The organism is Actinosynnema sp. ALI-1.44 (assembly GCF_001984155.1).
Classification (GTDB): domain Bacteria; phylum Actinomycetota; class Actinomycetes; order Mycobacteriales; family Pseudonocardiaceae; genus Kibdelosporangium.
The window spans coordinates 1-56,106 of record NZ_MTQO01000037.1; the positions used below are offsets into that span (position 1 = coordinate 1).

Annotated in this window: 51 protein-coding genes and 2 pseudogenes (1 of these 53 only partly in view); 23 read left to right on the forward strand and 30 right to left on the reverse strand. The window is 68.4% G+C overall.

The annotated features are described in order from the left end of the window. Positions 1–445 precede the first annotated feature (445 nt). A pseudogene (locus ALI144C_RS57340) lies at positions 446–855 on the forward strand (IS5/IS1182 family transposase); the annotation flags it as partial. 49 nt (positions 856–904) lie between these two features. Here the strand turns inward: ALI144C_RS57340 and ALI144C_RS10515 are convergent. Then, positions 905–1,273, reverse strand: a complete 369-nt coding sequence (locus tag ALI144C_RS10515) for a VOC family protein (RefSeq protein ID WP_076986870.1) — start codon at positions 1,271–1,273, stop codon at positions 905–907. Between the two features lie 36 nt (positions 1,274–1,309). Further along, a complete protein-coding gene (ku, locus tag ALI144C_RS10520; protein ID WP_076986871.1) occupies positions 1,310–2,305 on the reverse strand; it encodes a non-homologous end joining protein Ku in 996 nt (331 codons plus the stop codon). A 122-nt stretch (positions 2,306–2,427) separates the two neighbouring features. Between ku and ALI144C_RS10525 the strand changes: the two genes are divergently transcribed. Further along, positions 2,428–3,645, forward strand: coding sequence for a M14 family zinc carboxypeptidase (locus ALI144C_RS10525; RefSeq protein WP_076986872.1), 1,218 nt, complete (start codon positions 2,428–2,430; stop codon positions 3,643–3,645). A gap of 5 nt (positions 3,646–3,650) precedes the next feature. On the opposite strand, the gene ALI144C_RS10530 is transcribed toward ALI144C_RS10525, so the two are convergent. Then, a complete protein-coding gene (locus tag ALI144C_RS10530; protein WP_076986873.1) occupies positions 3,651–4,520 on the reverse strand; it encodes an alpha/beta fold hydrolase in 870 nt (289 codons plus the stop codon). 47 nt (positions 4,521–4,567) lie between these two features. Next, positions 4,568–5,146, reverse strand: a complete 579-nt coding sequence (locus ALI144C_RS10535) for a TetR/AcrR family transcriptional regulator (protein ID WP_076986874.1) — start codon at positions 5,144–5,146, stop codon at positions 4,568–4,570. Between the two features lie 595 nt (positions 5,147–5,741). On the opposite strand from ALI144C_RS10535, the gene ALI144C_RS54245 reads away from it, so the two are divergent. Together ALI144C_RS54245 and ALI144C_RS10540 are read left to right on the forward strand one after the other, a co-directional pair. Further along, positions 5,742–6,014 carry a hypothetical protein gene (locus ALI144C_RS54245; RefSeq protein WP_143230566.1) on the forward strand — a complete coding sequence of 91 codons (273 nt, stop codon included), beginning with the start codon at positions 5,742–5,744 and terminating at the stop codon, positions 6,012–6,014. Next, positions 6,011–6,799 (forward strand): GntR family transcriptional regulator, encoded by a 789-nt coding sequence (locus ALI144C_RS10540; protein WP_076986875.1) that lies wholly within the window; start codon positions 6,011–6,013, stop codon positions 6,797–6,799. Before ALI144C_RS54245 ends, ALI144C_RS10540 begins: the two co-directional genes overlap by 4 nt. A gap of 285 nt (positions 6,800–7,084) precedes the next feature. Here the strand turns inward: ALI144C_RS10540 and ALI144C_RS10545 are convergent, their stop codons facing one another. Next, a complete protein-coding gene (locus tag ALI144C_RS10545) occupies positions 7,085–7,558 on the reverse strand; it encodes an Lrp/AsnC family transcriptional regulator (RefSeq protein WP_076986876.1) in 474 nt (157 codons plus the stop codon). A gap of 156 nt (positions 7,559–7,714) precedes the next feature. On the opposite strand from ALI144C_RS10545, the gene ALI144C_RS10550 reads away from it, so the two are divergent. After that, complete coding sequence (locus ALI144C_RS10550; RefSeq protein ID WP_076986877.1) at positions 7,715–11,104, forward strand: indolepyruvate ferredoxin oxidoreductase family protein; 3,390 nt, start codon at positions 7,715–7,717, stop codon at positions 11,102–11,104. Between the two features lie 75 nt (positions 11,105–11,179). Here ALI144C_RS10550 and ALI144C_RS10555 read toward each other — a convergent pair whose 3' ends face one another. The 8 genes from ALI144C_RS10555 to ALI144C_RS10590 all read right to left on the reverse strand — a co-directional run bounded on the left by ALI144C_RS10555 (position 11,180) and on the right by ALI144C_RS10590 (position 19,884). Then, the gene (locus ALI144C_RS10555; RefSeq protein ID WP_076986878.1) at positions 11,180–12,427 is read right to left on the reverse strand and encodes a type II toxin-antitoxin system HipA family toxin; all 1,248 of its coding nucleotides are present in this window, start codon (positions 12,425–12,427) and stop codon (positions 11,180–11,182) included. After that, entirely contained in the window at positions 12,414–14,075 is a 1,662-nt protein-coding gene (locus ALI144C_RS10560) for a DUF262 domain-containing protein (protein WP_237774087.1), read from the reverse strand. Before ALI144C_RS10560 ends, ALI144C_RS10555 begins: the two co-directional genes overlap by 14 nt. A gap of 135 nt (positions 14,076–14,210) precedes the next feature. Beyond that, positions 14,211–15,338: a S8 family peptidase gene (locus tag ALI144C_RS10565; RefSeq protein ID WP_076986879.1), complete on the reverse strand. Its 1,128-nt coding sequence runs from the start codon at positions 15,336–15,338 to the stop codon at positions 14,211–14,213. 56 nt (positions 15,339–15,394) lie between these two features. Further along, positions 15,395–16,516, reverse strand: coding sequence for an MFS transporter (locus ALI144C_RS10570; protein WP_076987059.1), 1,122 nt, complete (start codon positions 16,514–16,516; stop codon positions 15,395–15,397). 41 nt (positions 16,517–16,557) lie between these two features. After that, positions 16,558–17,658, reverse strand: coding sequence for a PLP-dependent cysteine synthase family protein (locus tag ALI144C_RS10575; RefSeq protein WP_076986880.1), 1,101 nt, complete (start codon positions 17,656–17,658; stop codon positions 16,558–16,560). Between the two features lie 117 nt (positions 17,659–17,775). Then, positions 17,776–18,096: a hypothetical protein gene (locus ALI144C_RS10580; RefSeq protein ID WP_076986881.1), complete on the reverse strand. Its 321-nt coding sequence runs from the start codon at positions 18,094–18,096 to the stop codon at positions 17,776–17,778. Positions 18,097–18,139: 43 nt separating this feature from the next. Continuing rightward, complete coding sequence (locus ALI144C_RS10585) at positions 18,140–18,745, reverse strand: response regulator transcription factor (protein WP_076986882.1); 606 nt, start codon at positions 18,743–18,745, stop codon at positions 18,140–18,142. Then, positions 18,742–19,884 (reverse strand): sensor histidine kinase, encoded by a 1,143-nt coding sequence (locus ALI144C_RS10590; protein WP_202818916.1) that lies wholly within the window; start codon positions 19,882–19,884, stop codon positions 18,742–18,744. The genes ALI144C_RS10585 and ALI144C_RS10590 overlap by 4 nt, the downstream gene beginning before the upstream one ends. A 240-nt stretch (positions 19,885–20,124) precedes the next feature. Here ALI144C_RS10590 and ALI144C_RS10595 point away from each other — a divergent pair, with 240 nt between their 5' ends. Continuing rightward, entirely contained in the window at positions 20,125–21,048 is a 924-nt protein-coding gene (locus tag ALI144C_RS10595; RefSeq protein ID WP_076986883.1) for a GNAT family N-acetyltransferase, read from the forward strand. Here ALI144C_RS10595 and ALI144C_RS10600 read toward each other — a convergent pair. After that, on the reverse strand, positions 20,987–21,781 hold the full coding sequence (locus tag ALI144C_RS10600) for a LysR family transcriptional regulator (protein WP_076986884.1): 795 nt from the start codon (positions 21,779–21,781) through the stop codon (positions 20,987–20,989). The genes ALI144C_RS10595 and ALI144C_RS10600 overlap by 62 nt on opposite strands. 76 nt (positions 21,782–21,857) lie before the next feature. On the opposite strand from ALI144C_RS10600, the gene ALI144C_RS10605 reads away from it, so the two are divergent. From ALI144C_RS10605 to ALI144C_RS53095, 3 genes are all read left to right on the forward strand, one after another. Next, positions 21,858–22,553, forward strand: coding sequence for a CTP synthase C-terminal region-related (seleno)protein (locus ALI144C_RS10605; protein ID WP_076986885.1), 696 nt, complete (start codon positions 21,858–21,860; stop codon positions 22,551–22,553). Continuing rightward, a complete protein-coding gene (locus ALI144C_RS10610) occupies positions 22,550–23,758 on the forward strand; it encodes an MFS transporter (protein WP_076986886.1) in 1,209 nt (402 codons plus the stop codon). The genes ALI144C_RS10605 and ALI144C_RS10610 overlap by 4 nt, the downstream gene beginning before the upstream one ends. A gap of 150 nt (positions 23,759–23,908) precedes the next feature. Then, on the forward strand, positions 23,909–24,331 hold the full coding sequence (locus tag ALI144C_RS53095) for a LapA family protein (protein ID WP_083752918.1): 423 nt from the start codon (positions 23,909–23,911) through the stop codon (positions 24,329–24,331). A gap of 4 nt (positions 24,332–24,335) precedes the next feature. Here the strand turns inward: ALI144C_RS53095 and ALI144C_RS10620 are convergent, their stop codons facing one another. The 4 genes and pseudogenes from ALI144C_RS10620 to ALI144C_RS10635 form a co-directional block, all read right to left on the reverse strand. After that, positions 24,336–26,840, reverse strand: coding sequence for an ATP-binding protein (locus ALI144C_RS10620; RefSeq protein ID WP_076986887.1), 2,505 nt, complete (start codon positions 26,838–26,840; stop codon positions 24,336–24,338). Positions 26,841–26,842: 2 nt separating this feature from the next. Next, positions 26,843–28,543: pseudogene (locus ALI144C_RS10625) on the reverse strand (glycoside hydrolase family 2 protein); the annotation flags it as partial. Positions 28,544–28,598: 55 nt separating this feature from the next. After that, a complete protein-coding gene (locus tag ALI144C_RS10630; protein ID WP_076986889.1) occupies positions 28,599–29,624 on the reverse strand; it encodes an LCP family protein in 1,026 nt (341 codons plus the stop codon). Further along, on the reverse strand, positions 29,624–30,121 hold the full coding sequence (locus ALI144C_RS10635; RefSeq protein WP_076986890.1) for a SigE family RNA polymerase sigma factor: 498 nt from the start codon (positions 30,119–30,121) through the stop codon (positions 29,624–29,626). Before ALI144C_RS10635 ends, ALI144C_RS10630 begins: the two co-directional genes overlap by 1 nt. Before the next feature lie 103 nt (positions 30,122–30,224). Here ALI144C_RS10635 and ALI144C_RS10640 point away from each other — a divergent pair, with 103 nt between their 5' ends. Both ALI144C_RS10640 and ALI144C_RS10645 read left to right on the forward strand, forming a co-directional pair. Then, entirely contained in the window at positions 30,225–30,851 is a 627-nt protein-coding gene (locus ALI144C_RS10640) for an AAA family ATPase (protein ID WP_076987062.1), read from the forward strand. A gap of 97 nt (positions 30,852–30,948) precedes the next feature. Beyond that, entirely contained in the window at positions 30,949–31,857 is a 909-nt protein-coding gene (locus ALI144C_RS10645; RefSeq protein ID WP_076986891.1) for a C1 family peptidase, read from the forward strand. Positions 31,858–31,939: 82 nt separating this feature from the next. Here the strand turns inward: ALI144C_RS10645 and ALI144C_RS10650 are convergent, their stop codons facing one another. Then, a complete protein-coding gene (locus ALI144C_RS10650) occupies positions 31,940–32,686 on the reverse strand; it encodes an AfsR/SARP family transcriptional regulator (RefSeq protein ID WP_076986892.1) in 747 nt (248 codons plus the stop codon). 149 nt (positions 32,687–32,835) lie between these two features. On the opposite strand from ALI144C_RS10650, the gene ALI144C_RS10655 reads away from it, so the two are divergent. Continuing rightward, positions 32,836–34,704 carry an N-6 DNA methylase gene (locus ALI144C_RS10655; RefSeq protein ID WP_076986893.1) on the forward strand — a complete coding sequence of 623 codons (1,869 nt, stop codon included), beginning with the start codon at positions 32,836–32,838 and terminating at the stop codon, positions 34,702–34,704. A gap of 19 nt (positions 34,705–34,723) precedes the next feature. Next, a complete protein-coding gene (locus ALI144C_RS10660; RefSeq protein ID WP_076986894.1) occupies positions 34,724–36,247 on the forward strand; it encodes a serine/threonine-protein kinase in 1,524 nt (507 codons plus the stop codon). Here the strand turns inward: ALI144C_RS10660 and ALI144C_RS10665 are convergent. The 5 genes from ALI144C_RS10665 to ALI144C_RS10685 form a co-directional block, all read right to left on the reverse strand. Beyond that, a complete protein-coding gene (locus ALI144C_RS10665) occupies positions 36,229–36,867 on the reverse strand; it encodes a class I SAM-dependent methyltransferase (protein ID WP_076986895.1) in 639 nt (212 codons plus the stop codon). The two genes, ALI144C_RS10660 and ALI144C_RS10665, sit on opposite strands and share 19 nt — an antisense overlap. A 3-nt stretch (positions 36,868–36,870) precedes the next feature. Then, positions 36,871–38,232, reverse strand: coding sequence for a MocR-like pyridoxine biosynthesis transcription factor PdxR (gene pdxR, locus ALI144C_RS10670; RefSeq protein ID WP_076986896.1), 1,362 nt, complete (start codon positions 38,230–38,232; stop codon positions 36,871–36,873). Positions 38,233–38,266: 34 nt separating this feature from the next. Beyond that, complete coding sequence (locus ALI144C_RS10675) at positions 38,267–40,303, reverse strand: ABC transporter ATP-binding protein (RefSeq protein WP_441297548.1); 2,037 nt, start codon at positions 40,301–40,303, stop codon at positions 38,267–38,269. Then, positions 40,300–40,842, reverse strand: coding sequence for a TetR/AcrR family transcriptional regulator (locus ALI144C_RS10680; RefSeq protein ID WP_083752921.1), 543 nt, complete (start codon positions 40,840–40,842; stop codon positions 40,300–40,302). The genes ALI144C_RS10675 and ALI144C_RS10680 overlap by 4 nt, the downstream gene beginning before the upstream one ends. 199 nt (positions 40,843–41,041) lie before the next feature. Further along, on the reverse strand, positions 41,042–41,854 hold the full coding sequence (locus tag ALI144C_RS10685; RefSeq protein WP_076986898.1) for an SAM-dependent methyltransferase: 813 nt from the start codon (positions 41,852–41,854) through the stop codon (positions 41,042–41,044). A gap of 74 nt (positions 41,855–41,928) precedes the next feature. Between ALI144C_RS10685 and ALI144C_RS10690 the strand changes: the two genes are divergently transcribed. The 5 genes from ALI144C_RS10690 (at position 41,929) to ALI144C_RS10710 (ending at position 45,493) form a co-directional block, all read left to right on the forward strand. After that, positions 41,929–42,891 (forward strand): phosphotransferase, encoded by a 963-nt coding sequence (locus ALI144C_RS10690; protein ID WP_076986899.1) that lies wholly within the window; start codon positions 41,929–41,931, stop codon positions 42,889–42,891. A 4-nt stretch (positions 42,892–42,895) separates the two neighbouring features. Next, positions 42,896–43,846, forward strand: coding sequence for a DNA polymerase domain-containing protein (locus tag ALI144C_RS10695; RefSeq protein ID WP_076986900.1), 951 nt, complete (start codon positions 42,896–42,898; stop codon positions 43,844–43,846). 153 nt (positions 43,847–43,999) lie between these two features. After that, entirely contained in the window at positions 44,000–44,626 is a 627-nt protein-coding gene (locus ALI144C_RS10700; protein ID WP_330359577.1) for a hypothetical protein, read from the forward strand. Beyond that, positions 44,610–44,777, forward strand: coding sequence for a hypothetical protein (locus ALI144C_RS55400; protein WP_330359578.1), 168 nt, complete (start codon positions 44,610–44,612; stop codon positions 44,775–44,777). Before ALI144C_RS10700 ends, ALI144C_RS55400 begins: the two co-directional genes overlap by 17 nt. Further along, positions 44,774–45,493, forward strand: coding sequence for a metallophosphoesterase family protein (locus tag ALI144C_RS10710; RefSeq protein ID WP_193441168.1), 720 nt, complete (start codon positions 44,774–44,776; stop codon positions 45,491–45,493). The genes ALI144C_RS55400 and ALI144C_RS10710 overlap by 4 nt, the downstream gene beginning before the upstream one ends. Here ALI144C_RS10710 and ALI144C_RS10715 read toward each other — a convergent pair. Then, positions 45,455–46,429 carry a TIGR03557 family F420-dependent LLM class oxidoreductase gene (locus ALI144C_RS10715; protein WP_076986903.1) on the reverse strand — a complete coding sequence of 325 codons (975 nt, stop codon included), beginning with the start codon at positions 46,427–46,429 and terminating at the stop codon, positions 45,455–45,457. The genes ALI144C_RS10710 and ALI144C_RS10715 overlap by 39 nt on opposite strands. A 55-nt stretch (positions 46,430–46,484) precedes the next feature. Here ALI144C_RS10715 and ALI144C_RS10720 point away from each other — a divergent pair, with 55 nt between their 5' ends. Both ALI144C_RS10720 and ALI144C_RS10725 read left to right on the forward strand, forming a co-directional pair. Further along, entirely contained in the window at positions 46,485–46,904 is a 420-nt protein-coding gene (locus ALI144C_RS10720) for a CBS domain-containing protein (protein ID WP_076987065.1), read from the forward strand. Then, positions 46,904–48,688 carry a thiamine pyrophosphate-requiring protein gene (locus ALI144C_RS10725; protein ID WP_076986904.1) on the forward strand — a complete coding sequence of 595 codons (1,785 nt, stop codon included), beginning with the start codon at positions 46,904–46,906 and terminating at the stop codon, positions 48,686–48,688. Before ALI144C_RS10720 ends, ALI144C_RS10725 begins: the two co-directional genes overlap by 1 nt. Before the next feature lie 25 nt (positions 48,689–48,713). Here ALI144C_RS10725 and nrfD read toward each other — a convergent pair whose 3' ends face one another. The 3 genes from nrfD to fdh are packed head-to-tail and all read right to left on the reverse strand — an operon-like array spanning position 48,714 to position 53,466. Then, entirely contained in the window at positions 48,714–49,523 is an 810-nt protein-coding gene (gene nrfD, locus ALI144C_RS10730; protein ID WP_076986905.1) for an NrfD/PsrC family molybdoenzyme membrane anchor subunit, read from the reverse strand. Next, positions 49,523–50,281 carry a 4Fe-4S dicluster domain-containing protein gene (locus ALI144C_RS10735; protein WP_076986906.1) on the reverse strand — a complete coding sequence of 253 codons (759 nt, stop codon included), beginning with the start codon at positions 50,279–50,281 and terminating at the stop codon, positions 49,523–49,525. The genes nrfD and ALI144C_RS10735 overlap by 1 nt, the downstream gene beginning before the upstream one ends. Continuing rightward, entirely contained in the window at positions 50,278–53,466 is a 3,189-nt protein-coding gene (fdh, locus tag ALI144C_RS10740; protein ID WP_202818917.1) for a formate dehydrogenase, read from the reverse strand. Before fdh ends, ALI144C_RS10735 begins: the two co-directional genes overlap by 4 nt. A gap of 99 nt (positions 53,467–53,565) precedes the next feature. Here fdh and ALI144C_RS10750 point away from each other — a divergent pair, with 99 nt between their 5' ends. Together ALI144C_RS10750 and ALI144C_RS10755 are read left to right on the forward strand one after the other, a co-directional pair. Beyond that, positions 53,566–53,973, forward strand: a complete 408-nt coding sequence (locus tag ALI144C_RS10750; RefSeq protein ID WP_076986908.1) for a phage holin family protein — start codon at positions 53,566–53,568, stop codon at positions 53,971–53,973. Further along, positions 53,970–54,173: a DUF3618 domain-containing protein gene (locus ALI144C_RS10755; RefSeq protein ID WP_076986909.1), complete on the forward strand. Its 204-nt coding sequence runs from the start codon at positions 53,970–53,972 to the stop codon at positions 54,171–54,173. The genes ALI144C_RS10750 and ALI144C_RS10755 overlap by 4 nt, the downstream gene beginning before the upstream one ends. On the opposite strand, the gene ALI144C_RS10760 is transcribed toward ALI144C_RS10755, so the two are convergent. Beyond that, positions 54,142–54,516 carry a winged helix-turn-helix transcriptional regulator gene (locus ALI144C_RS10760; protein WP_202818918.1) on the reverse strand — a complete coding sequence of 125 codons (375 nt, stop codon included), beginning with the start codon at positions 54,514–54,516 and terminating at the stop codon, positions 54,142–54,144. The genes ALI144C_RS10755 and ALI144C_RS10760 overlap by 32 nt on opposite strands. A gap of 69 nt (positions 54,517–54,585) precedes the next feature. Between ALI144C_RS10760 and ALI144C_RS10765 the strand changes: the two genes are divergently transcribed. Next, positions 54,586–55,362: an SDR family NAD(P)-dependent oxidoreductase gene (locus ALI144C_RS10765; RefSeq protein ID WP_168211226.1), complete on the forward strand. Its 777-nt coding sequence runs from the start codon at positions 54,586–54,588 to the stop codon at positions 55,360–55,362. On the opposite strand, the gene ALI144C_RS10770 is transcribed toward ALI144C_RS10765, so the two are convergent. Further along, a protein-coding gene (locus ALI144C_RS10770) for an MFS transporter (protein WP_076986912.1) crosses the window boundary here: on the reverse strand, positions 55,244–56,106 show its 3' portion. Its footprint extends 376 nt past the window's final position; 863 of the gene's 1,239 nt are visible here — the last part of the coding sequence; its start codon lies off the right edge, out of view; it ends in the stop codon at positions 55,244–55,246. The genes ALI144C_RS10765 and ALI144C_RS10770 overlap by 119 nt on opposite strands.

Here is a 56,106-nt window from a genome sequence, read left to right on the forward strand (position 1 = left end):
AGTGGGGAACGTCGCCATGCTGTGTAAACGGCACCACTTGATGCGGCAGCGCACTACCTGGCGGATGGATCAGGTGATGCCCGGGGTGCTGGCGTTCACCACTCCCGGGCGAAGGACTGTGCTTACCACGCCCGTGGGGTATGACGTTCCACCGTTTTAGATGCCTGCTTTCCAGCGTGGGCCACGGTTGAGTTACGGTCTGCCTACTTATGGCCTGCTAGTCGCCGGGGCTGGTTTCAACGGATAATGTCTGATTGCTTTGCGCTGTTGGTTGCGTTGGAGTGCGGTTTCCGGCCAGGGGTTCGGTTTCCGGCGCTGGGTGCACTGTGTTGGTTACGTACCAGCCCGTTGTGTGTTGGCATAGAGTTCCTGACAAGGTGATCGCTGTGGGAACGAATTGAGCCACTGTTGCCACGCTGGGGATACGCCTTGTCCCGGCCAGGCCCAAGCGGGGTTCGGGTCCGGGATGACCTGCTGGCGGCGGCTGGCGGAGTGGAACGAGGCCGGGGTGTGGCAGCGGCTGCACGAGACGCTTGCGGCCGGGCTGAACGCGGCCGGGAGGCTGGACTGGTCGCGAGCGGTGATCGACAGCTCGCACGCGTGGGCGGCGCGCCGTGGCCCATAAGCGGGCCGAGTCCAGTCGGTCGCGCCCGGCCGGGCTCCACGCACCACGTGATCACCCGGAGCGGCGGCATGCCGCTGGCGGTCAGCGTGACCGGTGGCAACGTCAATGACGTCACGGAGCTCTACGCCGACCGCCTACGACTCTGCCCGCCACCGTGCTGGGTTAGCGGTATGGGTATCGATCCACAGATCGCCGCGCGTGGAACGGAACATGGCTCCGGGCTGGCGCGATCAGGTGGATCGTGCGGGTTTCGGGGTCTCCTGGGCGCCCGCTGTGCCGTCAGTCGGCGATCCCCCACACGAGGCAGAACGTGTGTCCGGCCGGGTCGCGGAACACCCGGAACGTCGTGTCTTCGACGGCGCCGTGCACCCGGGTCGCGCCCAGTGCCAGTACTTGGCGTTCGGCTTCGTCCGGGTCTTCCACGCGGATGTCGAGGTGGACCTGCTGGGAGCCCTCGGGGTCGGGGAACTTGGGCGGTTCGTGCTCGGGGGAGTACTGGAACGCCAGCCTGCGCCCGGACGGATCCGTTACCGTGGACCAGGTTTCGTCGTCCTCGGTCAGTGATCCGCCGATCACACTCTGGTAGAACGCGGCGAGTTTCGCCGGTTCCTTGCAGTCAAACACCACGCTGCGCAGTTGTCCGATCATGTTCCCAGTGTTGCCTGCGCCGCGCAGCCGGAAACATCAAGATGCCTTGGCGACCGCCTTCGCCAACTCCTGGCGGGTCATCGTCGACCGGCCCTTGATCCCCAGGTCCTTCGCGCGTTTCGCCAGTTCCGCCTTGCTCGCGCCGGACTTGGTGCCGGTTTTCGCGCTGCCGCCGGATTTCTTGCCGCCGTGGGACTTCGTGCTGCCGTTGGACTTCGTCCTGGCGCTGGTTTTCGCGCTGGCGCCGGTTTTCGTGCTACTGGCTTCGACGCTGCGGCGCAAGGCTTCCATCAGATCCGTGACCTCGGTCGCCTCGGGTGGCTCGGCTTCCGCGACGATTTCGTTGCCCTCGGCCTTGTCCTCGATCAGCTTGTTGACCTTCTCGGTGTACGTGTCGTGGTAGTCCGACGGGCGCCACGGTTGGCTCATCGACTCGATCAGGGTCGTGGCCATCTTGAGTTCCTTGCCCTTGCCCACGCTGACGTCGTCCACGGTTTCGACGATCTCCGCCGGGTCCCTGATCTCGTCGGCGAAGAAGAGCGTTTCCAGTGCCATGATCTTGCCGCGTGGCCGGATCGCGGTCAGGTACTGCTTCCCGCGCATCACGAACGTGGCTATGCCCGCGCGGTTGCTGTCGGACATCGCCTTGGTCAGCAGGGCGTACGGCTTCGCGTACTCCTTCTTCGCCGGGGCCAGCCAGTAGGTCTTCTGGTAGTGGATCGGGTCGATCTCGTCGAGTTCGACGAACGCGTCGATCTCGATCGCTCTCGACCGGCCCGGCGCGATGTCGGCGAGTTCGTCCGGCTCGACCAGCACGTACTCCCCGCTGTCGACCTCGTTGCCCTTGACGATGTCGGAGTAGTCCACTTCCTTGCCGGTGCGCTCGTTCACCCGCTTGTAGCGGATCCGGTCCGAGGTACCCCGCTCGAACTGGTTGAAGTGGACAGTGTGGTCCTCGGTGGCGCTGTAGAGCTCCACCGGGATGCTGACCAGCCCGAAGCTGATCGCTCCGCTCCAGATCGCACGTGGCATACGCGTGGGCTACCCCGTCCACTCGTGAACCAACCGGGAACGATCTGGGCCGATCGGACCAACCGCGACGGACCGGACGTGAAGTACGTTGGCATTTGTCCAACCACCTGGGGAGGCATCTCGTGCGAGTTGTTGTGGGAACGGTGTTGGCGGGCCTGGCGTTCGGCCTGGTCAGCCCGGTTTCGGCGGTGGCCGGGCCGGTGGCGCGACCGGCCTGTAGCGAGGAGCCGCGTGAGCTGCCGATCACCGAGTTCACCGACTACCGGGAACTCCAGGTGGAGTTGGGCAGGCTGGAACGGGTCAGCAAGGGCAGGCTCAAGGTCGAGTCGGCCGGGCGGTCCACCCGTGGCCGCACCATCCACCGCGTGACCGTCGGCACCGGGCCGAAGGTGATGGTCGTCAGCAGCGAGATCCACGGCAACGAGAAGACCGGGACCGACGCGCTGTTACGCGTCCTCGACTTCCTCGGCACCTCCGAATCCGCGCACGCCAAGCGGTTGCGCGCGACCGTCACGTTCGTCGCGGTGCCGAAGCTGAACCCCGACGGCGCCGAGTTGGACCGCCGGGGCAATGACCTGTCGTGGACCGAGGTGCAACAGCGGTTCCCGCAGCTGGCCGGACGCCCACCCGCGTGGAACTACATCTCCGGCCAGCAACAGGGCGACGACTACCGCACCCGCCCCGGCTTCGACGTCAACCGGGACTTCCACCCCGAACTCGACTACCAGCCGCGGGCCGCCGACGTGCCCGGTACGCCCGACCAGCCGGGCTGGTTCATCACGCCGGAGGCCAGGGTGCTGCGCAAGGTCTACCTCGACCTCAAAGCCGAGCGGGGCAAGGTGCCTGACGTGTACGTCGACCTGCACCACCAGGGCGCGTGTGTGCGCCAGGCGGGCAGCGACAGGTTCCTCGACGTCGCCGTGGACTACCCGCCGCTGCCCGACCGCTTCTTCGCCGACGGCCAGAAGTACGCCCGATACCGTGACGTGTACACAAAGGACGAATCACGGCAGCTGGCGATCAGCGCCTTCAACGGCATGACCGAAGGCGGGTACATCGGCGCGCGCTACCCGCACGCGGCCGACCGCGACCTGCCCGGCCAGGCGCGGTGTGCCTTCGCCCTGAACGGCACCGGAACCGTGCTGTTCGAGGTGCGCGGGCAGACCCAGACCCTCGGCCAGCAGCACCGGGAACGGTTCACCCGCGCCGTGGTCGCCGGGCTGAACCGGATGATCGCCGACGTCAGCACCGGCGCCGTCGACCGGATCGACCCGGAGAAGTTCGACACCATCCCCGGGACGGCCGGTGCCGAGGCGTTCGACCCGACGCTGGTCGATTGACCGTCCTAACCGAGGAACTTCCGGATGGCGGCCACCATCGCCTCGGGCTGCTCCTCGGGGATGTAGTGGCCGGTGCCCGGAATCGGCTCGAACCGCGGGTCGACGACGGACTTGCGCAGCGACTTCACCGCGTAGTCCTCGTCCGCCGGACGTGAGGTCAGCGCCAGCACCGGCAACGTCAAGGGTGCGTAGGACTTCATGTCGACGGCGTCCTGGCCGAACGTCTGGTACCAGCCGTTGGACGCCCTGATCGCGTCAGGGGAGTCGTAGGCCTTGGCGTAGATCTCCCGCGCCTTCTCGTCGATGTTGGCCGGGTCGAGCAGCATCAGATCACTGAGGTGGTCGACCAGCGCGCGGACGTTGCCCGCCAACAGGACCTGGGGCAACGCCGTGAGCTGGTTGAAGGCGAACCACCACAGGTGGAGCGCCTGGCCCGGCTTCGGCAGCAGGGTCAGGTCGTAGAGGTCCTCGTCCGGGTGCGGCACGTCGACCATCACGAGCTTGTCGATCGCGTCCGGGTGGTTGGCGGCGAAGCTGAACGCGACCATCGCGCCGATGTCGTGCCCGACCAGATCGACGCGGTCGAACCCGAGGTGGCGCACGAGTTCGTGGATGTCGCGGGCCATGGTCTTCTTGTCGTAGCCGCTTTCCGGCTTGGCCGACAGGTTCATGCCGCGGATGTCCACCACGACGACGCGGTAGTGCTCGGCCAGCGGCGGCATGACCTTGTGGAACTCCCACCAGGTGTGCGGCCAGCCGCCCAGCAGAACGACAGGCTTGCCCTCGCCGCCGATGACGTAGTGCAGGCGCGTGCCGTTGACGTCCGCGTACTCGCTGCGGAAGCCCAAGGACTCCGCGAGCTGGGCATCGTTCATCGCTGATATCCAATCTAGAACGAACGGTTCAGTATGAGGGTATGAAATCAGTCGAGCAGGGACAGCGCGTGGTCGACGGCGTCGGTCAGCCGTCGCCGGTCGGGCCGGTGGCCCATCACGCGAACTCCCTGCACGAACGTGACCAGGAAGCGGGCCAGTGAGTACGGGTCCTTGTCCTCGCTCAGGGTCCCCTGGCCCTGGGCTTGGGCGAGCGCGCCCGCGATGGCCGACTCGAGACCGCCGAAGCCGATGTCGACCCGCCGTGCGGCGAGTTCGTCGCCCGGCAGGCACTCGACGGCCGTGTTCGTCACGAAGCAGCCCTTGCGGTCCGGATCGCTCGCCGACTCCTCGGCGAACGTTCTGATCAGGTGTTTTACCGCGGCGAGGCTGTCGCCTTCCGGGAAGAGGCTCGCGGCGGCTCTGCCGTTGACCTCTTCGAGGTAGCGGTCGAGGGCACGCAGGTACAGGTCGTGCTTGGTGTCGAAGGTCGCGTACAGGCTGGCCCGGCCGATCCCCAGGTGGTCGACGAGGTCCTGCACCGAGGTGGCTTCGTACCCCTTGCGCCAGAACAGGTCCAACGCGGCGCGCAGCGCCGTGTCGGGATCGAACTCCTTGGTCCTGGCCATGCCGCAACCGTAGCCTGTCTGGAACGATCGATCAAGAATGGCTTGTCGGTGGGACTCGGGTCACGCCGTGGTGATGGCCGGTGACATCGTGCTTGGTGGATTCCGTTTCCCGCGATCCGGAACCGGACGAGTCGTCATGACGAGTTCGGGGGCTGCCGGGTGACTCGCCCGCTGCTGGTCGCTGCTCCGTTGGTGGCGAAGTGTGTCCGGTCGGCATATTCAATCACGGAGAATCGCGGCGATATCCGAATTCGATGCGGGACCTCACTCGATCCGGCTAGCTCGATCGGGTGAGCAACGCTTTTGCGGTCGAGTGATGGTGAATCGCCGCGCCATCGGTGCGGCGTTCAGCGGGCCTGGTCAAGGCTGCCGCTCGTCGCTCGAAAATGACCGCTGATCGGCATCGACGGCACGCCGGGTAGGTGTTCTTGCGACGTCGAATACCGACCTGCTTCAATTTGCCCATGCGTGACCGGACCCGCTTGGACGGGTGGGTCTTTGGTGCGCACAAGGGCGCGGCTCGCTGCTGCAACAGCGAGCCGCATCGCCCTGCATCCCTATGGGTATCACCGAGACACGCAGAAGGGAAAAGGACATGCTCATTATAGATCCTGGTCAGCGATCGAATCCAGGGAAATCCGTCGTTCAGTGGGCGCATTTCCTCGCGTACCGCGTTTTCAGAGGTGTGCGCAGGCCGGGCACGCGCGGCCGCCCGATGCGGCCGGTCTGGCTGGTCGACCGGGCGCTGCACGCCGCCACCTGGGTGCCGATCGCACGGCTCGCCGCGTTCGCCGCGGTGGTCACCACCGTGATCGGCGGCGTCGCGGGCGCGGTGATCTGCATGGCGTTCCGGAAGGCCGGGCGGTGAAGAAGAAGGACGCGATCGCCGCCGTCATCAGGGACGAGATCATGGCGGGCCGGTATCCCTCCGGCAGCATGCTGCCGAGCGAGTCGCGGATGATGGAACGGTTCACCGTCTCGCGCACGCCGGTTCGCGAGGCGATCACCATGCTGAAAGCGGAAGGACTCATCTCGGTCCACCACGGGAAAGGCGCCGTCGTCCGGGTCCGGCCGGAGTGGGTGGTGCGGTCACATCCCCGGAAAATCGTCGCGGAAACCATGCGGCAAGGCACGAACGTCGGCTATTTCGACCCCGATCTGGAAGGGGGCCAATGGGATGTCGTCGGTGAACCGGTAACCGACCGGATGCGGGCGACGGCGACACTGGCGCTTATGATCGGGGTGCGGGAGGGCACGGACGTGTTCCGCTACGACCGGCTGCTCGACGACGGGCAGGGGCGGTTGATGTTCCACCGCCTGTATCTGCCGTTCGACACCGTGAACGATGTCCGCAAACTGGGCGACCGCAGATTTCGCAGCCCCACCGAGCTCTACGCCATTCTCGCGGCGGCGGGCCACGCCCTGGTCTGGCGCGAGTCCGTCCGCGCCACGATGCCCTCGCCGGAGGACGCCGAACGCCTGCGCATCCCGGCGGCCACGCCGATGCTCGTCGCCCAACGGATCGCGGCGGCCCCCAACGGTCACCCGTTCGCCATGGAGGAGACGCGGATCAGCGCGGACAACGCCAAGTTCGTCTACGACCTCGGCCGCGCGCCCGCATTGTCCAGTTCGGACGCGGATGCCGGGACATGATGCCTGCTTTCCCGCCACCCTGGGGGACGCACGAGTGCAACCAATGTGGCATTGGTTGCACGAGATGCAACCAATGTGGCCTTCGTTGCACGGGTAGCGGCGGGGTGGTTGGCGGTGGTTGGGGGTGGTTGGGGTGGAACCAATGTGGCCTTGGTTGCGGAATCCACCACCAATGTGGCCTTCGTGGCACCGGCACCGGCACCGGCACCGGCACCGGCACCGGCACCGGCACCGGCACCGGCACCTGGCGGCGGCACCGGCGGCGGCGCGTGAGAACCCGTCCGGTTATTCGCGGCTGGGCCCGCTTGGCCAGTTCTGCTGGTCACGGGACCAGGCGTCGAGCACGATCAAGGTCTTGGTCCCGGTGACCCGGTGGCTCTTGCGGATCTCGTCGATCCGCTCCTGCAGGTGCGCCATGTCCCGGACGCGCAGCCAGATCAGCGCGTCCGGGTCGCCCGCGATGGTGAACACCGCCTGGGTCTCCGGCATCGCGGTGGTGGTCTGCACGATCTCGGCGACGTTGGTCGTCCCGGAGAACCGCAGTTCGGTGAACGCCTCGATGCCGTGGCCGAGTTTCGAGTGGTCGACCCGCACGGTGTAGCCGAGGATCACGCCGCTGTCCTGCATCCGGTCGATCCGGCGCTTGACCGCCGCGATGGACAACGAAACCCGCCCGGCGATGTCCGACAAGGTCCTGCGCGCGTCCTGCCGCAGCAATGACAGGATCTCGTGGTCGGTGGGGTCGAGCTCGTCAGCCATGAGCGCAGACTGTACGCGGCGCGCAAAGAGTTTGCGCCGGTCCACGAGGTAGGCCCGGATTCTTTGCGTCTTCGTGGCGTCTGCTGGTCATGCTTGTTGCGCACGGCCGCGAGTCATTGTGTGGTGTGCGCAACACGCGTGCCAGGGAGGCCATGGATGACCTTCACTCTTGAAGACCGATACGTCCGCGAAACCGGTCCGGCCTATCTGACCGGCATCCAGGCCCTGGTGCGGGTTCTGCTCGACCGGGTCAGGCACGACCGCCGATCCGGGCTGACGACCAACGCGTTCGTCTCCGGCTACTCCGGGTCACCGCTCGGCGGGTACGACCTGGAACTGGGTCGCCGCCGCAAGCTGCTCGACGAGTACGGCATCGTGCACCAGCCGGGCCTCAACGAGGAACTCGGCGCGACCGCCGTGATGGGCAGCCAGTTGGCCGCTGGCATCGGCACGCAGCGACCCGACGGCGTCGTGGGCATGTGGTACGGCAAGGCGCCGGGCCTCGACCGGGCGACGGATGCCTTACGGCACGCCAACCTCGCCGGGACGGACCCGCGTGGGGGAGCGGTCGCGCTGGTCGGCGACGACCCCAACGCGAAGTCGTCGACCGTGCCGAACGCGTCCGAGCTGGCACTGGCCGACCTGGCCATCCCGGTCTTCTTCCCGGCCGACTCGCAGGACGTGCTCGAGCACGGGCTGCACGCGGTCGAGATGTCCAGGGCCACCGGCCTGTGGACGTCGATCAAGGTCGTCGCCAACGTCGCGGACGCGGCCGGAACCGTGACGCTCCAGAACGACTGGAAAGCTCCCGCGCTGCCGGAACGCGCGTACAGGCACACCCCGTCGGCCCGTCTGCTCGGCCAGCAGTTGGCCGCGTTGGAGCGCAGCCTGTTCGACACGCGAATCCCGCTGTCGATGGAGTACGTGCGCGCCAGCGGTGTGAACCGGATCGTCGAACGCGGCTCCGGCGACATCGGTGTGATCACCGCTGGCAAGTCCTATCTGGACGTCCAGCAGGCGTTGCGGGCGCTCGGCCTGGACGGCCAGGTCCGTGTGCTCAAGCTCGGCGTGATCCACCCGGTCGACCCGGTGATCGTGCGCGAGTTCGCCGCGGGGCTCAGCGAGATCGTCGTCGTGGAGGAGAAGCGGGCGTTCATCGAGACGGCCGTGAAGAACATCCTCTACGGCGTGCCGGACGCGCCGCGCGTACACGGCAAGCAGGACAACGAAGGCCGCACGCTGCTGCCGCAGGCGGGCGAGTTGAGCCCCGAGCAGATCGCGGGCGCGTTCGCGCGGCGGCTGCCGTCGTACGAGTCGGTCCAGGCGTGGCAGCGGCGCCGCAAGCGTGAGCGGATCTCGGTTCCGCTGCTGGCGCGCACCCCGTACTTCTGCTCCGGCTGCCCGCACAACTCCTCGACGAAGGTGCCGGAGGGGACGCTGGTCGGCGCCGGGATCGGCTGCCACACCATGGCGTTGTTCATGGAGCCGGAGCAGGTCGGCAACGTCCTCGGCGTGTCGCAGATGGGCGGCGAGGGCATGATGTGGCTCGGGATGAGCCCGTTCGTCGAGTCGAACCACCTGGTGCAGAACATCGGCGACGGCACGTTCATGCACTCCGGCAGCCTCGCCGTGCGAGCCGCCGTCGCCGCGGGCTCGAACATCACGTTCAAGCTGCTGCACAACTCCACGGTCGCGATGACCGGCGGGCAGCAGGCGGTCGGCGCGCTGCCGATCGAGAAGATCGCGTCGATGATGCTCGTCGAAGGCGTCCGCAAGATCGTCATCACCAGCGACGAGCCCGACCGGGTCCGCAAGCTGCGGCTGCCCGGTGGTGTCGAGGTCCGCCACCGCGACGAGATGCTGCGCAGCCAGGACGAACTGGCCAGGATCCCCGGCGTGACCATGCTCATCCACGACCAGGAGTGCGCGGCGGAGAAACGCCGCAAGCGCCGCCGCGGCAAGGTCGAGACACCCGCCGCCAAGGTCATGATCAACGAGCGGGTCTGCGAGGGCTGCGGCGACTGCGGCGCGAAGTCCAACTGCCTGTCGGTGCAGCCGGTCGCCACCGAGTTCGGCCGCAAGACCCAGATCCACCAGTCGTCGTGCAACGTCGACTACGCCTGCCTGTCCGGCGACTGCCCGTCGTTCCTGAGCGTAATCCCCGGTAAGAAGCCCGAACACCGCAAACTGCCGGACATCGCCGCCGACGACCTGCCGGACCCCGTCGTGCGGGGCGACGACTTCACCGTGCGGATCACGGGCATCGGCGGCACCGGCGTGGTGACCGTGTCGCAGATCCTCGGCACGGCCGCGGCGATCGACGGCAAGCACGTGCGGACGCTGGACCAGATCGGCCTCGCGCAGAAGGGCGGCGCGGTCGTCTCGGACGTGAAGGTCACCAAGGACCTCGTCGAGCAGGCCGCGAAACTGGCCTCCGGCGAGGCGGACCTCTACCTGGCCTGCGACGCACTGGTCGGCGCCGACCCGACACACCTGGCCGCGGCGGACACCGACCGGACCACGGCGGTCGTCTCGACCACGCAGGTGCCCACGGCGCGCATGGTCGTCGACACGGGCGTGTCCTACCCGGACTCCGGCGACGTCCGGTCGGTGATCGACGCGGCCGCGCACCGCACGGTGTACCTGGACGCGCAGGGCCTGGCCGAAGCACTTTTCGACGACGCCCAGTACGCCAACATCCTCCAGGTCGGCGCCGCTTTCCAGACCGGCGCGATCACCCTGTCGGCCGACGCCGTCGAGCAGGCCATCCGCCTCAACGGCACGGCGGTGGACAAGAACCTTCAGGCCTTCCGGCGCGGCAGGCAGGCCGTCGCGGACCCGGACGCCATCGAGACGCTGCTGACCGTCCCGGTGGTGGAGGCACCGCTGCACCCGTCGACCGACCGGATCGCCGGGATCGTCGACGCGGCACCGGGCACCGAGCTGGCCAGGCTCGTACGACTGCGTGTGTCGGACCTGATCGCGTACCAGAACGAGAAGTACGCGAGCGAGTACGCCACCTTCGTCGAACAGATCCGCGCGGCGAGCACGACCGAGGTCGCCGAGGCCGTGGCGCGCAACCTGTACAAGCTGATGGCGTACAAGGACGAGTACGAGGTCGCTCGGCTCTCGCTCGACTTGTCGAGTGTGGAGGAGCAGTTCGGCGTCGGCGCGAAGGTCTCCTACCGGCTGCACCCGCCGGTGCTGCGGGCGATGGGGATGAAGCGCAAGCTCAGCCTCGGCCGCTGGTTCCGCCCGGTGTTCCGGCTCCTGGCCGCCCTGCGCAAGGTGCGCGGCACCAAGCTGGACGTGTTCGGCTACGCGCACGTCCGCAAGGTCGAGCGCGAGCTGATCAGCGAGTACCGCGACGCCGTCCGGCAGGCTGTGGGCAGCGATCCGGCGATCGCGCTGGAGCTGGCGCAACTGCCGGACATGGTCCGCGGCTACGAGCAGATCAAGCTGGACAACGTGACCGCGTACCGCCAGCGGATGCGTGACCTGCTCACCCCGGCACCCGTCGAAAACCCAGTCGGCACAGCCGCCTAGAACCTCCTCGTGAGTGTTTTAGTCCGGTTAGCACCGGACTGAACACTTACGATCAAGTGGAGAAAAGGCGCCCGGTCACGTCGATTTCATCAGCAGGGTGCTGGCGTGGGTTTCGATGCTGTGGGCGACTACGTCTTGAATCGCCTTGTTGTGGTCGAGTAGAGGTGCGATCGTGGGCCACGCTGCCTCCGTGCGCTCCACCGTCTCGGCGACCACTGCGGCGAGCTCCGCGTGGTCTGCGTTGAGTCGCTCGCCCAGCCTGGTGAACGTCTTGTAGCTGATTCGCCTGAATTGGCGAGTGCCACCGAACTTGAGCCCAAGATCCTCAGGGTCGTCTTCGTCTCGATAGGCCGCCGTGCACACCAGGTCGTAAGCCGGTGAAAGCGTCGGAATCCGGCGATCCGGATAGAGCAAGGACCAGTTCTTGAGGTGCGCGTCCCCGTTGGAGATCAGAATGTTGAACGCCAGCCTGCGGGCGAACTCCCGCAGTGCGGAGGTGTCCCGGCCACGGTAAGACAGAGCGGCAACGGTTTCGAAGTTCCCAGCGTACTTGCGGTCGGAGTAGACGTTACGCACCTGAGCGAGATCCTCGATATGCACTGGAACACGGTTGTCGTCGCGATCGAATCGACGGACGGCATACGCGTACTCTTCGTTGTCCGGCCACACCTGCCGCGGCAGGTTGTCGAGCTTGCTCCGATGGGCCAGGGCCACTTCCGGCACGTCGATGCCTACGGCGGCAGCCAATGACATCATCGCGTGTTCGTTGCGGGGGACGTCGGCGTACACCCGGTCAGGCAGCTTGACGATCCAGTCACCACCCGCGCCGTGCGCGGGCAAGGTGAGTCGGTCGTCCCGTTTGAGCATCGAGAACTTCAGTCCAACCCCAGCGAGTGAGAACCTCCAGCCAGCCCTCCCCGAGTCGCTGTCGTCGTTCCCGTACGGGTCAACCACCGCGCTCGCCGGATCCCACCCGTCGTCAGGCGCGGGGGCATCCGGCAGCACCCGCACGGCGCCAGGCAGATCGTGGCCGACCTGAGCGAGTAGTTCCATCTCGCGATCCGCCGAGACCTTTCGATCCGCTGCGATCCAGTCACGCAGCCGCCCTTCGGGCAGAAGGTTGGAGAACCACGGCGGCAACCGCAGCGCACTGGCATGCCTGGCCTGCAGGCCCTGCTCGAAGACGAGGCCGAGCACCGGACGATCCGGATTGGCGAGGTACTCGTCGGCAAAGGTGAACCAGGTGTAGTCGCCCCGTTGGTTCAGTGCACCTATCCGGTCATTGCCCAGCCACACGCCGTGGCGCTGGTCACGAGTCGTCATAGTCGCTCTCGTCGTCCAGCATCAGTTGACTCAATGGTGGAGTGTTCTCGAATCCCCACTCGCACATGGTGCCCAAGAAATGCCGCAGTCGCTCGCGGAGCAACTCCTGGCGCTTTTCCAATGCCGTTACGTATGCACCCTTGTCCAACAGGTCGAGGGTCTCGTTCGTGAGCGCATGCGAGTCGAGTACCGCCTCCCACGCCGGATTGCCCCGATCGATCTGGCCGGTGAGTTCCATCCTTACTTCATCGGCGTCCACTTCGAGAACAGGCATCAACACTCTGTTCGCAGCCCATGGTCGGCGTAGTTTGTCTACCGACATGTTCGGAGCAAGATAACGAACGGCGTCGCGCGCGGTGGGTCGATCAACCAGGCAGGTCGCCAAATCGCTGATCTCGTACGGATCCCAGGTATCTGGATTACGAGGTCCCATCGACCACCATGAGCACAGCACGATCTTCGTCGCCGCCTGGTTGGTTGCGAAACTGGTCAGATCCGGCAACACCGGGTCCGGCTGGTCGACTAGCTTCAAAAGATCTTGTACCGAACCGGTCAGGTCGTTCTCGCGCACTCGTGAACATAGCATCCTGGCGGCATCTCCAGTCCCGGCCTTGAATTGCTGAGGGCCAGCAACGGCGGCGCGCCAGTACCAGCGACGCAGTAACCGGCGGTTTCGGGGATCAGGATCAGGGTGATGGGCGAAAATCCGTGCCAACGGTGCAAGCAAGTATCGGTACGCGAGCATGGAGAAATGTGGAACGAATGCATCGTTCTGCAAGAATTCCACAGCTCTGCGGACCGCCTGCTCCCCCGCTTTGTAGGCGGCGTCCTTGCCTTCGTCGCCGGGTGAGGAGAACTCGTCGCGAATGTCACGCTTCACGTCAGGCCCGCGACGGGCTAGCACTCCTTGAAGGACAGTATTCCCGTCGATAACACCAAAATTCAGGTCGGCGGCAATATGCTCTGCTACCAGGTCGATGGTGAGCTGTCCCTCTTCGCCTTCTTCGGCTGTGAGTGCGGAAAATATCTCGGCACGGGAGAGGCGCTTGCCGTAGTTGTTCATTCGGTCAAAGATGTCCTGCAAGACGCCCGGATCTGCTTGTCGAACCTGGTATGCCGGGACCTCGAACTGGCGCAATTTTCGTGTAATTGAGCTGGCTTGTTCCAGGAAATCCGACACGCCGCCGTGATCGGTGAACCAGCGAATGATCTTTTGCAGGTCGAACAGGACCGGGAGTGGGATGACAAGCGGATCCTCGACCTTGGGTATCTTCACGAACTCCTGCGCGCGAAGGTCGTAGGCCAGTGCGAATCGTTGGTCTCTTGCCCCATCCGGGTGCAGCGCGTTCGCCAGGCTGGTGATGCGCTGCTGTCCATCGACCACCCAGAGCGCGTCGCCCTCGGCGGCCTCGATATCGAGACCGCCGAGTCGTACTTTTTGTGCACCCGCCTTGCGTACCCACAGCAGGAGGCTGCCGACGGGGTATCCGCGGACGATGCTGTCGAAGAGCCGTCGGACGTCTTCCCAATTCCACCGAAAGTCTCGTTGGAAATTCGGCACGCGGATGCTGCCCCGCCACGCCATGCTGACCAAGGACTCAACGTCGATGGTTGTTGTGCTCAACGGCGAGTCGAGCGTCATCGCCATGCCGGTACCCCTCTCACGAGTTGCTCTCATCCTGCCAGAGCGGGCCACCGTTTCAGCGTGAGTGTGCCGTGTCGCGGTCAGGAGTTGCGTTCTCGAGAAGGGGACGCGAGGGTCACCCGTTCGAAGGGGACATCTTTACTTCGGCAGGGTGTAGAGCAGCCGGTTGGGCGTGTTCGGCTTCAGGTCGCAGATCTTGTCCTTGGTGGAGTTGGCGATCAGCGCCGCCTCCACCTGCGCCGGCGTGGCGTTCGGGTGGTCGGCCAGGTACAGTCCCGCGCCGCCGACGACGTGCGCTGTGGAGAACGACGTGCCGCTGAGCGTCTGCGTCGCGGTGTCGGACGTGTGCCAGATCCCGTTGATGAGCACGCCCGGTGCGAGCAGGTCGATCAGCGGGCCGAAGTTCGACGCGCTGTGCACGCAGTCCTTGGCGTTCGTCGCCGCCGTCGTGATCGCTTCCTTGACCCTGGCGGGGGAGAAGTTGCTCGCGTCGCTGGCGGAACTGCCCGCCGCGACACCGTACGTCACGCCGGACTTGATGGATCGGCGGACGGCGTCGTCGAGCGCCGCGTTCGCCGGGCCACCGAGGCTCATGTTGGCCACTGCGGGCTTCTTGGCGTTGCGGGTGATCCAGTCGATCCCGGCGATGACCGTGGCGAAGCTGCCGGAGCCGTTGCCGTTGAGGACCTTCACCGGCACGATGGTGATTTTCTTGGCCACACCGAACTTGGTGCCGCCGATGATCCCGGCGAGGAACGTGCCGTGCCCGTTGTCGTCGTCGGGGTTCCCGTCGTTCTGGACGAGGTCCACTCCGCCGCCGACCCGGCCGCGGATGTCCGTGTGTGTCGCTCGCACGCCCGTGTCGAGCACGTACGCGTGCACGTTGGCCGCTTCGGTCACCCACCGGTACTTGCCGTCCAGCGGCAGGGAGCGCTGATCGATCCGGTCGAGGTTCCACGTCGGGTCGGTCTGTTCGCCCCACGCGCGCACCTCGGAATCCGGTACCACGTAGGACACTGACCTGTCGGCTGCCAGCCGGCGCAGCTGGGATCGGCTCAGCGTGGCCGAGAAGCCCTGCAGAACGGTGTCATACGTGTACTCGGCCCTGATGCCCAGCCGATCGGTCACCGAGCGGGCCTGATCGGCCACTCCGGTGGTGTCGTGGAGTACCACGATGTAGCGGTGCGCCGGTTCGGCGTTCGCCTGAACCGGCGCGACCAAAGCAAGAGTCAGCGCGGCAACGGCCGTTCGCTTCCCGAGTCCCATGAATGACGTCTAGTGCACCCCGCGTCGATGTGCAAGGTTCACCAATTGCCACTACGTCATTGTGACGCAGTTTCCAGAGCACGGCTGCGCTGCAGGACATGCAGTCCGGCGACGCAGGCGCAGCCGATGACCACGAGCCCGATCCACCCCGACATCGGGGAGATGTCGAAAACTGTTCCCGCGAACAGGTTTCCGAGCATGATCCCGACACCGACGATGGTGTTGTAGAACCCGTAGTGGGTTGCCACGAGTCGGTCGCCGGACAACCGGACGATCGTGTCCATCTCGAAGGGGAACACCACCGCCGTTCCCAACGCCAGCAACGCCGCTGAAACGACCAGCGTCGCGTTGCCGGGCACGAACAACGGCGGCAGGAACGCCGATGTCAGCACGGCGGCGCCGATCACGATCGACCGGGACGGGCCGAACCTGTCGCGGAACCACGACGTGATCCTGAGCTGCCCGGCGATCGCGACCACGGCCGACACCACGAACAACGCCATCACCAGCGCCTGGGACCCGGCCCGCAGCGGCAGCGCCAGGTAGACCTGGAACGACAGCACGTTGGAGCCGACCATGACCAGCGCGAACACCAGGAACGGCCGGTTGGCCACGACTACCCGCCAGTCACCCAGCATGGTCCGCCGTTCGGTGTCCGCGACGTGGTTCGGCAGCGCGCGGATCTGCAACACCGTCAGCACGGCGAACACCGCGGCGGCCACGAGGCAGGTCACCCGGAAGTCCACAGTGGTCAGCGCGAGACCGATCACCGGGCCCAACAGGATTCCGCCCTGGTAGAACACGTTGAACAACGCGAACGCTTCCAGTCGCCGCTCGTCCGCGTCCGCCGCCAGGTACGCGCGCACCGCCGGGTTGAACAGCGCGCCCGCGAACCCCGTCGCCGCTGAGGCGATCACCAACGCGGGCAACGAGTTCACGACGCCGAGCAGCGTGAACCCCGCGGTGCGCAGCAGGCACCCGGCGACGATCAGCGGCTTGTAGCCGAACCGGTCGGCCAATGAGCCGCCCAGCAGGAACATTCCCTGCTGCGAGAAGTTGCGCACCCCGAGAACCAGGCCGACCGCCCAGCCCGCCAGCCCGAGCGGCCCGGCGAGATAACCGGCCAGATACGGCATCAGCATGTAGAAGCCGACGTTGATGGTGAACTGGTTGACCATCAACAGCTTGCTGGGCCGGTCGAACGAGCGGAACTGCCGGATCACCTCGCGTCTCCCAGCGGGTCGACGACCTGGGCGCACCGCGTCCAGCTGGTGACGACCTGCGCGCCAGGGTCGTCGATGGTGTGGGGAGCGCTGCCTGGCGGGTTGTCGAGCAGGCCGTGTTCCTGGCAGAACTCGTCGTTGTAGACCGTGTCGAAGTACCGGTGCGGCCCGTCCGGGAAGACGGCCGCGATCCGCGTTTCGGGTTCGTTCGTCCTTGCCAGCCAACGGGAGACGAGCGCGACCGCGCCGACACTCCAGCCGCCGCTCGCGTGGTGCGTTGCCGCGAGTTCCCGGCACATCCACACGGCTTCGGCCGGTGCGACCCAGTGGACCTCGTCGAACGCGGCGTAGTCCACGTTGCTGGGGTAGATGCTGGAACCCAGGCCCCGCATCAGCCGGGTGCTCGCGGGCTGGCCGAAGATCGTGGATCCGATCGTGTCCACACCGACCAACCGCATCCGTGGGCAGAACTGCCTGAGCACGCGGGCGATCCCGGCCGAGTGACCACCGGTCCCGACCGAGCAGACGAGAACGTCGACCCGGCCGAGCTGGGCGACGAGTTCCATGGCCAGTGAGGCGTACGCGGCCACGTTGTCCGGGTTGTTGTACTGGTCCGGGCACCAGGAACCGGGGTTGTCCCGCATCACCTTCTCGACGCGGTCCCTGCGGGCCTGCTGCCAGCCACCGGTCGGGTGCGGGTGTTCGACGAGTTCCACGGTGGCGCCGTAAGCGGTCAGCAGTCTGCGCACGATCGGTTCCATGCCCGGGTCGGTCACGAGCGTGACCGGGTGCCGGTGGACGGTCGCGGCCAGCGCGAGACCGAGGCCGAGTGTGCCGCTGGTCGACTCGACGATCATGGCGCCGGGCTTGAGTTCGCCGCGCTGGATGGCGTTGGCGACCATGTGCAGCGCGGGCCGGTCCTTCATGCCACCGGGGTTGTTGCCTTCGAGTTTGGCCCAGTAGCCGCGCCGGTCGTCACCGATCCACAGCACGGGCGTGTTGCCCACCGCTGTGGCGGGGGAGTGGCAACTCGGTGCGGTGGTCAGCAACTGCGCGGGCACGGATGCGATGGATGGCGCGGAAAATACAGTGTTCATCGGACCTGTCTCATCACGCTTGGTATGAACGGGACACATCGGGACTCGCCAGAACGCGTGCGTCATCACCACAGACAGTCGTCCGCGGGGCACAGAAAGTTCCGGCGATCAGTCCACTCAGGTCCGGGCGATCGACAGGTCGATGAGGACGGTCCGGCCAGTCCTGGCGCGCGGCGGGCAGTTCTGCTGTGGCGCGACCGGCAGCGGGCGGTGCGGTCGGACAGCGACAGGTTCCGCGACCGGCAGGGATGCGGCGGTTGTCGGCAGCGCGGCGAAGTAGTCGTGCTCGTGCGGCTCGGCCTGGTGGTGGCAGTGGTTGTCCTGAATGGACACGACCGCTTCCGGTCCGTGGTGGACGTCCGCGTGCGGTGCGCACGAGGCGACTACGAGCCACAGGAACGGCAGCAGAATCGAGATCGCCAGCTGTCGTGTCCTCATCGTGATCGACGGTACCAGCCCGCAGCCGATCCGTCACACACGGTCAGAGCCATCCATGCATACGCGCGGTCCGCACTGCCTCGGACCGGGTCGGCACGCCCAGCTTGTTGATCACCGCCGCGATGTAGTTGCGCACGGTGCCACTGGACAGGTGGGTCTGTTTGGCGATCACGGCGACCGGCGTGTCGAACTCGGCGAGTCGCAGGACCTCCAGCTCTCGCGGGGTCAGCGGGCACTGCGGCGCGGTGAGCGCGTCCGCCGCCAGCGACGGGTCGACATAGCGGTCGCCGCCGTGCACCCGCCTGATCACGTCGGCCAGCGTCCCCCCGGGCGAGCCCTTGCGGACGAACCCTTTCGCGCCGGCCGACAGCGCCTGCTTGAGGTGCTGCGGGCGGCCGTGTCCGGTCAGGACGACCACCGCGCAGTCCGGCACCGCCTTGGCCAGCTCAGCGGTGACCGCGAGCCCGTCGAGGACAGACATCTCCAAGTCGATCACGGCGACATCCGGCCGGTGGGCCAGCACCGCTTCGACGGCCGCGCGGCCGTCGGCGGCGTGCCCGACCACTTCGAGGTCCGGCTCCAGGCCGAGCAACGCGGCCAGCGCCGTGCGGATCAGCTCCTCGTCGTCGGCCAGCAGAACCCGGATCACGCGCGGACCGCTGCTTCCACCGTGAACACACCGTCGTCCTGACCGGTCCGCAGCCGTCCACCGGCCTCGGCCAACCGGTCGGCCAGCCCGGCGAGGCCGCCGCTGTGCCGGTCCGGTCCGACGCCGTGTGCCCCGTCGTTCGACACCGTCATCCGCACCTCCGTGCCCGCTCGTGTCACCTCGATCGTGCACCACGTGGCCTGGCTGTGTCGCAGCACATTCGTGCTCGCCTCACGCAGCACCGCCACGAGCACTGTGGCCGTCTCCTGGGAGAGCTCAGTGTCCGCTTGCGTGACCGTGCACCGCACGCCGGACGAGTGCAGGACGTCCGCGATCGCGGTGAGCTGTTCGGCGAAGTCGACCGCTCGGTAGCCGTGCACCGCTTCCCGCATGTTCGCCAGCGCCTTGGCCGCCAACCGCTGTACCTCGGCTGCCTCACGCGCGGACGCGGCGGCGTCGACCGTAGCCAGCCGGGCCGCCAGTTCGGCCTTCAACGTGATCACGGACAGGTCGTGCCCGAGGACGTCGTGGACGTCACGGGCGAACCGCAGCCGCTCCTCGGTGGACGCCAGCCGTGCCTGTGCCACACGGCCCTTGCGCGCGTCCAGCAGCATGTCCCAGAACCACAGATGCACAACGCTCATGGCGACGACCGCCGACGCCACACTCGCCACGATCACCGCCGCCGTCAGCGGCCGATCGGCCGTCGCCACCGCAGCCGCGAAGACAGCGACAGTCACTCCGATGGCCGCGACCCGCCCGAGCCGCACCATGGGCAGCGACCCGGCGATCGAGCCGCCGACCCACGCCCAGGTCTCCCACCGCGGCCCGCCGACTGGCGTGAGTAGCACGAGCGTGAGCACGCAGACGGCGCCGAACGCGATCAGCAGCCGTCGCCTGGCCATCTCCGACAGCCACGGCGTGACTGTGGCGTAGAGCGCACCCGCTTGTGTCGCGGCGAACGCGATCGTGCCGACAGCGCCCAGCACGATCCACAGTGGGCGCGATTCCCGCAGCACCCCGATACCCGGCATGATCAGGCTGGTCAGGACGGTCACCGCCAGCGAACCGAGCGTCAGCGCCCTGGCTTTGCGCAGAGTCGAGTCCCGGGGCGGCGTCACCGGCACGATGCTATTCACGTGATCCAGCGTGCGGGCCGTCCCGCGCAAATCCGATGTGCGGATGTCACCGATCGACCGTGCACGCGGAAAAGTCGTTGGCGGATGCGGTGGCCGCGCCGCTAGGCTGTCGGCGGCCCTCGAAGTGGATCAAGGAGGTGGGAGAAGATGATCACGTTGATCACGCGCTCCCGCCTTGCCATGAGGGTGCCTGGGTTCTGACTGGGAGCGCGCCACGCACTCTCCAGACGAGGAAACCCCATGTCTTTGACCATCCGGGCGCTGCTGCCCGGTGAGGAACACCTTTTCGACTCGTTGCCCGACCCCGGCCTGGTCGGGTTCGCCGCCTTCGGCGAGACCTACACCGGGATGCGGGTCTACCGTCCCGAGTGGACGTGGATCGCCCAGCGGGACGGTGTCGTCGTCGCCCGCGCCGCGTGGTGGGGCGGGCCGCAGGACACCGAGCCCCGGGTGCTGGACTGGTTCGACTTCACCGACGCGGACGCCGCCGTCCGGTTGCTGCGGGTGTCCCCGCTGCACACCGAGTACTCGCTGAAACTCCCGCCGAACTGGCGGGAGGACGACCGCGTCCACCACGAGGCGCGTATCCGGATCGAGGCCGCGGAAGCAGCCGGTTTCAAGCGGCTGGTCGACCGTTACCGCTACCGCTGGACGCCCGAATGCGGTCTGCCGGACCGACCGGGCAGGCTGGACTACCGGCCGGTCGCCGACGAGCGCGAGATCTTCGACGCGTTCAAACTGATCCACAACGGCACGCTGGACGCGCACGCCCGGCTCGCCATCGAGACGGGCGGCATCGACGTGGCCGCGCAGGAGGAAGTCGACTTCCTGAACTGGATGCCCAGCCCGCGGGACTGGTGGCGGCTGGCGTACACGCCGTCCGGTGAACTGGCGGGCATCTCGATCCCCGGCCGCAACCACTCCGACCCGATCGTCGGTTACATCGGCGTCACCCCGGCCCACCGCGGCAACGGGTACGCGTACGACCTGCTGGTCGAGTGCACGCACATCCTGGTCGAGAACGGGATGGACCACGTCGTCGGCGCCACGGACCAGCCCAACTTCCCGATGCACCACGCGTTCACCAAGGCGGGGTATCCCGTCATCGAGCACCGGATCGACTTGGCATGGACAGGAGTTCCACGCGGTGCACCAGACGCGTGACCGGCACCCCGGCTGCCATGTGCCGGGGCAACACCGCGAGTCCGTGACCGGCTGACGCCATCGCCAGCAAGCCGGGCACGTGTGTGCCTTCGTAGCGGACGGCGGCACGGAAGCCATCCGTGCCGCTCGCCGCGCGCAACTGCGCCAGTGGAATCGCCGAGTCGGGCGCGTCGATCCACTGCGCGTCCGCAAGATCCGCGAGGTTGATCCGCTTGCGCGTGGCCAAGGGGTGTCCGTCGGGCAGGACCACCACCAGCGGTCGCTCGGCCACGCCGACTTTCGCCAGCGGTGCGACGTCCGGCAGGTTCAACGGGTCGCTCGGTGCCGCTAGCCCGTCGACGAGACCGAGGTCCAGCGTGCCGCGTGCGACACCGGTCAGCACGTCGGCGCGGGGCAGCACCCGCACGTGGTTGGCGCCGACGACGTCCGGCATGAACGCCAACGGCGACAGCCCGACGACCAAGCGGTCCGGCGGTGCCGCGACCATCATGGTGATCTCGGCCCTTGCCGCGTCCATCCGGACCAGGATCGGGCCCGCGTGGTCGAGCAGGCGACGGCCCGCGTCGGTCGGTGCCACCGGGCGACGGGTGAGCAACGCCGTGCCGAGATCGTTCTCCAGTGCGGCGATGTGCTGGGACACCGCGGATTGCGTGTACCCCAGTTCGCTCGCGGCCCGTGAGAACGAGCCACACCGGGTCACGGCGACGAACGTCCTCAGCAGATGCGGATCCATGAGTATCAGTATCGCTAATACTCGGACCAGAGATCATCGTTGGTGCTGAACTCGGTCGCCGGGTGAGGATGACGGCATGACAGCACGACTCGCGTTGGTGGGCGACCGGTCAGCCGCCGTCCGCGCACACACCCGGATCCCCGCCCTGCTCGAAGCGCTGGCCGACACCGTCGTGCTGGACGCCTACTGGATCCCCACCGAGGACGTGGACGACGCCATCGCGGGGTTCGACGCCGTCTGGCTGGTTCCCGGCAGCCCGTACCGCAGCGAGGCCGGGGCGCTGCGGGCCGTGCGCATCGCCCGTGAACAGGGGATCCCGTTCCTGGGGACCTGCGGCGGGTTGCAGCACGCGGTGCTGGAGTTCGCCCGCGACGTCTGCGGACTGGACGTGCACCACGGCGAGAACGACCCGGACGCCGACGACCTGCTGATCGTCCCGTTGGCCTGTTCGCTGGTCGGCCACGAAGGCGCGATCGCGGTGGAGCCGGACTCGTTGGCGCACAAGATCCTCGGCGCGGGCCGGACCGTCGAGCGGTACCACTGCGCCTACGGGACGAGCGAGCGCCACCTGCGGACGTTGCGGGAGCACGGCCTGCGGGTGACGGGAACCGACGACGAGGGGCAGCTCAGGATCGTGGAACTGCCGGACCACCCGTTCTTCCTCGCCACCCTGTTCCAGCCGGAATTGGCGGAATGCCAACCACATCCGATCGTCCGGATGTTCGCGGCAGCCGCGCGGGAACGGTCGGAGCGTGCCACTGTAGCCGGATGACCACGCTCCCTGCGAAGCGTTCCGTCCTGCGGGATCCCCCCTTTCTCAGGCTGTGGCTGGCGACGACTTCGTCGACCGTGGCCACGTGGGCACTGGCTTTCGTCCTCGGCCTCGCCGTGCTCGACCGGACGTTGTCCGCGAGCGGCCTCGGTGCCGTCCTCGCGGCGAGGACGATCGGCTTCCTCGTGGCGGTGCCGGTCGGCGGGGTCCTCGCCGACCGGTACCCGCGGCGGCACGTCGTGTTCTGGTCCGGTGTGCTGGCGGTCGTGAGCACACCGGTGGTCGCTTTCGCCGGTCTGCCACTGATGATCTGCGCGGCCGTGGTGCTGGGCGCCGGGCAGGGCGCGTGCCGCCCGGCCTTCCAGGCGTTGACGGCCGAGGTCGTGCACGCTTCCCAGCGGCAGCAGGCGAATGCCGCGATGACGTTCGCCGTTCGCGCGTCGACCCTGGTCGCGCCCGCGCTGACGGCGTTGCTGGCGACGGTCGTCAGCACTTCCTGGCTGTTGCTGGGAACGTGCGCGTTGTGGCTGGTCGCCGCGCTTGTCCCGCCTCGTGGCGACGGCCACGCCGTTCGAGAGCGGGACAAGCCGTATCGGGAATTCTCTGCGGGACTGCGGGAAGCGCGCAGACACCCGTGGTTCCTCGCCGGAGTGGCGGCGTTGAGCGTGACCGCCGCGTTCGGCCAGTCGACGATCGCGGTCGCGCTGCCCATCGTGAGCCGTGACCACTACCGCACGGAAGCGGTGCTGGCCGCCGGCGTCACGGCGTACTCGATCGGTGCGCTGATCGGTGCCTTGATCATCGCCCGGTGGCGGCCACGCAACCAGGGCTGGGCAGCGCTCGCCGGGCTCGCGTTGTTCGGGCTCGCCCCGCTGAGCATGCTCATGACCGTGCACCCGGTGGTGCTCGTGGCCGCGTTCGTCGCGGTGGGCGTCGGCATCGAGCTGTTCAACGTGCCGTGGTTCACCGCCACCCAAAGGGAGGTCGAGCCGGACAAGCTGGCTCGTGTGTCCTCTTTGGACTTCATGTTCTCGTACGGTCTCGCACCCGCCGGTCTCGCCGTGATCGCGCCGTCGATCGACACGTTCGGCATGAGCCCGGTGCTGGCCGTGTGCGCGGTGATGTGCTTCCTCGCGCCTGTGGCCGCGGCCCTCGTACCCAGTTCCCGGCACCTCTCCGTGGTCAGGACTCGGCGATCCGCTTGATGACCGCCAGCCTGCGGACCCATTCGACCGCGACACCAGGGTGCAGGTCGGAACTTGAGGTGCAACCCACTGGTTGCGTTTGGAGGATTCTACTCCGAACGGGTGAGGTATGTCCTGCGATCAGGCCAGTCGAGGGGGATGATTCGGCACATGACCACCCCCGAAACCCCGCCGACAGACGAATTTCCCGCCCAGCAGTCCCCCGCCGGAGCGCACCCGGCCGGAACACACCCGGCTGGAACACACTCGGCTGGAACACAACCGAAAGACGACACCACCGCGATCGGGTCGACGTCCACCCAGGCCGTCGCGAAGGTGACGAGAGGGACGCGGACCAGCGGAACGTGGATCGCGGTCATCGTCGCCGCGATCGTGCTGGTGTTCCTGCTGATCTTCATCCTGGCGAACCTGCAATCGGTCACAGTGACCTTCCTCGGCATGTCGGGGCAGTTGCCGCTGGGGGTCGCCCTGCTGTTCGCCGCGATCAGCGGTGCGCTGCTGGTGGCGCTGGTCGGCGCGGCCCGGATCCTGCAACTGCGCCGCCGCGTCCGCAGGGCGGCCAAGACCCACTAGCGGACTAGCCCGCGTGTTCGGCCGCCCACTGGGCGAGCAGGATCCGTGACGCCACGCCGAGTTTGGCGTAACTGCTGGTCAGGTGAGTTTCGACGGTGCGCTCGCTGATCTGCAGCTGTGCCGCGATGTCCGCGTTGGACAGCCCGTGGCCGACCAGCCGGACGATGTCGTTCTCCCGCCTGGTCAACGGGCCCTGCCGAGGCGGGTTGGGGACGTGCACGCCCACCCCTCGAGCGATCCGCCGCACCCGATCGGCCAGCGGCCGGGCGCCCGCCTGCTCGAACCGGGCCAGGCAGGCCAGGATCTCGGCGGGAGCGGGGTGACCGGCGATCCTGGCCTCGGCGGCCACCAGCCGCGCGCCCATCTCGTCCAGCCGGTCGGCGTCGTTCCGGGCCACCGCGTCCAGCAACGGACAGTGACCGGCCGACGGCGACACGACCCCCGCGCGCCACGCGAACAGCATTCGGACGATCATGGCCAACGGCTCGTGGTACAGCGCCCAGTACGTCAGCTCGGGCACGCCGCCGCGCTGTCCGGAATGGACTGCCAACGCGGTCCGCACGCTCTCGGCCAACGCGGCCACCCCGGGTTCGGGGCGGAGCGGGATGGCGTCCGCCTCCGCACAACGTTCCCTGGCCCGCACCAGGTTGCCGCGTTCGGCCAGCAGCAACGCGTGGACGTACAGCGCGCGCCCCAGCGAACGCGGATTCCCGGCGGTCCGAGCCCGATCGACACCCTCGCCCGCGACCGACTCGGCCATGCGCAGGTCACCGGTGAGATACGTGACCAGGGTGAGGTCGAGCCGGGCGAGCGACCCGGCTGCGGAGACTCCGGCCACGACCTGCTCGGCCACCGCCCGGCGGGCGTACGCCAGCGCGGTGCCCAGATCGCCGGTCGCCGCGCGCAGGCTGACCGCCTGGTGCGTCGCGAAGTTGCGCAGCAGCGGCCAGTCCTGTTCCCACTGACCGCTGTGCGCGGCCGCCTTGGTTGCCTGCTCGGCCGCACCGGCCAGATCGCCGTCCAGCAACGCGATCAGGTGCTGTCGCAACGCCTCCGACGCCACCGCGGCCGGACGAGGATCCGGTGGCACGTCGAAGTGCTCGACGATCAGCCGCAGCTGCTCGGTGGTGCCGTGCCGCAACGTGTACAGCAGCCGCAACGCGATCGTCTGGGTGGCGGTGTCCCGGATGGGGCCGCTGCCTTCCGCCGCGTGCGCCTCGGCGACGGCGACGTCACCCACCTCCGACGCCATCACCGCCAGCCGGAACCGCAACGCGCTGAGCGTCTCGTTGTCGCCGCGCTGCCGCGCGAGTTCGGCCACCCGCGTCCACGTGGCCTTCGTGTCGTCGACCCGCCCCGCCCGCAGGTACGCCTGACCCAGGTGGTCGCGCAGCACCAGGTCGTGCTCGGCGAGGTCGAGCGCGGCGCTGAGGTAGCGGATGGACTCGTCGGCCGCCCCGACCCGCATCGCCCGTCGGCCCGCCTCGGCCAGCACCGGCGCCGCACGGTCCTTCTCGACCAGGTCACCGGCCAGCAAGTAGTGCGGTGCCAAGGCGACCGGGTCGTCCAGCATCCCGATCACGGCCGCGTGCAGCGTCCGCCGCTCACCCAGGGTGAGACTGTCGTAGGCGACTTCCGCGTACAGCGGGTGCGCGACCCGGACAAGACCGGCCGACTCCACGACCAGACCTTGCTCGACCAGCCGGGCCACCCCCGCGTCGTCGCCGAGCGCCGGGCCGGGTGCCTCGGCGGCGACCGCGATCAGCTCCACCAGCCGCCGATCGGCCGCGCTGAGACCGTCCAACCTGGCCAGCACCACGTCCTTGACCACCGCGGGCAGCGCAGTGAGATCACTCCGCAGCAGCGCGGTGACGAACAGCGGAATGCCCTGGGCCCGTTGCCGAACGTCGTCGAGCCTGGCCCGGTCCGGAACCGCCCCGAGCACATCGGCCGCCAGCTCGGTCACCTCGTTGTCGGACAACCCGCCGAGCCGGACGACCGCGTCCGCGCCGGTCGGTGCCTCGCCGGTCCGTGCCGTGACCAGGACGGGTGAGCCCCGGCTGACGTGCCGCAGCAGGTCGATCGTGCCGCCGTCGGCCCAGTGCACGTCGTCGACGACCACCAAGGCCGGAGCGACCTGCCGGAGCAGTTCGGTCACGCCGCCGAACATCCGCTCCCGCTCCAGATCGGTGTCCGCCAGCGGCGGCGACGCGGGCAACCGCGGATCGTCGAGCAGGCGCCCGAGACCCGTCAACGCCGCGAAGTCCGTCGCCGACCGCAGCGCGGGCCGCAACGCCTCCACAACAGGCGCGTACGCGAGACCGGCGTGCAACGGGTGCGCGCGACCGACCAAAGTGGTCACGCCCTGTTTCGCTGCCTCGGCAAGGACTTCCTCGGCCAGCCGGGTCTTGCCGATCCCGGCCGGGCCTGCCAGCACGGTCAGGCCGCGTCCGGCGCGGACCGCCGCGAGCAACGCGGCCAGTTCGCCCCTGCGCCCGATCAGCCGCATTCGCGGATGATCTGTTCGTTGATCGCGCGTACCTCCTGGAAGTCCATTTTGGCCACACGCCGGTCGTAGGTCAGGAAGCCGTTGACTTCGTGCTCGACGTCGGTGATCTGGGTGTAGACCGCGCCGCTGAGCCCGTTCGCCAGCGCCACGCCGAGCACGTCACGCTGGTTCTCGACGTACCGCCTGGTCAGGGCCGGGATGTCGGGCGCCATCTCGTACGCGCCGCCGTCCTCGAACCACATGTGGCCGTCGACCTCCATGCCGATGCCGCCGTGCTCGCCGTCGATGGCGATCCGCGTCCCGTCCGGCTTCGGTGTGGCAGGGCCGACGTAGTCGTGCAGGTCCACGACGTCGCCGCGGCCGGAGTCGCCGAACGAGTCCGGCAGGTTGTAGCCGCTCTGCGCGTCGACCAGCCGCGTCGGGTCGAGTGCTTTGACCTCGTCGGCGATCCGGCCGGTGTCGTCGAGCGACCACTCGCCCCAGCCCTCGTTGAACGGGATCCAGCCGACGATCGACGTCCAGCTCTTCTTCTGCGTCACGATCTCGCGCAGTTCGGCCTCGAACTGGCGTTGGGCGCCGGCGGGCGGGCGGCCCAGTTTCGTCGACGGCATGTCCTGCCAGACCAGCAGGCCCAGCCGGTCGGCGTGGTGGTACCAGCGGTCCGGTTCGGTCTTGATGTGCTTGCGGACAGTGTTGAACCCCAGCACCTTGTGCTGTTCGAGGTCGAACCGCAGCGCCTCGTCGGTCGGCGCGGTGTAGATCCCGTCCGGCCAGTACCCCTGGTCCAGTGTGGACAGCAGGAACAGGAACTCGCCGTTGAGGGTGAAGCGGAGCCTGCCGTCCGCGTCGGGTTCGACGCCGAACGACCGCATCCCGAAGTACGAGGTGACCCGGTCGCCCGTGGCCAGCACGACTTCCAGGTCGTAGAGGAACGGCGACGCCGGTGACCACAGCTTCGCGCCCGGCACCGGCAGGTCGGCCGTGCCGACGCCCTTGGTCCGGCTGACGACGTCCCCGCCGTCCCGCACGATCGCCTCGAACGCCGTGTCCGGTGTGGACGCGTGCACCGTGAGTGCCAGCGTGCCGTCCGTCGGCGACGGCACCATGTCCAGTGCCGTGGTGTACGTGTCCGGCACGGACTCCAGCCACACCGTCTGCCAGATCCCGGACGCGCCCGTGTAGAAGATGCCGCGGTCGGGCACGAGCCGCTGCTTGCCGACCGGCTGCCAGGTCGCGTCCGCGCGGTCCTCGACGCCGACGACCAGCTCCTGCGGACCGTCGGCCAGCAGTGCTTCGGTGATGTCGAAGGAGAACGAGCCGTATCCGCCCTTGTGCGTCCCGGCTTCGTGGCCGTTGACGTACACGGTCGCGCGGTAGTCCACCGCCCCGAAATGCAGCAGGACTCGTTCGCGCCAGCCGACCGGCACCTCGAAGGTGCGGCGGTACCACATGAAGTCCTCATGCCGGGCGATTCCGGACAACGCCGACTCGATCGGGTACGGCACGAGCACCCGTTCCGGCAGGTTCTCGCCGAACGGGGCCGGTGCGTCCTCGGTGGCGGCTGAGAACTCCCACACGCCGTTGAGGTTCAGCCAGTCCGGCCGGACCAGTTGCGGTCTCGGGTGTTCCGGCAGCGGGTCGGTGGGGGAGACCGAGGTGGTCCAGGGCGTGGTCAGTGGGCCGTCGGCCAGTGTCCAATCCATCACCCCGGACGTTACCCGCTGACGCGAAGATCGTCAGCGGGTAACGGCCACGGCGTCAGTTCACGCAGGGGGTCCTGGTGTCGGTGCCGTTCGGTGCGCCGCCGCCGGCGGGCGCGGGGCCGTTGCCGAAGAACTCCGTGGTGAACTTGCGGACCTTGACCGGATCCACTGCCAACGCCTGGCCCGCGCTCGGCGTGTCGACGCTCCCGTCGGTCGGGATCGTCGCCGCGGTGAGGCCGGACTGGCTGGTCAGCCTGCGGGCGAGACCGAGGACGTCCAGCGCCGCGTCGGTGTGGACAGTCCGCTTGACGGTGTCCACGAGCGCGGTCAGCTTGGCCGGTTCCAGCGTGGCCAGCCTGGCCGCCAGTCCCCGCAGGAACGCCTGGTGCCGGGCGATCCGGTCGAGGTCACCGTTGGGCAGGCCGCGCCGCTGCCGGAGGAAGGCCAGTGCCTGCTCGCCGGAAACGGTCTGCTTGCCCGCGGGGAGGTTCGCCCCGGAGAGCTGGTCGTTGACCGCCTTCTTCAGGCAGACCTCCACACCGCCGACGGCGGTGCTCAACTCGGGGAAGTCGGTCATGGCGACCGTGACGTAGTGCTGGGCGCGGACCCCTGTGAGCTTCTCCACCTCGGCCGCTGTGGCCTGTGCGCCTTTGTCACCGCCCCCGGCCTTGAGATAAGCCATGTTCAGCTTCGACTCGGGGTCGATCCGGGAGTCCCGTGGCACGGACAGCGCACGGAATGACCCGTCCGCGCCCGCTCGCAGCAACATGATCGAATCCGGGCGCTGGCCTTCGTCGACGAGCTTGTCCAGCCCGAGCACCAAAATGGTCTGCTCGCCCTGGGCGCCGGTGGCCGCGTTGGCTGCCGCGGGTCCGGCTTCGTCACCCCGAGAGGCCGTCAACGGGATCATCACGCCCGCGATGCCCGCGGTCACGGCCACACCGGCGATCGCGACGGCGAGCCCTCGGCTGCGGCGTGGTTTGCGCCCGCCGTGCAACGCGGCCAGCACGGTGCCGGGATCGACAGCCTGGCCGGCCTCCTCGCCGATCGCCTCGCGGATCAGCATTTCGTCGTTGGTCATCACAGCACCTCCATGACTCTGTTGTCGGCGCGTAACGTCTTGAGCGCGCGGGAGATATGGCTTCGCACGGTGCCTGCCGTGCACTTCAGGACCTCGGCGATCTCCGCGTCGCTGCGGTCCTCGTAGTACCGCAGCACGAGCGCGGCCCGTTGCTTGCGGGGGAGCTGGGCGATTCTGGCCCGCATCGCGTCTCGTTCGGCGTGGTGCACCGCCGGGTCGCCGACAGGGGGCGTGAGCGCGGCGATGGTCGTCGCCGGGGACGCGACGTCCCTCGATGCCCGGCGGCGCCACCAGGACAGGTACTCGTTCGTCACCATCCGCTGGACGTAGAGGTATGGCGCGTCCATCGCCCCGATCCGGCCCCACCGCCGCTGCGCGCGCAGCAGCGCCTCCTGCACGATGTCCTGAGCCAGGTACCGGTCACAGGTCATCGCGGTGGCGTAGCGCAACAGCCGATCGAGACGATCAGTGACGAACTGGTCGAAGCCGTCCGGCACCGTCGCTCCCTTCTGCTCGAGTGTGGAATGCGCTGGGGAAACCCCGTTTCACAGGCTAGATGTTGAACGCTGTGACCCGGATCACCTGTGAGAGAGTCGGGTGATGCTGATCTGGATCAACGGACCCTTCGGCGGTGGCAAGACGCAGACGGCCTTCGAGCTGCACCGGCGGCTGGCCGGGAGCGTGGTGTGTGACCCGGAGATGGTCGGCTTCGGCCTGCACCGGATGACGCCGCGCCCGTTGCGCGCCGACTTCCAGAACATGCCCGCGTGGCGGCAGGGCGTGCTCGAGGTGCTCGACCTGGTGCTGCGCAAACATGACGGGCCGGTGATCGCGCCCATGACGCTGGTCGACCCCGGCTACTTCGACGAGATCATCGGACGGCTGCGGGACAGCGACCATGACGTGCGCCACTTCGCGCTGCTGGCGACACGTGAGACGGTCCTCGACCGGCTCAACGGCCGTGGCCTCGGCCGGTTCACCAGCCGGGCAGCGGCCATGCGGCGGGAGTCCTTCGCGGTGAGCAAGGTCGACAGCTGCCTCGAGCGGCTGAGCAAGCCGAAGTTCGGCGAGCAGGTCTGGACTGAGGGGTTGTCGATCCCGCAGGTCGCCGAGCACGTCGCGACGGCGGCGGGGGTGCGTCTCGCGCCGAACACCGACGGCCCGTGGCAGCAGAAGGCCAAGCAGGTCATCACCCAGGTCCGGCACATCAAGGGGACCTTCTCCTGAGCCCTGCCCGATCGGGCGGAAGTGTGCCGAATGGAGTATCCACGGCACGCCTGGCACCTCTTTGGGATATCGCCGTCGAAAAACGTGTGAGGGAGACATGGACACGATCTCGCTACCGGGCAGAACCACGCCAGCCGGGCTCGGCTGGCTACCGGACCGGCCCGACGTGCGCGACCTGACGCACGAGTCCTCGCAGGTCCGCGCGTTACTCGCGGAATCGGGCTCGCCGTCGCTGCGGGCGCTGGCCGGGGACAGCCCGGCCGAACCACCGGCCACCGTGGACCTGCGTGAGTGGTTCTCGCCGGTCGAGGACCAGAAGGAGATCGGCTCGTGCACCGCGAACGCGGCGTGCGGGATCGTCGAGTACTTCCAGCGCCGCTCCTTCGGCAAGCACGTGGAGATGTCGCGGTTGTTCCTCTACAAGGTCACTCGCCAGTACTTGGGGCTGACCGGCGACACCGGCGCGTACCTGCGCAGCACGATGGGTGCGTTGGCGCTGTTCGGCGTGCCGCCGGAGCGGCACTGGCCGTACGACGTCGCCCAGTTCGAGGCCGACCCGCCCGCGTTCGTGTTCGCCTACGCGCAGAACTTCCAGGCGCTGACCTACTTCCGGCTCGACCCGGCCAACACGTCGGGCAAGGAGACACTGGCGACGGTCCGCAAGCACCTCGCCGCCGGTGTGCCGTCGATGTTCGGGTTCACGGTGTACGCCAGCATCCGCCGTCCGGCCAATCCCGGTGAGGTCCCGTTCCCCGCCGAGGGGGAGAGCGTCGCGGGCGGGCACGCGGTCGTCGCGGTCGGCTACGACGACAACAAGGTGGTCAAGAACCCCGTCGACAACAAGACGACCACGGGTGCTTTCCTGATCCGCAACTCGTGGGGCGAGTCGTGGGGTGAGAGCGGCTACGGCTGGCTGCCCTACCAGTACGTGCTCAAGGGTCTTGCCGAGGACTGGTGGGCGATGACCGCGCAGGAGTGGATCGCCACGTCGTCGTTCGACGAGTAGCAGCGGCCGCCGCCGCGCGGCTCGGGTGCAACGAATGCCACATTGGTTGCGGTTTTCGCACCGAAGGCCACATTGGTTGCACCTAGCCGTTGAGGATCATCTCGTGCACGTGCCGGAGTTGGCGGCCCGGCTCGATCCCGAGGTGGTCCACCAGGGCCCGCCGGGTGGTCTGGTAGACCTGCAGCGCCTCGGCCCGGCGGCCCACCGCGGCCAACGCGCGCATGAACTGCGCGGTGAGCCGCTCCCGCAGCGGGTACTGGCGCACCAGTGCGTCGAGCTCGCCGAGCAGTTCACCGGCCTTGCCGCAGGCCAGTTCGGCGTCGACGCACTCCTCGATGACGGTGATCCGTTCGGTTTCCAGCCGTACCGCCTCCAGTTCGAGGTGCGGTTGGTCCACCGCGCACACCTGGGGGCCACGCCACTGTTCGAGTGCGCGCCGCAAGTGCCGGGCCGCCGTCGGGTGGTCGCCCGCGCGGGCGGCCTCGCGGCCCGCGCCGACCTCGGCGTGGAACGTCAACAGGTCGAGGTCGGTGACGTCGAGCCTGATCCGGTAGCCGCCACCGGCCTGTTCGATCGGGATGCCGCGGTCCCGCAGCCGGGACACGTACGTGTGCAGGTTCGAGACGTACGACTTGGGCGGCGTGTCACCCCAGAGCACCTGCACGAGCCGCCTTGTCGGCACGCAATGGTTGGCGTGGAACAACAACTCAGTCAGTAGCGCAGGTAAGAGACTGCCCCGCAGCGAGACGTGTGAGCCGTCCCGCGCCGCCACGGTCAGCGGTCCCAGCACGCCGAACCTGAACTCTTCCCTGACCGCTGTCCTGGTCACGTGAGCCCCCACTCTGTCGGTGTTTCGTGATTCGCCTCAGTGTTGCGGCGGAATCCGACCACAACCGTGTGAACACTGTCAACACTACAGAACGCGATGCGGTATGTTTCCACGGGTAGGACCGTGTGAACTGGGAAGGGGCGAGGCGAGTGTCGAACGAGGCTGCCGTCACGGCGGCGGACATCGCCAGGCTGGCCGGCGTCGGCCGGGCCGCGGTGAGCAACTGGCGCCGCAGGTACGAGGACTTCCCCGCCCCGATCGGCGGTACGCCCAACAGCCCGTTGTTCACCCTCGCCGAGGTCGAACGCTGGCTTCGCGACCAGGGCAAACTCCAGACGGTCTCGCCGTGGGAACGGCTGTGGCAGCTGCTGGAGGCCCACCGCGGCGACCAGGAACCCGCCGACGTGCTCGCCGCGATCGGTGATTACCTGCTGCGTCGCACCGACGGCCACCCCGTCGCGCCCGCGTTGCTCAACGAGGTGGCGACGCTCGCCAACGAGCACGGCGCGCTCACCACGGCCGAAGCGCTCTGGGACCGTTTCGTGCAGGCGAACTCCCGGTGGATGGCGGTGACGACACCGGAGATGGCCCGGCTGATGGCCGAGCTGACCGGGTTGTCGACCGGCGTGGTGCTCGACCCGGCCTGCGGCGGCGGTTCCCTGCTCGCCGCGGTCGCAGGCCGGACCGGTGGCCCGGTGCGGTGCCTCGGCCAGGAGATCGACCACGGCCTCGCCGCGCTCGCCCGGATCCGGCTGGGCCTGCGGGGCGTGGCGAGCGAGATCGCGACGGCCGACTCCCTGGTGCACGACGCCTACCCGGGCGGCCACGCCGACGCGGTCGTCTGCGACCCACCGGTCGGCGAACGCCAGTGGGGCCACGAGAACCTGCTGCACGACGAGCGCTGGGAGTACGGCATCCCGCCGCGGATGGAATCCGAACTGGCCTGGGTCCAGCACGCGTTGGCCCACGTCCGACCGGGCGGGCTCGTCGCCATCCTGATGCCGCCGTCCGCGGCGGCCCGGCGATCCGGCCGCCGGATCCGCGCGGAGTTGTTGCGGCGCGGTGCCTTGCGGGCCGTGCTGGCCCTGCCCGGCCCGGTGCACCTGTGGATGCTCCGCAAACCCGGGCAGCCCACGCACCCGCAGGTGCTCCTCTTGGAGGCCACGACACTGGAATGGGACCACGCGGCGGCGCGTGCGATCGCCGCGTGGCGTGCGTTCGACGCGCCCGACGGCACCGCCGAGGACGAGCCGGGCGTGTCCCGCACGATCCCGGTGCTCGACCTGCTCGGCGAGGAGGTCGACCTCACCCCGGCACGCAACCTGCCGATCTCCGCCGCGCCGGACACCGCGGAGAAACTCCTGGCTGGACACCGGGAACTGACCGCGCGGCTCGGCGGGCTCGCGCCGTTGCTGCCGACCCTGGACTGGACCGGGCACGGCCAGCCGCACCGGGTGATGATCACCATCGCCGAGCTGGTCAAGACCGGGGCGCTGGCCCTGCTGCAGTCCGACGTGCCGCCGAACCCGACCGGCGACGCCGTACCGCTGCTCGACGTCCCCGACGTGCTGGCCGACCGGTCCGCGTCCCGCCGGATCTCCCGTGACCTGGCGGCCAACGCGGTCCGGGTGCTCGCGGGCGACGTCGTGATGCCGACCGCAGGGCACAAACTGGTGGCACGGGTCGTGACCGAGCCGGGGGCGGTCCTCGGCCGCGGCCTGTGCCTGTTGCGCCCCAACCCCGACGTGCTCGACTCGTGGTTCCTCGCCGGGTTCCTCGGTGGCTCCGCGAACTCGAGGCAGGCCAGCACCCACCTGTCGGCCGCCGCCCGGCTCGACGTCCGGCGGTGTGAGGTTCCCCGGATGCCGCTGGCCGAGCAACATCGCTATGCTGCGGTGTTTTCCGCGCTGGGGACGTTCGGCACCGCCGTCGGCCGCGCCGGAGCCCTCGCCGAACAGGTCGTTCAGGCTACTGTGGATGGTCTGGTCGACGGTCTGGTGGCGCCGGAGAGGACTTGAACCAGGAGGGGTTGAGGGAGTGCAGCGCATCGTCGGTGACCGGTACGAACTCGTCCGGCCACTGGGCCGCGGCGGGATGGGCGAGGTGTGGCTGGGCCGGGACCACCGCCTCGACCGCGACGTCGCGGTGAAACTGCTGCGCCCCAGTGTGTTGCCAGCCGGTGCGGACGTCGAGACGCTGATCAGCAGGTTCAACCGCGAGGCGCGGATGACCGCGAAGCTGGAGAACCCCGGCGTTCCGGCCGTCTACGACACGGGCACCGACGAGGACGACCTGTACCTGGTGATGCAGCTGATCGGCGGGGCCGACCTCGCCGAGTTCCAGGCGGAGAACGAGCCGGTGCCGGTGCCGTGGGTGATCGCGATCGGCGTGCAGATCGCCTCGGTGCTCGTCGTCGCGCACGCGGCCGGTCTGGTGCACAGGGACCTCAAGCCCCGCAACGTGATGGTCACCGACAACGGTGAGGTCAAGGTGCTCGACTTCGGCATCGCTTTGCTGCGCGACGTGGACATGACCCGGATAACCCGGACGTCGGAAGCGGTGGGCACACCCGCGTACATGGCGCCTGAGCAAGCCATGCACGGCCAGTCCAGCCCCAGCAGCGACCTGTACTCGTTGGGATGTGTGCTGTACGAACTGTTGACGGGACGGTACGTGTTCGAGGCGAACACCGCGTTGGCGATGATGCACCGGCACTACGCGGACACGCCGGAGCCGGTGCTGTCGCACAGACCGGACACGGGACAGCCGTTGGCGGACCTGGTCGGCCGATTACTCGCCAAGAGCCCCGACCACCGGCCCGGATCGGCAGGCGAGGTGCACGACGTGCTGATGTCGCTGATGCCACCGCTGCGCGCGGGCGGACCGCTGATCCCGATGGACCCGACCAGACCGTTCCGCGACAAGCTCGCCACACCGCGTCCCGCTGCTTCCCACCCTGCTGTTGCACAACCTGTTGGGGCACAACCCGTCAGGCCGATCGACCCGCCGACAGTGCCCGCCGCCCGTTCTCCGTTGCCGTTGATGCCCGTGATGCAGGCCGCGCCCACTCATCCGTACTCGCCGCCGCCCCGGGTGGACATGACACCCGTCGACACCCCGAGCCGCCGGTTAGGCGAGGGAGTCCTGCTGGGTTTCGCTGTCATGGTGGCCGGTTTCGCCGTCGACGACCTGGTCCGCAGGGGTGCTGTCGTCGAGCCGTACGCGATGGCCCTGTTCATCGCGTTGCCGATGTTCTTCGGGTTGCGCATGCGCAAACGCCGGATGCGGCTGCCGTACTACTGGTCACTCGGCCCGTTCGGCAGGCACGCCCTGCCGCCGCGGCACACGGTACTGGCCGAACGGGTGCTCGAACGCTTCCTGCTGATCTTCGGCGGCGTGTTGCTGATCGCGTTGCTGGCCCAACCTGCCTTGTTCACCCAGAACGACGGGACACGCACCATCGGGTTCGTCGGGATGCTCACCATGTGCCTGGTGATCTTCGTACCGGGGCTGCTGATGCGGCAGCGCAGGCTCGGCCGCCCCTACCCGTGGCTGCCGTAGTACGAGTCCACTGCCGGTTGTCCCGTGTAGTTGGGGCCCGCTGACTTGTCCGCGCCGAGGTACCGCCACGGGAACGGCGTGGTGTCCGGCCCGATCTTGCGGATCCGCCTTGTCCTGGCGTTGTAGTCGAAATCCGCTGCCCGCAAGGCTTTCGTGACGTTCAACGGGTTGCCGTCGCGGTCGCGGACGGCCGTGGCGTCGAAGTTCGCGACGAAAACGCCTTTCGGCGCCAGCCATTGGACGGCGCGGGTGAGCGTCCCCAGCTTGTCCCCGATGTAGTGCATGCCGTGCACACACGTGATGAGGTCGTAGCGATGCTCGGGCTGCCACGCCGACACCGGAGCGGCGACCAGGTCCACGGTGGCGGCGGTCGCGGTCGTGAACTGGTCCACCAGATCCAGCCCGGTGATCGCGGTGCCGGGCAGCAGTGCCGCCGCGTCGATGAGCGCTTTCCCGCTGCCGCAGCAGAGATCCAGCCAGGTCGCGGGCTGGTGGGCGACGATGTCGAACGCGAGCGCCGTGCGGTAGCTGTCCCGCCCGGTCAACGGCCGCGTTCTGTTCATCGACCGGTTGGCCACGACATCCGATCGCAGCAGTTCTTCCTCGTGCGCGAGGTGCATCGGCTAACTCTGGAGCTCTTGCAGCACAGCCAGCAAGGCTTCCAGCGCACCGGTGAAGGCGTTCTTCGACGAGGCGCCGTACCCGACGATCAAGCCGTGCCGTTTCTCCCGCACCACCATCGGCGCGACTGTCGCGATGTCCAGTGAATGCCTGCGGGCGACCGCGGGCACCTGGGCCTCCGCGGCCTCCGACAGCGCCACCATCAGGTGCAGCCCCGCCGAGATCCCCTGGGGGATCAGGTGCTGGGGCAACGCGGCGGCCAGCCGGTCACGACGGGACCGGTACTCGATCCGGCAGCGACGCACGTGCTTGTCGTACGCGCCGGTACTGATCATGTCGGCCAGCACCAACTGGTCGAGCAGCGGCGGCTGGGCCCCGCTCGCGGCCAGCGCGGCGATCACGGGATCGACGAGCGAACGGGGCAGGACCAGCCAGCCCAGCCGCAGCGACGGGGCCAGTGTCTTGCTCGCTGTGCCCGCGTAGATCACTCGTTCCGGCGCGAGTGCCTGCAGTGCGCCGACTTGCTGGCGGTCGTAGCGGAACTCGCCGTCGTAGTCGTCCTCTACGATCACCGCGCCGGTTCGGGTCAACGCCGTTCTGCGGTCCGGTGCCAGCGTCACGCCGACCGGGGACTGGTGCGCCGGGGTGACCACCACCGCCGGGCTGGTCAGGTCCGACACGCGCATCCCGGCGCCGTCCACCGGAACAGTCGTGATCCGCTGCCCGGCCGCCGCGGCCAGGTCGCGGAACCGGTGGAACGACGGGTCCTCGAAGGCCATCTCGCCGATGCCGATGTCCCGCAGCGCGTGCCCGACCACGCTCATCGCGTGCGAGAACCCCGCGCAGATCACGATCCTGGCAGGGTCGGCCAGCACGCCACGGCTGCGTGCCAGGTACGCCGACAGTGTCGCGCGCAGCACCGAGGACCCGCGTGGTTCCCCGTAGCCGAAGGTCTCGTTGTGCGTGTGCTGCAGGACGCGCTTGGTCGACGTGAGCCAGACGTCCCTGGGGAACAGCGCCGAGTCCGGGCGGCCGGGTAACAGGTTCCACCGCATCGCCGGTTCGCGCGCCGGCATCGGACGCGGCTGGGACAACGCTTCCGCGCCCGCGGTCGCGACCCGGGTCGGCGCGCCCTGGGTCGTCTGCAGGTAGCCCTCGGCCGCGAGGTCCGAGTACACGCGCGTGACCGTTCCCCGTGCCACGCCCAGGTCGTGCGCCAGTGCCCGGGTGGACGGCACCACCGCGCCGGGACGCCAGCGGCCGTCGCGGATCGCCGCGCGGACCGCTTTCGCCAGGCCCTTGCGGCCCGTCCCCGGGGTCCAGTCCAGGTGCACGTCGAGCGAACTGGACCACTCGTCTGCCATGGAAAAGCACTCTACCTGTGGACAGGTTCGCCGGTCAGGCGTCCAGGTAGGCCGACGCCTGCAACGTGAACAGCTCCGCGTACCCGCCGTCGAGGACCATCAGCTCGGCGTGGGTGCCTTGTTCGAGCAGCTTCCCGTGTTCCAGCAGGATGATCCGGTCCGCCTGGCGGACGGTGGAGAACCGGTGCGAGATGTACAGCGTGGTCCGGCCCTCGGCCAGTTGCCGCAGCCGGACGAACAGGTCGTGCTCGGCCTGCGCGTCCAGTGCCGACGTCGGCTCGTCGAGCACCAGGATCGGTGCCTCGCGCAGGAACGCCCGGCCGAGCGCGATCTTCTGCCACTCACCGCCGGACAGGCTGACGCCTTCGTCGAACCACCGGCCCAGCGGGCTGTCGTACCCGCGTGGCAACCGGTCGATCCGGTCGGCGATCCCGGCGCGCTCGGCGGCTTTCTCGATCACCGGGCGGTCGGTCAGGTGGTCGAGGTCGCCGAGCCCGATGTTCTCCGCCGCGGTCGCCTGGTAGCTGACGTGGTCCTGGAACATCGCGCTGATCCGGCGTTGCAGGTCGCCGGGGTCCAGCGTGCGGATGTCGACCCCGTCGAGCAGGATCCGCCCGCCGGTCGGGTCGTAGAGCCGGCACAGCAGTTTGATCAGGGTGGACTTGCCCGCGCCGTTCTTGCCGACCACCGCGACGGTCTCGCCCGGCTGGATGTCGAAGCTGACGTCCTTGAGCGCGGGTTCGTCCGCGCCGGGGTAGGCGAACGTGACGTTGTCGAACGTGATGTGGCCCCGCAGCGGATCCGGCAGCGCGGCGGGCGACTCGGGACGGCTGATCTCGGGTTTGGTGTCCAGGAAGCGGTACAGCGTGTCGAGGTACAGGTTGTTCTCGTACATCCCGGAGAAGCTGCCGAACAGCCCGCCGATCGAGCTCTGCACGGACGCGGCCGCCGCGGTGTACAGCGCGAGATCACCCAGCGTCAGCTCGCCGGACACGGCCTTCAACGCGATGTACAGGTAGATCGCCGAACCCGCGACCGTGCTGATCAGGCCCCACAGCGTGCCTGCCACGTTCTTCTTGCGGATCAGCCCCCGCTGCCGCTCGTAGTACACCTTGCCCAGCCGCTCGAACCGGTCGACCAGGTACGGGCCGAGGCCGAACAGCTTGACCTCCTTGGCATAGCTGTCCGTGGTGACCAAAGAGGACAGATAGTCCATCCGACGCCGGATCGGCGAGACGAGGTAGCTCAGGATGAACGACTGCGCGCCGTACTTGGACTGCGAGATGAACAGCGGAACCGGCGCGAGCAGCGCGACCACGGCGAGCAACGGGCTGACCGTGACCAGCAGGACGATCATGCTGGTGAACGTGATCGTCATCCGACCGAGGCCGAGCGCCGAGCTCATCATGGACATCGGGCGCATCGGCGCCTCCCGGTCGGCCTGGCGAAGCAGGTCGTAGGAAGCGGAGTCCTCGAAGAACGCCAGGTGCATCCGGCTCGCGTGGTCCATCACCTGGTGGCGGATGGACAGCGTCATCCGCTCCTGCAGCAACTGCTGGCTGACCGTGGTGAGCATCGTCGTGACCGACTGGGTGACGAAGATGACGAGCTGGAACGCCGCGATGCCGACGATCTTGCCGACCGAGGTGACGGTGTGGTCGCCGATCAGCGGGATGTGCAGCACGGTCTGGTCGGCGCGGCCGGTCGAGTGGATCTGGATGGCCTCGACCACGGCGTCCATCAGGATCTTCGCGACGTACGCGGTCGCGGTCGGGATGAGTCCGCTCACGACGGTGACGAGCACGAGGGTGACCGTCAGCGGCCTGCTCGCCTGCCAGGACAAGCTGAACACGCGAGGCAGCGCGCGGGCCGTGCCGGACACGGACTCCCGCAGCCGTCGCCATCGGGAACGCAGGTCCTTCGGATCGTTCGGCGGTTCCGGGTCGGGGATCTCCACCGGCCCGGTGAGCCCGCTGTCGGCCACGGTGGACGGCAACCGCCTGCCCCGGCGCCGCCGCAGGATCATCGACTCGAAACCGCCGCCACCCGGCATTCCCCCGCCCATGGTCATCGGACGGCCCCGTTGAGCAGGACGTCGATCATGTCGGCCGTGTCGGGTTTCTCGTCGCCCATCCGCGGCCGCATCATCAGCAGGCCCGTGAACATGGCGGCCAGGTGCGATGGCGCGACGCGCAAGCAGTCCCGCTCGGGCTCGAACAGTTCGGCGAGCGCCTCCCGGATCGCGTCGTTGCCGGGCCGTCGCGGATGCTCCCCGCGTTCCCGCTGGAAACCGGACGCCCGCAACGCCCCGAACAGCGCGCCCATCCGTTCCATGTGCGCGGCGAGCGCCGCGGCGGCTTCCGCCAGCCGCTCGGCCAGCGGGGCGTCCAGCGGAATCGCCTCGATCGCGGCGACCGCGTTGTCCGCGCGCAACGCCTCGGTGAGACACGCCCGCAGCAGTTCGTCCTTGTCGGCGAACGCACGGAACACCGTCGCCTCGCCGATGCCCGCGGCACGGGCGATCTGGCTCGTGGTCACCGCGGCGCCGTGCTCGACCAGCAGGGGTAACACCGCTTGCACGATCATCTCCCGCCGCTTGTCCGGCGTCATCCCGGGCGCGCGTCGCCGGGCAGGAACCTCGCTCATGGATCCAGTGTGCGGAGTGAGCGCTCACTCCGTCAAACGGATTACACGCGTGGTGGATGCGCAGAATGGCGTCAGTCCTGCTGGGCTGTGGGTGTCGAGGTGGAAGCCGTGCGGGAGCCAGCCGCGCCGTCTGGCATCGTGTGCGGCTCGCGGGCTTCCGGTGTCACGGCTTGCGGGCGACCCCGGTGAGCAGCAGGTAGTCGCCGTCCACGCGGGACGTCGTCAGCGGGCCGTCCGGCCACCATTCGAACGGGTGCGCCAGGCCGGGCTCGACCAGTTCGGTGCCCTTGAAGAACGAGGCGATCTGCTCGCGCGTGCGGAAGACGCACGTGTCCATCAGCGCCATGAACTTCGCCTGGACCTCTTTGGCCAGGTCGGCGCGGGAGCTGCCGTCCGCCGGGTCGAACAGGTGGGAGATCGCGATGTACGAGCCGGACGGCAACGCGTCGATGTACTTGGCCATCACACCGGCCGGGTCGTCCTTGTCGGCGACGTGGTGCAGGGTGTTGCACTGGATCAGCGCCAGCGGCCTGGTCCAGTCCAGGTACCGGGTCACCGTCGGGTGCTGCAGCAGTTCGTCCGGTTCGCGCAGGTCACCGACCATGAAGTGCGTCCGGTCGTTCTCCTCGAGCAGGGCACGGCCGTGCGCCGCGACCATCGGGTCGTTGTCGACGTAGACCACCTGCGCCTCGGGGTTGATGCGCTGGACCGCCTGGTGGGTGTTCTCCGCGGTCGGCAGGCCCGAGCCGAGGTCGAGGAACTGGTCGATGCCCGCACCGGCAGCGAGGAAGCGCACCGCCCTGATCAGCCAGTACCTGGCCTCCCGGCCGGTCCGCGCCGACTCCGGCGCCAGCTGCAGTATCTGCTGGTAGACCTGCCTGTCCACTTCGTAGTGGTCCTTGCCGCCGAGGAACGCGTCGTAGACGCGGGCGATGCTCGGCACTGTCGTGTCGATCTCCGGCAGGTCCTTGGGCATGGCGCCAAGGTTATCGGGTCCAACTGGCCGGTAATCACCAGGTCGAGTGAATGATCGTCTGCCACTCTCGGGGTATGACCTCGGCGAAGGTGTGGACGACGGGTGCCTGGCGACAACTCGCCGAGGCATGGGTTGACGAGCGACTCGCCGATCGAGGCATGAGGCGTGTCGGCGAGTTGACGCAGCCGCGTGTACGGCCTTGGGGGACTGTGCTCACCGCGATGACATCCGACGGCGTGGTCTGGCTGAAGGCGCCGGGCCCGGCGACGGCCTTCGAAGTCCGTCTCTACTCCGTGTTGTCCGAGTTCGTCCCGGAGTGGGTGCTGGCGCCGATCGCGATCGACGTCGACCGCGGCTGGTTGCTGCTGCCCGACGGTGGGACGACGGTGCGGGAGAGCGCGCCGGACCCCACCGCGGCCATGCTGGAGATCCTGCCGCGGTACGGCGAGCTCCAGCGGAAACTCGCGGCACACGTGGACAGCCTGTTGACGGCCGGTGTGACCGACATGCGGGCGGGCGTCACGGCGGAACGGTTCGACCAGGCGGTCGAAGCTGTCCGCGGGCGGCCGCACGACACCGCGGCCGTCGCGGCGATCATCGCCCGGCGCGCGGAGTTGGTCGAGCGCGCCGATTGGCTCGCTCGCGCGTCCGTCACCCCCAGCCTGGACCACAACGACCTGCACCCGGGGAACGTGTTCGTGACCGGCGGGCGTCCTGTGTTCTACGACTGGGGCGACAGCGTGGTGGCGCATCCGTTCGCCAGCATGCTCGTGGCCGCCTGGGTGATGCGCGATTCCTACGGGGCGGACGACCGGACGGTCACCCGGCTGCGTGACAGCTACCTGGAGGCGTTCAGCGACCTCGCGCCGCACCGCGAACTGGTCGAACAGCTCGACACGGCCTGTTGGGTGGCGCTCGTCGCGCGGACGTTGGTCTGGGAACGCGCGTTGGGCACGATGGACGATCCCGGTGAATGGGCGACCGCGCCGATGCACACGTTGTCCGGACTGACCGCCGGGCATTGGCTTAAGGTATGAGGTCATGGCCGATGACGAGCGGGACGGCGTGTCGCTGACCAATCTCGACCAGGCGCTGTTCGAAGGGGCGACCAAACGCGATCTGGTCGACTACCTCGACGCGGTGTCCGACCGGATCATCCCGGCGCTGGCGGGCCGCCCGCTGTCGGTCATCCGGATCCTGCGCGGCCAGGGCCCGTTCATGCAGAAGAACGTCCCGAAGTACACACCGTCGTTCGTGCGCACGGTCAAGGTGTGGGCCGACACGTCCAAACGAGAGGTGACGTACGCGCTGTGTGACGACCGCAAGACGTTGCTGTGGTTCGGCAACCAACGCGCGGTGGAGTACCACCCGGCGTTGAGACTCGCGGAGTCGGATCATCCGACGCACATGATCCTCGACCTGGATCCCCCGGAGGGGGCGGCGTTCCCGACGGTCGTGCAAGCGGCTTTCCTCGTCCGGCAGGCGCTGGCGGACTCCGGGTTGAGTGGCGCGGTGAAAACCAGTGGCGCCAAGGGTGTTCACATCTTCGTACCGCTGGAGCCGCACAACGCGGACGATGTCGCCGCGGCGACCAGGGCCCTCGCCGCACGCGCCGAACGCGTCGACCCGCGACTGGCGACGACGGCGTACATCAAGGAAGAACGTGAAGGCAAGGTCTTCCTGGATTCCACGCGAGCGCACGGCGCGACGGTCGTCGCCGCGTACAGCCCACGCCTGCGGCCCGGTCTGCCCGTGTCGTTCCCGGTCGCATGGAACGACCTGGAATCCGTGTCACCAAGGGACTTCACCGTGCACAACGCGGTCGTGCAACTCGACGGCAAGGACCCGTGGTCCACGAATATGCCCGCGCCGCAACGACTCGGCGCCGACTTGATCGAAGAAGGACACACGATCCCGGTGGCCCGCGTCGTGGCGATGCACGAGGGAAAGCGGCGCAAGCGCGCTCGCGAAGAAGCCGAGAAGGACGGGTAGCGGCACGTCCCGCCGACAACGTGCACTCGTACGTCATCGGCACCGGCATCCGCGTGAGTCGAGTGAAGCCGTCCCTCGCGTGGATTCGTTCCCGCGGAGAACGGGTACGCACCGGATATGGGTTCGGACCTCCAGGATGCCTTACTGCGAACCGTGACCAAGGTGGCCGCCGCGTTGCGGCCGACCGAGGTGCCGTTCGCGCTGACCGGCGGCTGCGCGGTGTACGCGCGTGGCGGGCCGGAGACTGAACACGACGTCGACATCCTGATTCTCGAAAAGGATGTGCCTACCGCGGTGAAGGCTTTGGTGGAAGCGGGCTTCCGCGCCGCCGACCCGCCGGAGGAGTGGCTGACCAAGGTCTATGACGGCGACCGGCTGGTCGACCTCATCTTCCGCGCCAACGAACGCCAGGTCACGCCCGAAATGCTCGACCAGGCCGAGGAGATGCGCGTCGGCCCGACCGTGATGCGCGTGCAGCACGGCACCGAGGTGATGATCGGCAAGCTCCTCGCGCTGGAAGTGCACCGCTGTGACCTGGCCGCGCTGTTGCCGATCGCGCGCGCGTTGCGGGAGCAGATCGATTGGGCCCGGGTACGCGAGCAGACCGCGGAGTCGCCGTACGCCGAGGCGTTCTTGTTGTTGTGCGACCGATTGGGCATCATCGACGAAGGGAGCCAGAGCGATGACCCCGCCGCAATACCTCGTGGCACGCCTGCGGACCACACTGGCGGAGGATCCCAGAACGGCAGAGCAAGGCGTGCGCGTGACCGTACGGGGTGAACACGTCGTCGTCAGCGGCGACGTGGCCACCGAGCAGCGCCGGGCCGAGGTGTCCGAGGTGATCAGGGACGTGGCGCCGGAGATGGTGATCCACAACGACGTCCGCGTGGTGTGCGTGGACGAACCGACCAGGCGGGAGGAGCTGACGTGATCCGCATCGCGGCAGTCGGCGACGTGCACCTGGGCGAGGACGCCCGGGGCAGGTTGCGTCCCGCGTTGGACAACCTCGGTGAGCACGCCGACGTGTTGCTCCTCGCGGGTGACCTGACCAGGCACGGCAGCCTGGACGAGGCACAGGTCGTCGCGGACGAGTTCAGTGACCTGCCGGTGCCCGTGATCGCCGTGCTGGGCAACCACGACTACCACAGCGACAAGGAAGCCGAGATCACCGACCTGTTGATCGAACGCGGCATCCAGGTTCTCGAAGGCACCGCCACGACGCTCCGGATCGGACAGTGCTCGGTCGGGGTGGCCGGGGCGAAGGGGTTCGGCGGCGGGTTCGCGGGAAAGTCGGGCAGCGTGTTCGGCGAACCGGAGATGAAGGCGTTCATCCAGCACACCGTGGACATCGCCGACCGGCTGCACGCCGCGCTCGCCGGGCTGGACACCGACATCAAGATCGCGCTGACGCACTACTCGCCGGTCGCGGACACGCTGCGCGGCGAACCGCCGGAGATCTTCCCGTTCCTCGGCTGCTACCAGCTCGCCGAGGCGATCGACGCGACCGGTGTGGACCTGGCCATCCACGGCCACGCCCACTTCGGCACCGAGCAGGGGATCACGGCGGGCGGCGTGCGGGTGCGCAACGTCGCCCAGCCGGTGATCGGGTCAGCGTTTGCCGTCTACTGCGTCGAAGGCGGGCAGTAGCGAGTCCCTGGCGAAGTCGAGGAAGCCGTCCTGGTGGTCGCCGCCGACCTGCACGATCGCCAGGTCGGTGAACCCGGCGTCGGCGTACTTGCGCGCGGCGGCGAGGATGGGGTCGACATCCGGTCCACAGGGGATCGACTCGGCCACGTCCTCCGGCCGCACGAACGAGGTCGCCGCGGCGAAACTGGTCGCGTCCGGCAGTTCGGCGTTGACCTTCCAGCCCCCGGTCGACCAGCGGAACTGCTCGTGCGCCCGCTTGACCGCCGCGTCGCGGTCGGGATCCCAGCAGACCGGCATCTGCCCGATCTTGCGGCCGGGGTCCGACTTCTGCTCGTCCCACAGCTTGCAGAGGTCCTCGTCCGGGTCCGTCGCGATCATGTGGTCGGCCAGCGGTGCCAGATGGGTGATCGACTGCTTTCCGGACACCGCCGCGCCGACAGGCACCCGCACGTCCGGCAGATCCCAGAGCTTCGCCGCGTCCACCCGGAAGTGTGAACCGCTGTAGTTGAAATAGCCGCCGTCGAACAGGCCGTGGATCACCTGCAGTGCCTCGGCGAGCATCTCGTGCCGGACGTTCACCGGCGGCCAGCCGCGCCCGACGACGTGCTCGTTGAGGTTCTCACCCGAGCCGACCCCCAGGGTGAACCTGTTGTCGGACAATATTTGTACCGTCGCGGCTTGCTGTGCGACGACAGCGGGGTGGTATCGCATGATCGGGCACGTCACGTAGGTCATCAGCTCGACGCGTTCGGTGCATCGGGCGACCGCGCCGAGAACCGTCCACGCGTTGGGTGCGTGGCCCTGCTCGGCCAGCCACGGAAAGTAGTGGTCGCTGGAGACCTCGAACGCGAAACCGGCCTTTTCGGCCTTGACGGCGTCGTCGACCAGCTGTTTCGGCCCTGCCTGTTCGGTCATCAACGTGTATCCGATGCGCATGTGTGTGGGCTTCCCTGCCATGGGTACTCGAAACCCGACAAGGAAGGGAGCAATGATGACGCGCGCACGCGAGATCATGACGCCGGATCCGACCTGTGTCCGGTCCAGCCAGACCATCAGGGACGCCGCGCAACTGATGGCGGACAAGGGCGTCGGGGCACTGCCGATCTGCGGTGAGGACAACCGTCTCAAAGGGATGGTGACCGACCGCGACATCGTGGTCAAGGTCCTCGCGGAGGGCAACGACCCGCGTTCGATCACCGCCGGTGAGCTGGCGCAGGGCGAGGCCGTGACGATCGGCGCGGACGACGAGGCCAACGACATCATGAAGACGATGGCCGAGCACAAGGTCCGCAGGCTCCCGGTGATCGACGGGCACGACCTCGTCGGCATCGTCAGCCTGGCCGACGTGGCCCGCGCACTGCCCGAACCCCAGGTCGGTGATCTGGTCGAAGCGCTGTCGGTGGACACCTGATGGCCGAGACCGTCGGCGACTACCTGCTGCAGCGGCTGCGGGACTGGCACGTCGACCAGGTCTTCGGCTACCCGGGCGACGGCATCAACGGGATCGTGGCCGCCTTCGGCAAAGCGGGCAACCGCCCTCGGTTCGTCCAGTCCAGACACGAGGAGATGTCCGCGTTCGAGGCGGTCGGCTACGCGAAGTTCAGCGGCAGGCCCGGTGTCTGCCTGGCGACATCGGGTCCCGGTGCCGTCCACCTGCTCAACGGTCTCTACGACGCGAAACTCGACCACGTGCCGGTGGTCGCGATCGTCGGGCAGACCGCGCGGACCGCGCGCGGCGGCAGCTACCAGCAGGAAGTCGACCTGCAGTCGCTGGTCAAGGACGTGGCCAGCGAGTACTCCGTCGAGGTGACGGTGGCCGAGCAGTTGCCGAACGCGCTCGACCGGGCGTTGCGCACGGCGATCACCCGCAGTGCGCCGACAGTCGTGATCATCCCCAACGACCTGCAGGAACAGCCCTACGAGCCGCCGCGCCACGAGTTCAAACACGTCCCGTCGAGCAAGCCGGGACTGGCGCCGCCGGTGCTGACACCACCGCTCGCCGAAGTGGAACGCGCGGCCGAGGTGCTCAACGCGGGCAAGAAGGTCGCGATCCTGATCGGGCAGGGCGCGCGGACCGCGACCGCCGAGATCCGCCAGGTCGCCGACCTGACCGGTGCCGGTGTGGCCAAAGCGTTGCTGGGCAAGGACGTGCTGGCCGACGACCTGCCGTACGTGACCGGCTCGATCGGCCTGCTCGGCACGCGCCCGAGCTACGAGCTGATGCGGGACTGCGACACGTTGCTGATCGTCGGCTCGAACTTCCCGTACAGCCAGTTCCTGCCGGAGTACGGCAAAGCACGAGCGGTGCAGATCGATGTGGACGGTACGCGGATCGGTATGCGGTACCCGACCGAGGTGAACCTGGTCGGTGACGCGCACTCCACGCTCCGCGCCTTGCTGCCGTTGTTGCGGCGCAACGAGAACCGGTCGTGGCGCGAGAAGGTCGAGCGGCACGTCACCGACTGGTGGCAGAGCGTGGAGAAGCAGGCCATGGTCGGCGCGGATCCGATCAATCCGATGCGGATCGTGCACGAGCTGTCCACCCGCGCGCCGGACGACCTGATCGTCACGGCCGACTCCGGCTCGTCCACCAACTGGTACGCCCGCAACCTGCGGATGCGCGGCCGGATGCGTGGTTCGCTGTCCGGCACGCTGGCCACGATGGGCGCGGGTGTGCCGTACGCGATCGGCGCCAAGTTCGCCCACCCGGACCGGCCGGTGGTCGCCCTGGTCGGCGACGGCGCCATGCAGATGAACGGGCTGGCCGAGCTGATCACGATCGCCAGGTACCAGAACCTGTGGGCCGACCGCCGCTGTGTGGTGTGCGTGTTCCACAACAACGACCTCAACCAGGTCACGTGGGAACTGCGGGCGATGGGCGGTGCGCCCAAGTTCGAGGAGTCCCAGACGTTGCCCGACGTCAACTACGCGGCGTTCGCGGCGTCCCTCGGCCTGATCGCGCTCAACGTGGACTCACCGGACGACCTCGGCCCGGCGTGGGACCAGGCGCTGGCGGCCGACCGGCCCGCAGTCCTGGACGTCCGCTGCGACGCGGAGATCCCACCCATCCCACCGCACGCCACGGCCGAGCAGGTGAAGATGGTGACCGAGGCGATCCTCAAAGGCGACCCGGGCAGCGCGAGGATGGTCTACGAAGGCATCAAAGCCAAACTGGCCGAACTCCTCCCCAACTGAAACCTCGTGAGTGTTCAGTCCGGTTCTAACCGGACTGAACACTCACGAGCTTTACTGAGGCTGTGCCGGTTCGGTAGACGCCGAAGCGGGTGCATATTCCGGCGGCCAGGTAGCTCGCCCCGGCGAGAACGGCGGTGACCCGGTTGCCACGGACCAGGGACAGACCGGCTCCGGCGACTGTCAGCGCCTTCGCGGCGGTGAGCAGTTTGCTGGAGCGGTATGTCTCCACCCGTCGCTCCATGGCGGCCGTTGAGGTCAGCTCGAGGCCGCTGCCGATCAGGCCGAGCCGCACAGCCGGTCGGGAGGGCGAGACCAGCAGGGACGCCCCGGCCGCGCTGGTCATGGCGCTGCCCGCGAACACGAACGGCAGTTCGGGATAAGCGTTGTGCCAGGCCGGAATCGCGGTGTCGGCGAGCAGGACCGAGGTGTACGTGCACATCGCGGGGCCCAGTACTCCCGCGGCGCCTCCGGCGAGCGACCCGATCCAGCGGAATCGTCCACTGAGGTCGGTGGCGACGGTGAGCGCCGTCAACCCGGAGAACGGCGCCAGTATCCACGACCCGACGGACAGCGGCGACGTCACCTTGAACACCCGCAGCATGTTCAGGAACCGCTCCGGTCGTCCCAGGTCGTGGATCAGCGCTCCCACACTCGCGAGCGACCCGACGGCGGCCGCGACCCGGGCGGGCCTGATCAGTTCGGAATGGCCGGACACCTGGGCCGCCAACGCCATCGACGCCGACGCGCCCGCCATCCCGCCGAGGAACAGGTATCCGGGGACGTCGGGAACCTTCCACACCGGCTCCTTGACGATGGGCCTGCCGTAGTAACCCATCAGCGCCGCCCCAGGAACGACACGGCGACTCCGGCGGCGACAGCCACAGCGGCCAGCCCGGCCCGTTTCCACATCGCGGGCAGGTCCCTGGTCGTCACCACCGGATTCGACGGCAGGCCGTAGACCTCCGGTTCGTCCAGCAGCAGGAAGAACGCCCCGGCACCGCCGACTCCGTCGTCGGGGGAGTGCCCGTACAGGCGAGCGTCCGCCTGCCCCCGCGAGTGCAGTTCCGCCAGCCGCTCGTCGGCGCGTTCCCGCAGTTCGTCCAACGGGCCGTACTGGATCGACTCGGTCGGGCACGCCGTGGCGCAGGCGGGCATCAGCCCGTCGCCGATGCGGTCGTAGCACATGGTGCACTTCCACGCCCTGCCGTCGTCCTCACGCCGGTCGATCACGCCGAACGGGCACGCGGGAACGCAGTACCCGCACCCGTTGCAGATGTCCGCCTGGACGACCACGGTGTCGAACTCGGTGCGGAACAAGGCACCCGTCGGGCACACGTCGAGACACCCGGCCTCGGTGCAGTGTTTGCAGACATCGCTGGACATCAGCCACCGGGTGTCGTCCTGGACCGTCTGCTCGATGAACGCGACGTGCCGCCACGTGTTGGCGTCGAGCGAACCCGTGTTGTCGTAGGACATGCCGAGCAGGTCGACGCCGTCCGCCGGGATGTCGTTCCACGTCTTGCACGCCACTTCGCAGGCCTTGCAGCCGATGCACACCGAGGTGTCGGTGAAGAACCCCATGCGTTCGGTCATCCGCGCCTCCGGTATTCCGCTACGAGGTCGAGCAGTGCCTGCCCGCGTGGCCGCCTGCCGGGGATGATGTCGCAGGTCGCGGCCTTGGCTTCCTGGATGTGCACGTTCGGGTCCGCGGCGACACCGAGGATGTCGTTGGCGGCGTCGCCGATGGACAGTCCGTTCGGGCCCCAGTGGTAGGGCAGACCAACTTGGTGCACGACTTGTTCGCGCATCCGCAACGGTTTCATCCGACGCGTCACCATCACCCGCGCCTCGATCGCGGAACGACTGGTGATGATCGTCGCCCAGCCGAGGTGTTCAAGACCCCGCTCCTCGGCCAGTTCCGGCGAGACCTCGCAGAAGAACTCGGGCTGCAACTCCGACAAGTACGGCAAAGTACGGCTCATCCCGCCCGCCGTGTGGTGCTCGGTCAGCCGATAGGTCGTGACCACATAGGGGAACGCCGAACCGTTGTACGGGTTCGCCGGGTGGTCGTAGCGCTGCAGCGTCGGGTTGACCTGCTGGGCGTACAACGGATTCGAGTACGGCGACTCCAGCGGCTCGTAGTGCGCGGGCAACGGCCCGTCAGCCAGCCCAGCCGGTGCGAACAGCCAGGCCTTGCCGTCGGTCTGCATGATGAACGGATCGGCGCCGCCCAACGCGTCCTGCGCCCTGGCGCCTTCCTCCGGTTCGAAGTCCGGTGGCTTGGTCGGCTCGAAGTCCGGCACGTCCGCGCCGACCCACCTGCCTGCCGCGCTGTCCCACCAGATGTACTTCTTGCGTTCGCTCCACGGGTTGCCGTCCGGGTCGGCGGACGCGCGGTTGTAGATGATCCGCCGGTTGGCAGGCCACGCCCAGCCCCAGTCCGGGGCGACCCACGTCTGGTCGCGGCCGGGTTTCCGGCGGGCGGCCTGGTTGACGCCGTCGGCCCGGACCCCGCAGTAGATCCAACACCCGCACGAGGTCGACCCGTCGTTCTTCAACTGCGTGTAGGCCGAGAGCGGGCCGTCCGGCCCGGTTCCGTTGATCTCGGCCAGCACCGACTCCGCCGACGGCTCGCCCAACGGTCCTTCCTCCACGTAGCTCCACGTCAGGTGCTGCACAGGCAGGTCACGCGGGTCCGTGCTGTCGCGGAGTCTGTGCCGGATCAGCTTGCCCAGGTGGTAGTAGAACCACAGGTCACTGCGCGCGTCGCCGGGCGGGTCGACCGCCTTGTGGTGCCACTGCAGCAACCGCTGCGTGTTGGTGAAGCTGCCGTCCTTCTCGGTGTGGGCGGCGGCGGGCATGAAGAACACCTCGGTGCCGATCTCCTCGGTGCGCAGCTCGCCGGTCTCGATCTCCGGCCCGTTGCGCCAGAACGTGGCGCTCTCGATCATCTGCAGGTCGCGCACCACCAGCCAGTCGAGGTTGGCCAGGCCCAGCCGTTGCAGCTTGCCGTTGGCCGATCCGACAGCCGGGTTCTCGCCGACCAGGAAGTAGCCCTTGCACTCGCCCTCGATCTGCCGCAGCACAGTGCTGTACGTGCCGTGGTCGCCGGTCAGCCGGGGCAGGTAGTCGAAGCAGAAGTCGTTGCCCGCGGTCGCGTGCTCGCCCCACCACGCCTTGAGCAGGCTCACGGTGTAGCTGTCCATGTTGCCCCAGAACCCCGTGCGGCCCGCGTCCTCGGCGACGAACGACGCCAGGTCGAGGTGCTGACGCGCGTGCGGCATGGGGATGTACCCCGGCAGTATGTTGAACAAGGTCGGGATGTCGGTGGATCCCTGGATGCTGGCGTGTCCGCGCAACGCGAGGATGCCGCCGCCCGGCCTGCCGATGTTGCCGAGCAACGCCTGGAGGATCGACGCGGTCCGGATGTACTGCACGCCAACGGTGTGCTGGGTCCAGCCGACGGCGTAGCACAGCGCGGTCGTCCGGTCCCGGCCCGAGTTAGCCGTGATCGCCTCGGCCACCTCGAGGAACTTCGCGGCCGGGACACCGCAGACTTCCTCGACCATCTCGGGCGTGTACCGCGCGTAGTGCCGCTTGAGGATCTGGAACACGCACCGCGGGTGCTCCAGGGTCGGGTCCTCGTCGGGTTTGGCGCTGACCGTGGCACCGCCGCTGCCGTGCTGCTCGGCCTGCGCGGTCGCCCGGTGTTGCTGCCCGCCGGTCCGGTCGCTCGGATCACCCGCGCCCGACTGGGCCTCGGCACCCTGGTACGCCCAACTCGAGTGGTCGTAGGCGCGTTTCTCCGCGTCGAAGCCGGAGAACAGGCCGTCGAGGTCCTCGGTGTCCTTGAAGTCCTCGTTGATGATCGCGGCCGCGTTCGTGTACGCCACCACGTACTCGCGGAACTCCTTGCCGTGCGTCAGGACGTAGTTGACCAGAGCGCCGAGGAACGCGATGTCGCTACCCGCCCGGATCGGCACGAACACGTCCGACACCGCGCTGGTCCTGGTGAACCGCGGGTCGACGTGGATGATCTTCGCGCCCCTCGCCTTCGCCTCCATCACCCACTGGAAGCCGACCGGGTGGCACTCGGCCATGTTCGAGCCCTGGATGAGCACGCAGTCCGCGTTGGCGAGGTCCTGCTGGAACGTCGTGGCACCGCCGCGACCGAAGGAGGTCCCCAGACCGGGAACCGTGGACGAGTGTCAAATCCGGGCCTGGTTCTCGATCTGCACCGCCCCCAGCGCGGTGTAGAGCTTCTTCATCAGGTAGTTCTCTTCGTTGTCCAGCGTGGCGCCGCCGAGGCTGGCGATGCCCAGCGTGCGGCGCAGCGTACGGCCCTCGGCGTCCTGCTGCTGCCAGGCCTCGTTCCTGGCCTCGACGACGCGGTCGGCGATCATCTCCATCGCCGTGTCCAGGTCGAGCTGCTCCCATTCCGTGCCGTACGGCCGTCGGTAGAGGACCTGCGTGACCCGGGAGGGACTGGTGACCAGTTGCTTGCTCGCCGAGCCCTTCGGGCAGAGCCTGCCGCGCGAGATGGGGGAGTCCGGGTCGCCTTCGATCTGCGTCACCCGACCGTCCTTGACGAACACCTGCTGGCCGCAGCCGACCGCGCAGTACGGGCAGATCGACCGCGTCACCGAGTCCGCTTCGGCGGTTCGCGGCGCTGTCCGCTCGGTGGCCGCCGAGCGGACAGCGTTCCCTCGGCCCCACGGGTCGTCGCCGGTGACCTGCCGGATCACCGGCCAGCTGGATAGCCACTGGCGCACGCCCACCCGGCTCACGCTACCCACAGACCGAGCGGTCCGCAGATCGTGCGCATCCTGAGTGGACACGGGACGTTTCACCCGGACGTGGCCGGGTAGCCACCCTGTGTGAACAGCCAAGATGACGAACGGTCCGTCGCCACGCTGGTCGGTGATCTCGCCGAGCAGACCAGCAGGCTGGTCAAGGCGGAGGCGAGACTGGCCGCGCAGGAGATGACGTCGAAGACCAAACGAGCCCTGTTCGGCACGGGCGCCTTCGGAGTGGCCGGTCTGCTCGCGTTCTACGGCGGCATGGTGTTGCTCGCCTGCGCGGTGCTGGGCCTCGCCACCGTGCTGGCGCCGTGGCTGGCCGCGCTGGTCGTCGGTGCCGCTGTGTTCGTGCTCGCCGGGATCGCCGCGCTGGTCGGCAAGTCCCAGCTGAGCAAGGGAGTGCCGCCGGTGCCCGACGACATGGGCGACCGTGTGCGCGAGGACATCAGGATCATGACGCATCCGAAGAAGGACGTGCGGGCATGAGTACCCACCAGGACCTGCAGCGCGAAGTCGAGCAGACTCGCCGTGAACTCAGTGCGACAGTGGACGAGCTGGTGCACCGGATGGACGTCAGGCAACGGGCCCGGCCGGTGATCCAGGCTGTGAAGGACTACCGGCTGCCGATCGCGTTGTTCGCGCTGTCGCTCGCGCTCACGCTGTGGGGCCGGAAGAAGTCGGACTAGCGTTCGCCACGGCCCATTCGGCCAACGCGGACAACGGTGCCAGCAGGCTGACCCCCAGCGGCGTGAGGCTGTACTCGACGCTCGGCGGAACACTCGGGTACACCTCGCGCCGCACGAACCCGTCGTCCTCGAGCGTGCGCAGGGTACGGGTGAGCATGCGCTGGCTGACGCCCTCGATGGACCTGTGCAGTTCGTTGTACCGGTACGCCCGTTTCCCCAGCAGGATCACCACCAGCATGCTCCACTTGTCGCCGATCCGGCGGAACAGGTCCGTGACCGGGCACGCCGCGATCTCGTCCAGCGGAACCGGGCTGGGCAGTTCGTGCGCGATGACGGCAGGCATATCTGTGTTCGTACCGGACATGAAACTGCCTTCTTTCGTTCGACGCGTACCGCCACCCACGATATTCGGGTGCGCAGAACAGTGGTGATAAGTGGTGGGACGAATGGAATGGGCCGGGCCACGGCCCTCGAACGCATCGCGCGCGGTGACCGGGTCATCGTGATCGGCAGCGACCCGGCGAAGGCCGTCGACGGCGCCCGGTTCCTGCGGGCGGACCTGTCGTCGGTTGCCGAGGTCGTCCGAGTGGCAGGTGAGATCACCGAGCCGGTCGACGCCCTGGCGCTGTTCGCCAACCGTCCGCAGACCAGGCGTGTCGTGACTCCCGAAGGTCTCGAATACACGTTCGCGCTGTACTACCTGAGCCGATACCTGCTGGGAGAGCTGCTGTTGCCGCAGCTGGAGGCCAGTACACGGGCGGTGGTCGTGAACGTCGCCGGTGTCGGCACCAAGGTTGGGCGGATCCACTGGGACGACATGCAGCTCGCCCGCAGGTACAGCGTGCTGCGGTCGCAGCTGCAGGCCGGCCGGGCCAATGACCTGCTTGGGGTGTCGTTCGCGGCACAGGGCCGACGTGCCCGGTACGTGCTCTACCACCCCGGGTTCACGCGCAGCGGCCCGCGGAACCTGCCGATCAGGCTGCTGGCGAAGGCGTTCGCCAAGCCGGTCGCCGCGTCCGTCGCACCGATCGTCGACTGGATCTCCGCACCGCCCGACGAGCCGCTGACCGCTAGCGATCGAGGGAAGGCCGTGCCGCTGTCGCTGCCGACGCTGTCGCCCGGGGACGCCGCTCGGCTCGACGCCTCGACCAAAGCGCTGCCAGCAGTGGCAGCCCTGAGGCGAGCATGAGGGCGCCGTGCAGGTTCAGCAGGGCGGTCAGGTTCCACGCGTCGGCGAGCGGACCGGCCAGCAGCATTCCGGCTGTCTGGCACACCGCCGTCATCGCCATCGTGCTGGCTAGCACCCGTCCGGACTTCCCTGGGCCACAAGCGGTTTGCAACACCGTGAGTGAACCCGACATGATCAGCACACTCGGCACGCCGACGATCGCGAACAGCACGAAGTAGACGGTCCAGTCGGTGGTCAGCCCCGGCAGGTTCCAGATCGCCAGCGTGAGCACGCCGACACCGATCCCGCCGAACGCGGCCATCGTCGCCGGGGCCAGTCGCCGCAACAACGACGTCCCGACCACCACCCCGGCGACCAGGCCACCGACCGCCTGAACTCCGCGCAGGAGCCCGACCCGCGCCTCGTCGCCGCCGAGCGGTCCGGTCACGAACAGCACGAACAGAACCAGGAACATGCCCTGTGCCACCGAACCGATGACCAGCATCGCCCCGATCAGGCGCAGCCGCCGTTCCCGGCGGAACTCCGCCAGGCCGTCGAGCCAGGCCCGCCACACCGCCTCGCGCACGACGGGTGTCCTGTCGACGTGGAACCGTCGCACGAGCAGAGCCGCCGCGACCACCAGCGCACCGAGGTAACTGGCCACCACGGTGGTCAGCCCGCCTGTCGCGAGCAGGATCCCACCGGCCGAACTGCCGATCAGCCGGGCGCCGCTGCTGTTGAACCCCATCCAGCCGTTGGCGGACA

Excerpts from the sequence above, each read along its gene's own strand:
- ALI144C_RS10515 (WP_076986870.1), bottom strand. The coding sequence starts at position 1,273 with ATGATCGGACAACTGCGCAGCGTGGTGTTTGACTGCAAGGAACCGGCG.
- ku (WP_076986871.1), bottom strand. The coding sequence starts at position 2,305 with ATGCCACGTGCGATCTGGAGCGGAGCGATCAGCTTCGGGCTGGTCAGC.
- ALI144C_RS10530 (WP_076986873.1), bottom strand. The coding sequence starts at position 4,520 with ATGAACGATGCCCAGCTCGCGGAGTCCTTGGGCTTCCGCAGCGAGTAC.
- ALI144C_RS10535 (WP_076986874.1), bottom strand. The coding sequence starts at position 5,146 with ATGGCCAGGACCAAGGAGTTCGATCCCGACACGGCGCTGCGCGCCGCG.
- ALI144C_RS54245 (WP_143230566.1), top strand. The coding sequence starts at position 5,742 with ATGCTCATTATAGATCCTGGTCAGCGATCGAATCCAGGGAAATCCGTC.
- ALI144C_RS10545 (WP_076986876.1), bottom strand. The coding sequence starts at position 7,558 with ATGGCTGACGAGCTCGACCCCACCGACCACGAGATCCTGTCATTGCTG.
- ALI144C_RS10550 (WP_076986877.1), top strand. The coding sequence starts at position 7,715 with ATGACCTTCACTCTTGAAGACCGATACGTCCGCGAAACCGGTCCGGCC.
- ALI144C_RS10555 (WP_076986878.1), bottom strand. The coding sequence starts at position 12,427 with ATGACGACTCGTGACCAGCGCCACGGCGTGTGGCTGGGCAATGACCGG.
- ALI144C_RS10560 (WP_237774087.1), bottom strand. The coding sequence starts at position 14,075 with ATGGCGATGACGCTCGACTCGCCGTTGAGCACAACAACCATCGACGTT.
- ALI144C_RS10565 (WP_076986879.1), bottom strand. The coding sequence starts at position 15,338 with ATGGGACTCGGGAAGCGAACGGCCGTTGCCGCGCTGACTCTTGCTTTG.
- ALI144C_RS10570 (WP_076987059.1), bottom strand. The coding sequence starts at position 16,516 with ATGGTCAACCAGTTCACCATCAACGTCGGCTTCTACATGCTGATGCCG.
- ALI144C_RS10575 (WP_076986880.1), bottom strand. The coding sequence starts at position 17,658 with ATGAACACTGTATTTTCCGCGCCATCCATCGCATCCGTGCCCGCGCAG.
- ALI144C_RS10580 (WP_076986881.1), bottom strand. The coding sequence starts at position 18,096 with ATGAGGACACGACAGCTGGCGATCTCGATTCTGCTGCCGTTCCTGTGG.
- ALI144C_RS10595 (WP_076986883.1), top strand. The coding sequence starts at position 20,125 with ATGTCTTTGACCATCCGGGCGCTGCTGCCCGGTGAGGAACACCTTTTC.
- ALI144C_RS10600 (WP_076986884.1), bottom strand. The coding sequence starts at position 21,781 with ATGGATCCGCATCTGCTGAGGACGTTCGTCGCCGTGACCCGGTGTGGC.
- ALI144C_RS10605 (WP_076986885.1), top strand. The coding sequence starts at position 21,858 with ATGACAGCACGACTCGCGTTGGTGGGCGACCGGTCAGCCGCCGTCCGC.
- ALI144C_RS10610 (WP_076986886.1), top strand. The coding sequence starts at position 22,550 with ATGACCACGCTCCCTGCGAAGCGTTCCGTCCTGCGGGATCCCCCCTTT.
- ALI144C_RS53095 (WP_083752918.1), top strand. The coding sequence starts at position 23,909 with ATGACCACCCCCGAAACCCCGCCGACAGACGAATTTCCCGCCCAGCAG.
- ALI144C_RS10620 (WP_076986887.1), bottom strand. The coding sequence starts at position 26,840 with ATGCGGCTGATCGGGCGCAGGGGCGAACTGGCCGCGTTGCTCGCGGCG.
- ALI144C_RS10630 (WP_076986889.1), bottom strand. The coding sequence starts at position 29,624 with ATGACCAACGACGAAATGCTGATCCGCGAGGCGATCGGCGAGGAGGCC.
- ALI144C_RS10640 (WP_076987062.1), top strand. The coding sequence starts at position 30,225 with ATGCTGATCTGGATCAACGGACCCTTCGGCGGTGGCAAGACGCAGACG.
- ALI144C_RS10645 (WP_076986891.1), top strand. The coding sequence starts at position 30,949 with ATGGACACGATCTCGCTACCGGGCAGAACCACGCCAGCCGGGCTCGGC.
- ALI144C_RS10665 (WP_076986895.1), bottom strand. The coding sequence starts at position 36,867 with ATGCACCTCGCGCACGAGGAAGAACTGCTGCGATCGGATGTCGTGGCC.
- pdxR (WP_076986896.1), bottom strand. The coding sequence starts at position 38,232 with ATGGCAGACGAGTGGTCCAGTTCGCTCGACGTGCACCTGGACTGGACC.
- ALI144C_RS10675 (WP_441297548.1), bottom strand. The coding sequence starts at position 40,303 with ATGACCATGGGCGGGGGAATGCCGGGTGGCGGCGGTTTCGAGTCGATG.
- ALI144C_RS10680 (WP_083752921.1), bottom strand. The coding sequence starts at position 40,842 with ATGACGCCGGACAAGCGGCGGGAGATGATCGTGCAAGCGGTGTTACCC.
- ALI144C_RS10685 (WP_076986898.1), bottom strand. The coding sequence starts at position 41,854 with ATGCCCAAGGACCTGCCGGAGATCGACACGACAGTGCCGAGCATCGCC.
- ALI144C_RS10690 (WP_076986899.1), top strand. The coding sequence starts at position 41,929 with ATGACCTCGGCGAAGGTGTGGACGACGGGTGCCTGGCGACAACTCGCC.
- ALI144C_RS10695 (WP_076986900.1), top strand. The coding sequence starts at position 42,896 with ATGGCCGATGACGAGCGGGACGGCGTGTCGCTGACCAATCTCGACCAG.
- ALI144C_RS10715 (WP_076986903.1), bottom strand. The coding sequence starts at position 46,429 with ATGCGCATCGGATACACGTTGATGACCGAACAGGCAGGGCCGAAACAG.
- ALI144C_RS10720 (WP_076987065.1), top strand. The coding sequence starts at position 46,485 with ATGACGCGCGCACGCGAGATCATGACGCCGGATCCGACCTGTGTCCGG.
- ALI144C_RS10725 (WP_076986904.1), top strand. The coding sequence starts at position 46,904 with ATGGCCGAGACCGTCGGCGACTACCTGCTGCAGCGGCTGCGGGACTGG.
- nrfD (WP_076986905.1), bottom strand. The coding sequence starts at position 49,523 with ATGGGTTACTACGGCAGGCCCATCGTCAAGGAGCCGGTGTGGAAGGTT.
- ALI144C_RS10735 (WP_076986906.1), bottom strand. The coding sequence starts at position 50,281 with ATGACCGAACGCATGGGGTTCTTCACCGACACCTCGGTGTGCATCGGC.
- ALI144C_RS10755 (WP_076986909.1), top strand. The coding sequence starts at position 53,970 with ATGAGTACCCACCAGGACCTGCAGCGCGAAGTCGAGCAGACTCGCCGT.
- ALI144C_RS10760 (WP_202818918.1), bottom strand. The coding sequence starts at position 54,516 with ATGCCTGCCGTCATCGCGCACGAACTGCCCAGCCCGGTTCCGCTGGAC.